Source organism: Pseudomonas sp. 273 (assembly GCF_029201425.1).
GTDB classification, from domain to species: domain Bacteria; phylum Pseudomonadota; class Gammaproteobacteria; order Pseudomonadales; family Pseudomonadaceae; genus Pseudomonas; species Pseudomonas delhiensis.
Genome location: NZ_CP116775.1, coordinates 2,407,893 through 2,465,563 on the forward strand (window position 1 = coordinate 2,407,893; position 57,671 = coordinate 2,465,563).

Consider the following 57,671-nt stretch of genomic DNA (forward strand, 5'->3'; position numbering starts at 1 on the left):
CTTCCAGTTGCCCTCGAAGGTGTAGGCGGAGCGGCCCGGCAGCACTTCCAGCTCGCCGCTGGGGGACTGCGCCACCATCATGTCGAAGAAGACCTTCGCGTCGCCGAGGAAATCTTCCAGGGTGTCGGTGGCATTGACGTCGAGGCTGATGAAGACGAAGCCCTTGTAGCTTTCGATGCGGGCCTTCTTCAGGCTGCGGCTGGCCTTGTCGAAGTCCGCCGGGTACTCGCCGGGGGCCTTGACCTTCACCAGGCGGCCGTCGCTCTTGTAGCACCAGGCGTGGAAGGGGCAGGTGAAGGTGGACTGGTTGCCCTTGCACACCCGGGTGAGGGTAGCGCCGCGGTGCTGGCAGGCGTTGATCAGCGCGTTCAGCTGGCCGCCGGCGTCGCGGGTGATGATCATCGGCTGGCGCCCGGCGCGCAGGGTGACGAAGTCGTTGGGGTTGGCGATCTCGCTTTCGTGGCAGGCGTAGATCCACTGCTTCTCGAAGATCAGCTCCATCTCCAGGTCGAACAGTTCCGGCTCGGTGAACATGTCCCGGGCGATGCGGTACACCCCTTCGGCGGGGCGGAAGTCCAGGCAGCCACGGATGTAGTCCTGCCACTGTGCAAGGCTCTTGCTTGGTGCGTTCATTGTTGTTGTCCCATCGGGCGGATCGGTGGTTCCATTTCACGGCCGGCGCGCCCTGGCGGTCTATCCGCCCAGTGAGGGAAGGCGATCCGCAAAATTGGCGGCCTGGTAACACCGCGGCGCACGGGCTGGGTAGATGCTGCCCAGCCGCGGTGCGCCGGCTGGCAGCGGAGGGCGCGGGCGGGGTGCCGGAAGGAGGGTGATGGTCCGGAAAGTGGGCGAACACTATCCGCATACTGAGGCTTTGCCGACGATCCGTGGCCTGCAGGTACGCGTCTTGCTGCACACTGGGCGCAAGCGCCGCCAGAGCCGCCCCGAACAAGCCGTGAGTGCCCAGCGATGAACCCGAAGAACCCCGCTCGCTTCCGTGACATCCACGCCGACCGTCTCGACCTCACCGCCGCCCGCAACTGGATGTCGAGCATCTGCGGGCCCCACCGCCTGCACGCCGGGCGGCCCGAGGCGGTGCGCTTCCAGCACAGCGGCAGCGTGCTCAAGGGCATGTCCACCACCCTGGGCTGCATCGAGTACGGCACCGAGGTGACCATCGGCATCGTCGAGACCGAGCGCTTCAACAGCTACAGCCTGAGCCTGCCGCTGGTCGGCGAGCAGGAGCTGAGCGTGGCCGGGCGCTACCTGCAGTCGAACCCGCAGCGCGGGGTGATCGTCTCGCCCAACCAGAGCCAGGAGCTGAACATCACCGGCGACTGCCGCAAGCTGCAGGTGGTGATCCCGCTGCTGGCCATGCGCCGCACCCTGGAGGAGATGCTCCAGCGCCCGGCCGAGCGGCCCCTGGTGTTCGAGCCGGAGATGGACGCCCGGGACGGCGCGGCGGCGGCCTGGTGGCGCATGGTCCGCCACCTGAACGAGGAGATGGAGCTGAGCGAGCTGTTCGGCCAGGCCTTCTTCAGCCGCGACCTGGAGCGCGCGCTGCTCAAGGGGCTGATCCTCGCCCAGCCGAACAACTACAGCGAGGCGCTGCGCCAGTGCCTGGCCGAGAAGGTGCCGCACTACCTGCTGCGCGCCCGCGAGCACATCCACGCCCATGCCCGCGAGGCCCTGTGCCTGGACGACCTGGAAGCGGCCGCCGGGGTGTCGCGCTTCAAGCTGTTCGAGGGCTTCCGCAAGTACTTCGGCAGCGCCCCCATGACCTACCTGAAACACTACCGCCTGCACGGGGTGCGCCAGGACATCCTCGCCAGCGGCGCTTCCCGCAGCATCTCCGAGATCGCCCTGGGCTGGGGCTTCGCCCACCTGGGGCGCTTCGCCGGCGACTACCGCAAGCTGTTCGGCGAGACGCCCAGCGCGACGCAGCAGCGGTTGCATGGCTTGAGTGGGAGAGGGGGATGTAGGCGCGAGCTTGCTCGCGAGTGGCGCTTCCCGGTTACTCCTGCACTCGGGCGTACCCGCTCCCTCTCCCTAACCCTCGGCTGCGCGCCCCGCCCTGAAGGGAGAGGGGACCGTTGGGCAGACGCTGGTGCTCTGGAGTTAGCCGGCAGCCCCGAAAGTTGCCGGCTGAAACCTGGCCTTCTCTCGGCACGGACAAGCCCCCTCTCCCTTCAGGGAGAGGGCTGGGGAGAGGGGACGTGCCTAAGCCAAACACAGCAGCCACCGGTAGAACACCATTCGCGAGCAAGCTCGCTCCTACATTGCATTCCACCAATAAAAAACCGGCCCCAGGGGCCGGTTTCTTCAAACACCGCTCGAACTCAGCGATATTCGCACAGGTAAGCGGTATCCACCGCGACCTTCAGCTGGAACTTGCTGTTGCCCGGCACGGTGAACTGGCTGCCCGCGGCGAAGGTTTCCCACTCGTCGCTGCCCGGCAGCTTGACGGTCAGGGCGCCGGCGACCACGTGCATGATCTCCTGCTGGCTGGTGCCGAATTCGTACTCGCCGGGGGCCATGACGCCGATGGTGGCCGGGCCTTCGTTCATGCCGAAGGCGATGGATTTGACGGTGCCGTCGAAGTACTCGTTGACCTTGAACATGGGGGCTGCTCCTGCAACAGGGGGTAGGGGAGGGCGAAAAAAGGAGCGCCAGTATGCCCAAGGCGGTGGGCAGCGTCACTACGCGGCCTTCACAGCGCCAGGGGCAGCAGCCGGGCGGTGTTGCGGGCGTCTTCCAGGGCGCGGTGCTGCTGGCCCTGGAAGTGCAGGCCGGCCAGTTGCAGCGCGGTGTTCAGGCCCACCGGGCGCTTGAGCTGGCGGGCCTGGGCGAAGCGCTGCTTGAGGTTCAGGTGCGGCACCTGGTTGAGGTGGCTGGCGATGCGCTGGTTGCGCCATTCCAGTTCCAGCTGGTGGCGGTCGTAGTCGCCCCAGCTGGCCCAGCCGGCCAGGCGCGGGCTGTGCTGCGCGAGCCAGCGTTCGAACTGCGGCCAGACCTCGGCCAGCGGCGCGGCGCCGTCGACGTCGGCCTGGCTGATGTGCGTGAGTTCGCGGCAGAAGCTGGTCAGCAGCGGACGGCGCTGCGGCCGCACGAAGCGCTGGAAGTGGTCCAGCTCGCGGCCGTCTGCGGCGGCCACCAGGGTCGCGCCTATCTCGATGATCTCCATTTCCTCGACCGGCCAGCCACCTTCCTCGGTGGTGGCTTCCAGGTCGATCACCAGCCAGTGGGGCATAGGGCCTGCTCGCGCGAGTGGGACGGTGGGCCGCAGGGGCGGCGCCTGGCATGCAGTATGGAAGGCCTTTCGGGGCTCGGCAAACCGCTGCTAGGCTAGCCCGATCGACAACAGGGAGCTGGAGCCATGGCGAAAGTCGCGTTCATCGGCCTGGGCGTCATGGGCTACCCCATGGCCGGGCATCTGCAGGCCAAGGGGCATGAGGTCTGCGTCTACAACCGCACGCCGGCGCGCGCCGCGCAGTGGGTCGCCGAGCACGGCGGCAGTTCCGCGCCGACGCCGCGCGAGGCCGCGGCGCAGGCGGAATTCGTGATGTGCTGCGTGGGCAACGACGATGACCTGCGCAGCGTGGTGCTGGGGCCCGATGGCGCTCTCGCCGGGATGCAGCCGGGCAGCGTGTTCGTCGACCACACCACGGCCTCGGCGGCGGTGGCCCGCGAGCTGGCGGTGCAGGCCGCCGAGCGCGAGCTGGGCTTCCTCGACGCGCCGGTGTCCGGCGGCCAGGCCGGCGCCGAGAACGGCGTGCTGACGGTGATGGTGGGCGGCGAGGAGGCCTTCTACCGGCGCGCCGAGCCGGTGATCGCCGCCTATGCGCGGATGGTCCGGCTGATGGGCCACAGCGGCGCCGGGCAACTGACCAAGATGGTCAACCAGATCTGCATCGGCGGCCTGCTCCAGGGGCTGTCCGAGGCCCTGCATTTCGCCCGGTGCGCCGGCCTGGACGGCGAGGCCGCCATCGAGGTCATCAGCAAGGGCGCGGCGCAGTCCTGGCAGATGGAGAACCGCCACAAGAGCATGCTGGAAGGGCGCTTCGACTTCGGCTTCGCCGTGGACTGGATGCGCAAGGACTTCGCCATCGTGCTCGACGAGGCGCGGCACAATGGCGCGCAGTTGCCGGTGACGGCGCTGGTCGACCAGTTCTACGCCGAGGTGCAGGCCGCCGGTGGCGGGCGCTGGGACACCTCGAGCCTGATCAGCCGGCTGAAGCCGCGCGCCTGAATCAGCTGCGGAAGATGAAGTAGACCGCGCCCAGCAGGCACAGGCCGGCCCAGAGGTAGTCCAGCTTCAGCGGCTGCTGCATGAAGAACACGCTGAAGGGCACGAATACCGCCAGGGTGATGACCTCCTGCATGATCTTCAGCTGGCCCACCGACAGCGTGGTATAGCCGATGCGGTTGGCCGGCACCTGCAGCAGGTACTCGAACAGCGCGATGCCCCAGCTGACCAGGGCGGCGATGATCCAGGGCTTGGTGTTCAGCGTCTTCAGGTGGCCGTACCAGGCGAAGGTCATGAACAGGTTGGAGAACGCCAGGAGGGTGGCGGTTTGGGCCCAGACCGGCATGGGGAGCTCTCGGAGGTGAGGAGGGCGCCAGCCTAAATCGCCGCGCCCGCGCCGCCAAGGGGCAGCAGGCGATGCAAGGCCCTTGGCGGCGGGCGCCGCTGGGCTTATCCTCCGCGCCGCGCACCGGCCCTGCGGTGCGCCATCCCTGTCGCACCCTTCCGAGAGCCCTGCAACGATGCAATGCCGTGCCGGTTGTGGCGCCTGCTGCGTGGCGCCGTCGATCTCCTCGCCCATCCCCGGCATGCCCGGCGGCAAGCCCGCGGGCGTGCGTTGCGTGCAACTGGACGAGCGCAACCTCTGCCGCCTGTTCGGCCGGCCCGAGCGCCCGGCGGTCTGCGCGGCCTTCGACGCCGATGCCGAGGTCTGCGGCAGCAGCAACGGGGAAGCCCTGCGTATCCTCGCCGAATGGGAACGGATCACCGCCGCCTGAGTGACTTGGAAGTCACGTTTTCAGGGGCCATACTGGCGCCCATCCTGACTGCCGAACCGCTCAGGATCGCGGATTTGCACGGGCCCGGCGCTTGGCCGGCCCGGCCAGACCAACAATAACCAGAGGAAGATGACGATGCGTGGCATCCTGCGTATGACCCTGTTGAGTGCCGCCCTGCTGGGCGCCTGTGGCGCCGCCATGGCCGAGGATTGGCAACTGGCCAAGGACGAGGACGGCGTCAAGGTCTACCTGAGCAGCGTCCCGGGCTCGAAGTACAAGGCCTACCGCGGCGTGGTCGACATCAAGGCCGACGTGGCCAGCATCAACGCCCTGCAGGAAGACGTGAAGGGCTCCTGCAAGTGGATCCACGCCTGCGCCGAGATGCGCCTGCTCAAGAGCGAGGGCGACAACTCCTGGACCTACTCGAAGATCGACATGCCCTGGCCCGTGACCGGCCGCGACGTGGTGATCCACGTGAGCACAGAGAAGACCGCCGACGGCGGCCTCATCCGCCACCTGCAGGCCGAGCCGACCTACATCCCCGAAGAGAAGGGCGAGATCCGCGTGCCCAAGCTGGTCGGCGAATGGAAGCTGGTGCCCAAGGGCACGGGCGTCACCGAGGTGACCTACCAGGTGCAGACCGAGCCGGGTGGCAGCATCCCGTCCTGGCTGGCCAACAGCTTCGTGGTGGACGCGCCGATGAATACCCTGAAGGGGTTGCGCGCGGCTGCCGAGAAGCGCTGAGGCTGGGCGTTCGCGTCGAAGAGGCCGCCTTTGGGCGGCCTTTTGCATGGCGGGGGTTACCGGATGGTCCGGCGCAGCCTGGGGGCAATCGCGGACGGAGTCCGCTCCTACAGGGAAATGCCGTGCCTTCTGGCAACCGGTAGGCCAGCCGGAACGCCGGCGCCCGGCAGGACGGCGGATAACGCCGTAGGCGTTATGCGCCCTACGGGTGCATGGCTCGGCGCCATAAAAGAAAAAGGCTGCCGAAGCAGCCTTTTCCCATCCCGGCGGGACTTACTTGCGAGCGCCGAGCTCGACGAAGTCGCGCTGGGTGTAGCCGGTGTACAGCTGGCGCGGGCGGCCGATCTTGTACGGGCCGGAGAGCATTTCCTGCCAGTGCGAGATCCAGCCCACGGTACGTGCCAGGGCGAAGATCACGGTGAACATGCTGGTCGGGATGCCGATGGCCTTGAGGATGATGCCCGAGTAGAAGTCCACGTTCGGGTAGAGGTTGCGCTCCACGAAGTAGGGGTCGTGGCGGGCGATCTCTTCCAGCTTCATGGCCAGTTCCAGCTGCGGGTCGTTGATGCCCAGCTCGCTGAGCACCTCGTCGCAGGTCTGCTTCATGACCTTGGCGCGCGGGTCGAAGTTCTTGTACACGCGGTGGCCGAAGCCCATCAGCTTGAACGGATCGTTCTTGTCCTTGGCCTTGGCCACGAACTTCTCGATGTTCGAAACGTCACCGATCTCGTCCAGCATGCGCAGTACCGCTTCGTTCGCGCCACCGTGGGCCGGGCCCCAGAGGGCGGCGATGCCGGAGGCGATGCAGGCGAACGGGTTGGCGCCGGAGGAGCCGGCCAGGCGCACGGTCGAGGTCGAGGCGTTCTGCTCGTGGTCGGCGTGCAGGATGAAGATGCGGTCCATGGCCTTGGCCAGCACGGGGCTGATCGGCTTGGTCTCGCAGGGGGTGTTGAACATCATGTGCAGGAAGTTTTCTGCGTAGCTCAGGTCGTTGCGCGGATACATCATCGGCTGACCCATGGAGTACTTGTACACCATGGCGGCGATGGTCGGCATCTTGGCGACCAGGCGGTGCGCGGAAATCTCGCGGTGCTTGGGGTTATTGATGTCCAGGGAGTCGTGGTAGAAGGCGGAGAGGGCGCCGATCACGCCGCACATGATGGCCATCGGGTGGGCATCGCGGCGGAAGCCGTTGAAGAAGGTCTTCAGCTGCTCGTGAACCATGGTGTGGTTCTTGATGGTGCCGACGAACTGTTCCTTCTGCTCGGCGGTGGGCAGTTCGCCCTTGAGCAGCAGGTAGCAGGTTTCCAGGTAGTCGGATTTCTCGGCCAGTTGCTCGATCGGATAGCCGCGGTGCAGCAGCACGCCCTTGTCGCCGTCGATATAAGTGATCTTCGACTCGCAGGAGGCGGTGGACATGAAGCCAGGATCGAACGTGAAGTGGCCCGTGGAGGTCAGACCCCGCACATCCACTACATCGGGGCCCAGCGTGCCGGAGAGGACGGGCAGTTCGACGGGGGCTGCGCCCTCGATGATCAACTGCGCTTTCTTGTCAGCCATGATTAGGCCTCCTATTAATGCTTGAAATCATCTGTACGACCCCCCACGCAGGGCCCGCACCACTATAGAGAGATAAATCCGATTGTCAATTTGCAAGAAGTGGTGCCTGACAGCCCCTCCAACTGCCTGTTTTGGCGAAAAAAATCGCCTATTTACGCCTTTTCCCGGGGTGCGGCAATAAGTCCTTAGGCGAAGGCGATTCCGTTGTCATTAGGAGCCTAACTGTCTATACTCGGCGACCAGCCGCTGGGGCCCTCCAGGCCTCGCTCCACAGGCGGTTGTCACTCCCGAAGGTGATGGGTACCTGACAAGTGCACCTCCCGACAACTAGCCCTGCAATTCGAAGGGCTCTCAGTGTGAAAAAAGCCGTGAATAGCAAACGACCTGTAAACCTAGACCTAAGGACCATCAAACTCCCTGTCACTGCTTACACGTCCATTCTCCACCGCATCTCTGGCGTCATCCTGTTCGTGGGCATTGCCGTGCTGCTGTTCGCGCTCGACAAGTCCCTGGCATCGGAAGACAGCTTCGAGCAGGTGAAGGCGTGTCTGGCCCATCCGTTGGCCAAGCTTGTGATCTGGGGCCTGCTCTCCGCGCTGCTGTACCACCTGGTAGCCGGCATTCGTCACCTCGTCATGGACGCAGGTATCGGCGAGACGCTGGAAGGTGGCAAGCGTGGTTCGAAAATCGTCATCGCCATTGCCGTGGTGCTGATCGTTCTGGCGGGGGTCTGGGTATGGTAACTAACGTCACTAACTTCTCGCGTTCCGGCCTCTACGACTGGATGGCCCAACGCGTTTCTGCGGTCGTTCTCGCGGCTTATGTGCTTTTCCTGCTGGGTTACCTGATCGCACACCCGAACATTTCCTACGAGGAGTGGCATGGTCTGTTCTCCCACAGCCTGATGAAGATCTTCAGTCTTCTCACGCTGGTTGCCCTGAGCGTGCACGCCTGGGTCGGCATGTGGACCATCACCACCGACTACCTGACTCAGATGGCGCTGGGCAAGCCCGCGACCATCGTGCGTTTCCTCGTCCAGGCGGTATGCGGCATGGCCATGTTCGCATTCTTCGTCTGGGGTGTGCAGATTCTCTGGGGTAACTGATCCATGGCAAGCATTCGCACTCTCTCCTTCGACGCCATCATCGTTGGTGGCGGCGGCGCCGGCATGCGTGCCGCGCTGCAACTGGCCCAGGGCGGCCACAAGACCGCCGTGGTGACCAAGGTCTTCCCGACCCGCTCGCACACCGTTTCCGCCCAGGGCGGCATCACCTGCGCCATCGCCTCGGCCGACCCGAACGACGACTGGCGCTGGCACATGTACGACACCGTCAAGGGCTCCGACTACATCGGTGACCAGGACGCCATCGAATACATGTGCTCCGTCGGCCCGGAAGCCGTGTTCGAGCTGGAACACATGGGCCTGCCGTTCTCCCGTACCGAGCAGGGCCGCATCTACCAGCGTCCGTTCGGTGGCCAGTCCAAGGACTTCGGCAAGGGTGGCCAGGCCGCCCGTACCTGCGCCGCGGCCGACCGTACCGGTCACGCCCTGCTGCACACCCTGTACCAGGCCAACCTGAAGAACGGCACCTCCTTCCTCAACGAGTGGTACGCCGTCGACCTGGTGAAGAACCAGGACGGCCACGTGGTCGGCATCATCGCCATCGACATCGAGAGCGGCGACACCATTTATATCCGCTCCAAGGCCGTGGTCCTGGCCACCGGCGGTGCGGGCCGCATCTACGCCTCCACCACCAACGCCCTGATCAACACCGGCGACGGCGTGGGCATGGCCCTGCGCGCCGGCGTACCGGTGCAGGACATCGAGATGTGGCAGTTCCACCCGACCGGCATCGCCGGCGCCGGTGTACTGGTCACCGAAGGTTGCCGTGGTGAAGGCGGCTACCTGATCAACGCCCATGGCGAGCGCTTCATGGAGCGTTACGCGCCGAACGCCAAGGACCTGGCCGGCCGCGACGTGGTCGCACGCTCCATGGTCAAGGAAGTGATCGCCGGCAACGGCGTGGGCCCGAACAAGGACCACGTGCTGCTGAAGCTCGACCACCTCGGCGAGGAAGTCCTGCACAGCCGCCTGCCCGGCATCTGCGAACTGTCCAAGACCTTCGCCCACGTCGACCCGGTGGTCGCGCCCATCCCGGTCATCCCGACCTGCCACTACATGATGGGCGGCGTCGCCACCAACATCCATGGCCAGGCCCTGACCATGGACGCCAACGGCAACGACACCATCATCGAAGGCCTGTTCGCGGTCGGCGAAGTCGCCTGCGTATCGGTGCACGGCGCCAACCGCCTGGGCGGCAACTCGCTGCTCGACCTGGTGGTCTTCGGCCGCGCCACCGGCCTGCACCTGGAAAAGGCCCTGAAAGAGGGCATCGAGCACCGCGGCGCCTCCGAGTCCGACCTGGAAGCCTCCTTCAAGCGCCTGAACGGCGTGAACGAGCGCACCAGCGGCGAAGAAGTCGCCCCGCTCAAGCGCGAACTGCAGCAGTGCATGCAGAACTACTTCGGTGTATTCCGTACCGGCGAATACATGCAGAAGGGTATCGCCCAACTGGCTGACCTGCGCGATCGCATCGCCAACGTCAAGATCAACGACAAGAGCCAGGCTTTCAACACCGCGCGCATCGAAGCGCTGGAACTGCAGAACCTCCTCGAGGTGGCCGAAGCCACCGCCATCGCGGCCGAAAACCGCAAAGAGTCCCGCGGCGCCCATGCCCGCGAAGACTTCGAGGAGCGCGACGACGAGAACTGGCTGTGCCACACCCTGTACTTCCCGGGTGAGAAGCGCGTTGCCAAGCGTGCCGTCAACTTCGCGCCGAAGACCGTTCCGGCATTCGAACCCAAGGTTCGTACTTACTAAGGGTGCCCGTCATGTTGAAAGTAAGTGTTTACCGCTACAACCCGGAGAAGGACGCTGCACCGTACATGCAGGACTTCGACGTCGATACCCAGGGCAAGGACGTGATGGTCCTGGACGTGCTGGCGCTGATCAAGGAACAGGACGAGGGCTTCTCCTACCGTCGTTCCTGCCGCGAGGGCGTCTGCGGCTCCGACGGTATGAACATCAATGGCAAGAACGGCCTGGCCTGCATCACTCCGCTGTCGGCCGCCGGCCTGAAGGGCGGCAAGCTGGTGCTGCGTCCGCTGCCGGGCCTGCCGGTGATCCGTGACCTGGTCGTCGATATGCGCATCTTCTACAAGCAGTACGAGAGCGTTAAGCCGTACCTGCAGAACAAGTATGCCGCGCCGGCGATCGAACGCCTGCAAACCCCCGAAGAGCGCGAAAAGCTGGACGGTCTGTACGAGTGCATCCTGTGCGCCTGCTGCTCGACCTCCTGCCCGTCGTTCTGGTGGAACCCGGACAAGTTCCTCGGCCCCGCTGCGCTGCTGCAGGCCTATCGTTTCCTGGCCGACAGCCGTGACACGGAGACCCAGGCTCGCCTGGCCAGCCTGGACGATCCGTTCAGCGTGTTCCGTTGCCGTGGGATCATGAACTGCGTGAATGTCTGCCCGAAAGGCCTGAACCCTACCAAGGCCATCGGTCACATTCGCAACATGCTGCTGCAGAGCGGGACCTGATCCCACTCGCTGCCGCATGCGGAAAGAGCAATACCCGTGCCGCCGGAACATTGTCCGGCGGTACGGTTGCAACGGGCCCCAGCCCACAAAGCCGGGGTTCTGACTCTGAAAACGTATATATGACCAGCAGGGGCATCCGGGCTGGTACCCGGACTATCTGCGGGAACCTTTGTGGCTACCAGTCGCTGCAACAGGGCTGGGTCTCCCGAGAGTTCCATCAGGTGGAGTCCCCTTACCGAGGGTGACCAAGCATGCACGAAAGCGTAATGCAGCGGATGTGGAACAGTGCCCATCTATCCGGTGGGAACGCTGCCTACGTCGAAGAGCTCTACGAGCTCTACCTGCACGACCCGAACGCTGTGCCAGAAGAGTGGCGCACGTACTTCCAGAAGCTCCCTGCCGACGGCAATCCCGCCCCCGACGTCTCGCATTCCTCCATCCGTGATCATTTCGTGCTCCTGGCCAAGAACCAGCGCCGCGCTGCGCCCGTTTCCGCCGGCAGCGTCAGCACCGAGCACGAGAAGAAACAGGTCGAAGTCCTGCGCCTGATCCTGGCGTACCGGCTGCGTGGACATCAGGCCGCGACGCTCGATCCGCTGGGCCTCTGGGTGCGCACCGCGCCTTCGGACCTGTCGCTGGATCACTACGGCCTGACCGCCGCCGACCTCGACACCACCTTCCGCACCGGTGAGCTCTACATCGGCAAGGAAGAGGCCACCCTGCGTGAAATCCTCGATGCGCTGAAGCAGACCTACTGCAGCACCATCGGCGCGGAGTTCATGCACATCGTCGATTCCGAGCAGCGCCACTGGTTCGCCCAGCGCCTGGAAAGCGTACGGGGTCGTCCGGCTTACTCCGCCGATGCCCGCGCCCACCTGCTCGAACGCCTGACGGCGGCCGAGGGCCTGGAGAAATACCTGGGCACCAAGTACCCGGGCACCAAGCGTTTCGGTCTTGAAGGCGGCGAAAGCCTGATTCCGATGGTCGACGAGATCATCCAGCGCTCCGGCTCCTACGGCGTCAAGGAAATCGTCATCGGCATGGCCCACCGTGGCCGTCTGAACGTCCTGGTCAACACCCTCGGCAAGAACCCGCGCGACCTCTTCGACGAGTTCGAAGGCAAGAAGCTGGTCGAGCTGGGCTCGGGCGACGTGAAGTACCACCAGGGCTTCTCTTCCAACGTCATGACCAGCGGTGGCGAAGTCCACCTGGCGCTGGCCTTCAACCCCTCGCACCTGGAGATCGTCTCCCCGGTGGTCGAGGGTTCGGTACGCGCCCGCCAGGACCGTCGCAAGGACGGCAACGGCGACAAGGTGGTACCGATTTCCATCCACGGCGACGCCGCCTTCGCGGGGCAGGGCGTGGTCATGGAAACCTTCCAGATGTCCCAGACCCGTGCCTACAAGACCGGCGGCACCATCCACATCGTGATCAACAACCAGGTCGGCTTCACCACCAGCCGCCAGGACGACGCGCGCTCCACCGAGTACGCGACCGACGTTGCCAAGATGATCCAGGCGCCGATCTTCCACGTGAACGGCGACGACCCGGAAGCGGTGCTGTTCGTCACCCAGCTGGCCGTCGACTACCGCATGCAGTTCAAGCGTGACGTGGTCATCGACCTGGTCTGCTACCGCCGCCGCGGCCACAACGAGGCCGACGAGCCCAGCGGCACCCAGCCGCTGATGTACCAGCAGATCGCCAAGCAGCGCACCACCCGCGACCTGTATGCCGACGCGCTGATCGCAGCTGGCGTGCAGACCGCCGAGCAGGCCCAGGAAAAGGTCGACGAGTACCGCGACGCCCTGGACAACGGCCAGCACGTGGTGAAAAGCCTGGTCAAGGAGCCGAACAAGGAGCTCTTCGTCGACTGGCGTCCGTACGTTGGTCACGCCTGGACCGCGCGTCACGACACCCGCTTCGACCTGAAGACCCTGCAGGAGCTGTCCAACAAGCTGCTGGAGACCCCGGACGGTTTCGTCATGCAGCGCCAGGTGCAGAAGATCTACGAAGACCGCGCCAAGATGACCGCCGGCGGCATGCCGATCAACTGGGGCTTCGCCGAGAACCTGGCCTACGCCACCCTGCTGTTCGAAGGCCACCCGGTGCGCATGACCGGCCAGGACGTCGGCCGCGGCACCTTCTCGCACCGCCATGCGGCGCTGCACAACCAGAAGGACGACTCGGTCTACATCCCCCTGGCCCACCTGTTCGACGGCCAGCCGCGCGTCAGCCTGTACGACTCCTACCTCTCGGAAGAGGCGGTACTGGCGTTCGAATACGGCTACGCCACCACCACGCCGAACGCGCTGGTGATCTGGGAAGCCCAGTTCGGTGACTTCGCCAACGGTGCGCAAGTGGTGATCGACCAGTTCATCACCAGTGGCGAGACCAAGTGGCAGCGCCTGTGCGGCCTGACCATGCTGCTGCCGCACGGCTACGAAGGCCAGGGCCCGGAGCACTCCTCCGCGCGTCTGGAGCGTTACCTGCAGCTGTGCGCCGAGCAGAACATCCAGGTCTGCGTGCCGACCACCCCGGCGCAGGTCTACCACATGCTGCGCCGCCAGGTGATCCGCCCGCTGCGCAAGCCGCTGATCGTCATGACGCCGAAGTCGCTGCTGCGCCACAAGCTGGCCATCTCGACCCTGGAAGACCTGGCCAACGGCTCGTTCCAGACCGTCATCGACGAGATCGACGGCCTGGATCCGAAGAAGGTCGACCGCATCGTCCTGTGCAGCGGCAAGGTGTACTACGACCTGCTGGAGAAGCGCCGTGCCGAAGGCCGCGAGAACATCGCGATCGTCCGCCTGGAACAGCTGTACCCGTTCCCGGAAGACGACCTGGCCGAGGTCCTGTCCAAGTACAAGAACCTCAAGCACATCGTCTGGTGCCAGGAAGAACCGATGAACCAGGGTGCCTGGTACTGCTCGCAGCACCACATGCGCCGTGTCATCGCCGCGCACAAGAAGGGCCTCAACCTGGAATACGCCGGCCGCGACGGCTCGGCCGCCCCGGCTTGCGGCTACGCTTCGATGCACGCCGAGCAGCAGGAAAAACTGCTGCAAGACGCCTTCACCGTTTAACGCCAACGCGCAGTAGATACCGAATTTAAGGAAACACACACAATGGCTATCGAAATCAAAGCCCCAACCTTCCCGGAATCGGTCGCCGACGGCACCGTCGCCACCTGGCACAAGAAGGTCGGTGAAGCCGTCAAGCGTGACGAACTGATCGTCGACATCGAGACCGACAAGGTGGTCATCGAGGTGCTGGCCGAGGCCGACGGCGTACTGGCCGAGATCATCAAGAACGAAGGCGACACCGTCCTCTCCAACGAACTGCTCGGCAAGCTGAGCGAAGGCGGCGCCGCTGCTGCCGCTCCGGCTCCGGCCGCCGCCGCTCCGGCGGCTGCCCCGGCTGCCGCTGCCGCTCCGGCTGCCGCCGGCGAAGACGCCATCCTCTCGCCGGCCGCGCGCAAGCTGGCCGAAGAGAACGGCATCGACCCGAACAGCATCGCCGGCACCGGCAAGGGCGGCCGCGTGACCAAGGAAGACGTGGTCGCCGCCGTCGAGGCCAAGAAGAACGCCCCGGCTGCCGCTCCGGCCGCCGCCAAGCCGGCCGCTCCGGCCGCCGAGGCCCCGGTGTTCGCCGCCGGCGACCGCGTCGAGAAGCGCGTGCCGATGACCCGCCTGCGCGCCAAGGTCGCCGAGCGCCTGGTCGAAGCCCAGTCCTCCATGGCCATGCTGACTACTTTCAACGAAGTCAACATGAAGCCGATCATGGACCTGCGCAACAAGTACAAGGACCTGTTCGAGAAGAAGCACAACGGCGTGCGCCTGGGCTTCATGTCCTTCTTCGTCAAGGCCGCCACCGAAGCCCTGAAGCGCTTCCCCGGCGTCAACGCCTCGATCGACGGCAACGACATCGTCTACCACGGCTACCAGGACATCGGTGTCGCCGTGTCCAGCGACCGCGGCCTGGTGGTACCGGTACTGCGTAACGCCGAGTTCATGAGCCTGGCCGAGATCGAGAACGGCATCGCCACCTTCGGCAAGAAGGCCAAGGACGGCAAGCTGTCCATCGAAGACATGACCGGTGGTACTTTCACCATTTCCAACGGTGGCGTATTCGGTTCTCTGCTGTCGACGCCGATCGTCAACCCGCCGCAGACCGCCATCCTCGGCATGCACAAGATCCAGGAACGCCCGATGGCCGTTAACGGCCAGGTGGTGATCCTGCCGATGATGTACCTGGCGCTGTCCTACGACCACCGCATGATCGACGGCAAGGAAGCGGTGAGCTTCCTGGTCGCCATGAAGGACCTGCTGGAAGATCCGGCTCGTCTGCTGCTGGACGTCTGATTCGTCATTTCACCCGACGGCCCCGTACTACACGACGGCCCCGAAAGGGGCCGTCCGCTTCACCGGAATAAGGATTGAGATATGAGCCAGAAATTCGACGTGGTTGTGATTGGTGCCGGCCCCGGCGGCTACGTGGCTGCCATCCGTGCCGCCCAGCTCGGCCTGAAGACCGCTTGCATCGAGAAGTACATCGGTAAAGAGGGCAAGGTCGCCCTCGGCGGTACCTGCCTGAACGTAGGCTGCATTCCGTCCAAGGCGCTTCTGGACAGCTCCTGGAAGTACAAGGAAGCCAAAGAAGGCTTCGACGTCCACGGTATCTCCACCGGCGGCGTGAAGATGGACGTTCCGGCGATGATTGCCCGCAAGGCCAACATCGTGAAGAACCTGACCGGCGGCATCGCCACCCTGTTCAAGGCCAATGGCGTGACTTCCTTCGAAGGCCACGGCAAGGTCCTGGCCAACAAGCAGGTCGAAGTGACCGGCCTGGACGGCAAGACCCAGGTTCTGGAAGCCGACAACATCATCATCGCCTCCGGCTCCAAGCCGGTCGAGATCCCGCCGGCCCCGCTGACCGACGACATCATCGTCGACTCCACCGGCGCCCTGGAATTCCAGGCCGTGCCGAAGAAGCTGGGCGTGATCGGCGCCGGCGTCATCGGCCTGGAGCTGGGTTCGGTCTGGGCCCGCCTGGGTGCCGAAGTCACCGTCCTGGAAGCCCTGGACAAGTTCCTCCCGGCCGCCGACGAGCAGATCGCCAAGGAAGCCCTGAAGGTCCTGACCAAGCAAGGCCTGAACATCCGCCTGGGCGCCCGCGTCACCGGCACCGAGGTGAAGAAGAAGCAGGTCACCGTGACCTTCACCGACGCCAACGGCGAGCAGAAGGAAACCTTCGACAAGCTGATCGTGGCCGTGGGCCGTCGCCCGGTGACCACCGACCTGCTGGCCGCCGACAGCGGCGTGACCCTGGACGAGCGTGGCTTCATCTTCGTCGACGACCAGTGCAAGACCAGCGTTCCGGGCGTGTTCGCCATCGGTGACGTGGTCCGCGGCGCCATGCTGGCGCACAAGGCCTCGGAAGAGGGCGTGATGGTCGCCGAGCGCATTGCAGGCCACAAGGCCCAGATGAACTACGACCTGATCCCGTCGGTCATCTACACCCACCCGGAAATCGCCTGGGTCGGCAAGACCGAGCAGCAGCTCAAGGGCGAAGGCGTCGAAGTCAACGTCGGCACCTTCCCGTTCGCCGCCAGCGGCCGCGCCATGGCTGCCAACGACACCACCGGCCTGGTCAAGGTCATCGCCGATGCCAAGACCGACCGCGTGCTGGGCGTCCACGTGATCGGCCCGAGCGCCGCCGAGCTGGTCCAGCAGGGCGCGATCGCCATGGAATTCGGCACCAGCGCCGAAGACCTGGGCATGATGGTCTTCTCCCACCCGACTCTGTCCGAAGCGCTGCACGAAGCGGCCCTGGCGGTGAATGGCCACGCCATCCACATCGCCAACCGCAAGAAGCGCTGAGGCGGTAGGACCACGGCGGGGCAGGGCGGCAGTCATTCGCGAGGGGCTGCCGCGACCATCCCGCCGGATTCCCGCCTGCAAGGGCGGGAGTCACAGGTGGTGCGGCGCCACGAGCGCTGCGCCGAATGCGCAATACCCAAGACGAAAAAACGGTAGACAAGCATGAATCTCCACGAGTATCAGGGTAAGCAGCTGTTCGCTGAGTACGGCCTGCCCGTATCCAAGGGCTATGCCGTCGACACACCCGAAGAGGCCGCAGAAGCCTGTGAGAAAATCGGTGGCACCGAGTGGGTCGTCAAGGCCCAGGTGCACGCCGGTGGCCGCGGCAAAGCGGGCGGTGTGAAGCTGGTCAAGAGCAAGGAGGACGCCAAGGCGTTCGCCGCCAACTGGCTGGGCAAGCGTCTGGTGACCTACCAGACTGACGCCAATGGCCAGCCGGTCAGCAAGATCCTGGTGGAATCCTGCACCGACATCGACAAGGAGCTGTACCTCGGCGCCGTCGTCGACCGTTCCAGCCGCCGTATCGTCTTCATGGCCTCCACCGAAGGTGGCGTGGACATCGAGAAGGTCGCCCACGACACTCCCGAGAAGATCCTCAAGGCCACCATCGACCCGCTGGTCGGCGCCCAGCCGTTCCAGGGCCGCGAGCTGGCCTTCCAGCTGGGCCTGAAGGGTGACCAGATCAAGCAGTTCACCCACATCTTCGTCGGCCTGGCCAAGCTGTTCCAGGACTACGACCTGGCGCTGCTGGAAGTGAACCCGCTGGTGATCAAGAAAGACGGCAACCTGCACTGCCTGGACGCCAAGATCAACATCGACTCCAACGCCCTGTACCGTCAGCCCAAGCTGCGCGCCATGCACGACCCGTCCCAGGACGACGCCCGTGAAGCCCATGCGCAGAAGTGGGAACTGAACTACGTCGCGCTGGAAGGCAACATCGGCTGCATGGTCAACGGCGCCGGCCTGGCCATGGGCACCATGGACATCGTCAACCTGCACGGCGGCAAGCCGGCCAACTTCCTCGACGTTGGCGGCGGCGCGACCAAGGAACGCGTGACCGAAGCGTTCAAGATCATCCTCTCCGACAGCAACGTCGCTGCCGTCCTGGTGAACATCTTCGGCGGCATCGTCCGCTGCGACATGATCGCCGAAGGCATCATCGGCGCCGTGAAAGAAGTCGGCGTGAAAATCCCGGTTGTCGTTCGTCTGGAAGGCAACAACGCCGATCTCGGCGCCAAGGTCCTGGCCGAAAGCGGTCTGAACATCATCGCGGCGACCAGCCTGACCGACGCTGCCCAGCAAGTCGTCAAGGCCGCGGAGGGTAAGTAATGAGCGTCCTGATCAATAAAGACACCAAAGTCATCTGCCAGGGCTTCACCGGCTCGCAGGGTACCTTCCACTCCGAACAAGCCATCGCCTACGGCACCAAGATGGTTGGCGGCGTGACCCCCGGCAAGGGCGGCACCACCCACCTGGGCCTGCCGGTGTTCAACACCGTCAAGGAAGCCGTGGAAGCCACCGGTGCCGACGCATCGGTCATCTACGTTCCGGCTCCGTTCTGCAAGGACTCGATCCTGGAAGCGGCCTTCGGCGGCATCAAGCTGATCGTCTGCATCACCGAAGGCATCCCGACCATCGACATGCTGGAAGCCAAGGTCAAGTGCGACGAGCTGGGCGTACGCCTGATCGGCCCGAACTGCCCGGGCGTGATCACCCCCGGCGAGTGCAAGATCGGCATCATGCCCGGCCACATCCACCTGCCGGGCAAGGTGGGCATCGTGTCGCGTTCCGGCACCCTGACCTACGAAGCCGTGAAGCAGACCACCGACGCCGGCTTCGGCCAGTCCACCTGCGTGGGCATCGGCGGCGACCCGATCCCGGGCTCCAACTTCATCGACATCCTGAAGCTGTTCCAGGAAGACCCGAAGACCGAAGCCATCGTCATGATCGGCGAGATCGGCGGTTCGGCTGAAGAAGAAGCCGCTGCCTACATCAAGGCCAACGTGACCAAGCCGGTGGTGTCCTACATCGCTGGCGTCACCGCACCGCCCGGCAAGCGCATGGGCCACGCCGGCGCCATCATCTCCGGCGGCAAGGGCACTGCGGACGAGAAGTTCGCCGCCCTGCAGGACGCCGGCGTGAAGACCGTGCGTTCCCTGGCCGACATCGGCAAGGCCCTGGCCGAGCTGACCGGCTGGGCGACCAAGTAAGCGTTTCGCTTACCTGAGCGTCCGCGAGAGGCCACCTTCGGGTGGCCTCTTGCATTGCCGCCTCGCCGCAAGAAGTGTCGTCCAGGCGACACGCCCTTTCATCCCGCGGACGAGCTGACGTATGTCAGTGCAGTTCATCGGGATAGATCGTTAGGCTAGCAACTATCTCCAGCGTTGCGTTCCCCACAAGGGAAGGCGCGCTGACCGCCAACTCCTACCCGGAGCGGCGGTGATTCCTGACCGTCAAGGATGGCGGGACAACCAGAATGCAGGAGCAACCGGGCCACGAGCTCATGGAAAACCTCTGCTATCGGACTACCAAGAACAATCTCCCGTACAGGTATGAACGCAGGCATCCCCGATGCGGCTGCGCCGTGCCCGTTCGGCCGTTGTGCCCTGGCAGGCCACGAAACCGTTTCAGCACTGTGGTATTCCCCTGAATGAACGTCTTGAAAGGCCAGGACATCCTGGCGCTCGGCTTTATGACCTTCGCCCTGTTCGTCGGGGCCGGCAACATCATCTTCCCGCCCATCGTCGGCCTGCACTCGGGCCCGCACGTATGGATGGCGGCCCTCGGCTTCCTGATCACCGCGGTCGGCCTGCCGGTCATCACCGTGGTCGCCCTGGCCAAGGTCGGTGGCGCCATGGACACCCTCAGCCACCCCATCGGGCGCGTCGCCGGCGGCCTGCTGGCGGCGGTCTGCTACCTCTCCGTGGGCCCGCTGTTCGCCACCCCGCGTACCGCCACCGTGTCCTTCGAAGTGGGCCTGGCGCCGCTCACCGGTGACGGCGCGCTGCCGCTGTTCCTCTACAGCCTGGCGTACTTCCTGGTGGTCCTGGTGATCTCGCTGTACCCGGGCAAGCTGCTGGACACCGTGGGCCGCTTCCTCGCCCCGCTGAAGATCATCGCCCTGGCGGCGCTGGGCATCGCCGCCTTCATGCTGCCGGCCGGCACCATCGGCCAGGCCGAGCCGAGCTACGAGCACGCGGCCTTCTCCCAGGGCTTCATCAACGGCTACCTGACCATGGACACCCTGGGCGCCCTGGTCTTCGGCATCGTCATCGTCAACGCCATCCGCTCCCGCGGCGTGCAGTCGCCACGCCTGATCACCCGCTACGCGGTGATCGCCGGGCTGATCGCCGGGGTAGGGCTGGCGCTGGTGTACATCAGCCTGTTCCGCCTGGGCTCGGGCAGCCACGACATCGCCGCCGGCGCCAGCAATGGCGCGGCCGTGCTGCACGCCTACGTGCAACACACCTTCGGCTCCCTGGGCAGCGGCTTCCTCGCCGTGCTCATCGCCCTGGCCTGCCTGGTCACCGCCGTGGGCCTGACCTGCGCCTGCGCCGAGTACTTCTGCCGCATCCTGCCGCTGTCCTACCGCAGCCTGGTGGTGATCCTGGCCGGCTTCTCGCTGCTGGTGTCCAACCTCGGCCTGACCAAGCTGATCCAGTTCTCGGTGCCGGTGCTGACCGCCATCTACCCGCCGTGCATCGTGCTGGTGGCGCTGAGCTTCTGTGCCGGCCTGTGGAAGTCGCAGGCACGCATAGTCGCGCCGGTGATGGCGGTATCGCTGGCCTTCGGCATGGTCGACGCGCTCAAGGGCGCCGGCTTCAACCTGCCCCAGTGGCTGGCCCACCTGCCGCTGTCCGAGCAGGGCCTGGCCTGGCTGATCCCCTCGGTGGCCATGCTCGCCGTGATGGTGGTGGTCGACCGCCTGCTGGGCGAGCCCAGCGAAGCCGTGGCCTGACCGGGCCCGCCGCAACGAGAAAGGCCGCCCGCGAAGCGGCCTTTTTCGTTGTGCTGTCTTGCCCACCGCGCGAACCGGTTTTCGTAGGATGGGTTTCGCTTCGCTCAACGCCATCCTACGGGACATCGTGTTTGTCTGTGGGGCGGGAGCGTAGGGCGCATAACCGTTCGCGGTTATCCGCCGTTGGCCGTGCCACCGGGGCATCCGGCGTGGCCGGTGAATCCAATCGCGGACGGAGTCCGCTCCTACGCCCGTGTTTCATCGGAACCGTAGTAGCGGATTCATCCGCGATTCGCGCGCAGGGCGTGCTCCTACAGGGTGTCATGGGACATTTCCGCAATCGGAAGCGATCACGTGTCTTCCCGCGAATATCCGGCGTCTATCTGCCGCGTTCTCCCGCCATTACCCCATCAACGGCCGGGCCCGCCGACAGGGCCCGCCAAGGAAGACCATGACCGACGTCGTCGACCTCTTCGATATCCAGTACCTGTGGAACCTGCTGGCCATGCTCTGGTTCACCCTCTGCTGGGTCGGCTATGCCCGCTACGCCAGCCACAGGGCCCGCGACACCGCGTGCCTGGCCAGCGTGCTGCACCTGTACCGCAAGGACTGGATGCGCCGCCTGCTGCTGCGCGACAACCGCGTGGCCGACGCCAGCGTGATCGGCAACCTGGAGCGCAACGCCTCGTTCTTCGCCTCCAGCACCCTGATCATCCTGGCCGGCATCCTCACCCTGCTGGGTTCGGCCGAGCGTACCGTGTCGGTGCTGGCCGACCTGCCTTTCGTGGCCTCGCCGACCCGTGGTCTGTCGGAGCTGAAGCTGTTGTGCCTGGCGGTGGTGTTCGTGTATGCCTTCTTCACCTTCAGCTGGTGCATGCGCCAGTACAACTTCGCCGCCGTGCTGGTGGGCTCGGCGCCGATGATCGGCGAGCGCCACGTCGGCGAGCAGGAGCGCAACGCCTTCGCCGAGCGCGCCGCGCGGGTGGTGTCCATGGCTGCGCACCAGTTCAACCAGGGCCTGCGTTCCTACTACTTCGGCCTGGCCATGCTGGCCTGGTTCATCAACCCGTGGATCTTCATGCTGGTTACCGCCGGGGTGGTCGGGGTGCTGTACCAGCGCGAGTTCCACTCCGACGTGCTCAAGGTGATGGTGTTCACCCCCACGCCCCAGGTGGAGCCGGCGAAGGAGCCGGAGTGAAGAAACGACAAAGCCCGCGAATGCGGGCCTTGTGCGTTGTACGGGGAGCGGGCTGTTACTTCTGCTCCTCGTTGGACGGTGCCGGCGCGGTGTCCGGAGCCGGGGTGGTCGGCGCCGGAGCGGCTTCGTTGGCCGGCGGCGTGGTCGGCGCCGGGGTCGCCGGCTGCTCGGTGCTCGGCGCAGCCGGCGGGGCCTTGGGCTCTTCTTTCTTGTCGCAACCGGCCAGCGTCAGGCCTGCAACCAGCATCAGAGCGAAGGGAAGGGTTTTTTTCATCGTGGAGCCTCCATGTGCGGCGTTCCTGGTGTTAGCCCTTTGAGCTGAGGCTTGCCTCAGAAGTTCAACGCAAGTTTGCGCCGGCACTACGATTATTCACTGCAGAGCCCGTTGGCGGCGGAGTATCATTCGCCATCGAGCATCCCGGGGCCCCGATCCGCATGACTGAAATGTCCATTCTAGAGCGCGCGCAACGCTTCCTCGCCGTCCTGCGCCATTGCCAGGTGCTGGGTATCGCGGCCCATGCCGCGGACGAAAAGGGCCTGACCCTGCGCCTGCCTTATAGCGAAGCGATCGTTGGCAACCCGGAAACCGGCGTGATCCACGGCGGCGCCATCACCTCCCTGATGGACACCACCTGCGGCATCTCGACGATCTGCGTGCTGCCGCAGTTCGAGATCTGCCCGACCCTCGACCTGCGCATCGACTACATGCACCCGGCCGAGCCGCACAAGGACATCTTCGGGTTCGCCGAGTGCTACCGCGTCACGCCCACCGTCATCTTCACCCGCGGCATCGCCTACCAGGACGACCCGCAGGAGCCCATCGCCCATGTGGTCGGCACCTTCATGCGCCTGGGCAAGGGCGCCGTCGGCGGCCCGGCGGGCGGCAAGGGGGAGGGCGCATGAGCACCCCGAACATCGAGAGCCTGCTGCGCCAGATGCACCAGGACAACGACTTCAGCCCGCTGCTGGAGATGATCCCCTACGCCCGGCTGATCGGCATCCGCTGCCTGCGCCTGGGCGAGGAGGTGATCTTCCACCTGCCGGCCAGCCGCGACAACATCGGCAACCCGACCCTGCCGGCGCTGCACGGCGGGGTGATCGCCGGCTTCATGGAACACGCGGCCATGCTGCACCTGCTGATGCTCATGGGCGTGCCGCACCTGCCGAAGATCATCGACTTCTCCGTCGACTACCTGCGCGCCGGACACTTCCGCGACACCTACGCCCAGTGCCAGGTGTGGCGCCAGGGCCGGCGCGTGGCCAACGTCGCCATCACCGCCTGGCAGACCAGCCGCGCCGAGCCGATCGCCACCGCGCGGGCGCATTTCAAGGTCGACGGCGCCTGAGGCCCGGGGCGCGATGGACACGCTGCTGATCCTCGGCGGGCTGCTGCTGGCGCTGGCCGGCTACGCCTGGCTGGTCATGCTGGCATTCGAGCGCGGCCCGCTGTGGGGCCTGGCCTGCCTGCTGCCGCCCCTGGCGCCGGTGTTCCTGGCGCGGCACTGGGGCTTCGCGCGCAAGGCGCTGTTCCTCGGTGCCCTGGGCTGCATCCCCCTGGTCGTCGGCCTGGCCATGCTCGCCAGCCACGACAGCGCGCGGCTGGAAGCCATCCTCAGCCTGCAATGGCTGCGCAGCGGGCCCGTGGCGGCGCCGGAGCTGGACATCGCCCTGCGCGGCGAGCTCGACGGCCAGGCCTTCGCGCCGCAGCAGGCGGAACTGATCGACGGCGTGCTCAGCCTGCGCGAGGGCCAGGACTTCTATGCCCACCGCGAGGTGCGCATCCGCCTGCCGGCCCAGCCGCAGGGTGCGCTGCGCCTGGACGTGCTGCCGGACGACCGCGGGCCGCGGCCCGTGGTGGAGGTCAGCTGGCTGGCGCCGGGCGCCGACCTGCCCGAGGCCGTGCGCCTGGGCAGCGGCTACAGCCTGCACCTGGACCTGCGGCCCGAGGCGCCCAACCGCCTGCGTGGCGACTTCCACCTGGTGCTGCCGACGGAGTACCACACCACCCTCAGCGGCCGCATCGAACTGTACACCGACCGCCTGCGCTACCGCGACGGCCAGGTGGATACCCGTTTCGACTCCGCCGACACCCTGGCCTACGTCCTGCGCGACTATCTGCAGCGGCGCTTCCCGGACCGCCAGCTGGAACTGCCCGAGACGCGCCTGGAGCCCCTGGGCCCGATCCTGCAGGTGCCGCTGGACTTCAGCCTGGACGGCGAGCCCCAGCACCTGGACCTGGAACTCAGGCGCAGCGCCAGCCGCGGCTGGACGGTGCGCGGCGATCGCTACCCGAAGCTGGCGCCGCGCGCCGAGGCCAACGCTCCGGCGGCCGAACCCCAGCCCGTCGCGCCCCCGCCCGGCAACGCGGCGCGGCCGTTGAGCCTGGAGCGCCTGCAGGCCGAGCCGCAGCGCTACGTCAACCGCGGCATGCGCGTGACCACCGAGCGCGGACGCGTGGCCGAAGGCGTGTTCACCGGCCTCGACCCGAACGGCCGGGTGGTCATCCGCCACCTGCTCACCGGCGCCGGCCAGGCCAGCTACAGCCTGCGGCCCTCGGAGATCAGCGCCATCGAGTTGCTGCCGCAGTGACGTCCGTCGCGGCAAACCCTTGAAAAGCTTCAGGAAGCCCCCATCTCGCTGACATCCGCCGCCCGCTGCGGCTTTTGTCATCCTCGGAGCGAGAACCTATGAGCGTGGAGACGCAGAAAGAGACCCTGGGCTTTCAGACCGAAGTGAAGCAACTGCTTCACCTGATGATCCATTCCCTGTATTCGAACAAGGAAATCTTCCTCCGCGAACTGATTTCCAACGCCTCCGACGCGGCCGACAAGCTGCGCTTCGAGGCCCTGGCCAAGCCGGAACTGCTCGAAGGCGGCGCCGAACTGAAGATCCGCGTCAGCTTCGACAAGGACGCCAGGACCGTCACCCTCGAAGACAACGGCATCGGCATGAGCCGCGAGGAAGTGATCGCGCACCTGGGCACCATCGCCAAGTCCGGCACCGCCGACTTCCTGAAGAACCTGTCGGGCGACCAGAAGAAGGATTCGCACCTGATCGGCCAGTTCGGCGTGGGCTTCTACAGCGCCTTCATCGTCGCCGACAAGGTCGACGTGTTCAGCCGTCGCGCCGGCGCACCGGCCAGCGAGGGCGTGCACTGGTCGTCGAAAGGCGAGGGCGACTTCGATGTCGCCACCATCGACAAGGCCGAGCGCGGCACCCGTATCGTCCTGCACCTGAAGGATGGCGAAGACGAGTTCGCCGATGGCTGGCGCCTGCGCAACGTCATCAAGAAGTACTCCGACCACATCGCCCTGCCCATCGAGCTGCCGAAGGAATTCCACGGCGAAGAGAAAGACAAGCCGGCCGAGCCGGAATGGGAAGTGGTCAACCGCGCCAGCGCCCTGTGGACCCGTCCGCGCACCGAGATCAAGGACGAGGAATACCAGGAGTTCTATAAGCACATCGCCCATGACTTCGAGAACCCGCTGAGCTGGAGCCACAACAAGGTCGAAGGCAAGCTGGAATACACCTCGCTGCTCTACGTGCCCGGCCGCGCCCCGTTCGACCTGTACCACCGCGAAGCCCCGCGCGGCCTGAAGCTGTACGTGCAGCGCGTGTTCATCATGGACCAGGCCGAGCAGTTCCTGCCGCTGTACCTGCGCTTCATCAAGGGCGTGGTCGACTCCAACGACCTGTCGCTGAACGTCTCCCGCGAGATCCTCCAGTCCGGCCCGGTGATCGACTCGATGAAGTCGGCGCTGACCAAGCGCGTGCTGGACATGCTGGAGAAGCTGGCGAGCAACGACGCCGAGGCCTACAAGGGCTTCTGGAAGAACTTCGGCCAGGTGCTCAAGGAAGGCCCGGCGGAAGACTTCGCCAACAAGGAGAAGATCGCCGGCCTGCTGCGCTTCTCGTCCACCAGCGACGAATCCGGCGAGCAGAGCGTGTCGCTGGCCGACTACCTGGGCCGGGTGAAGGAAGGCCAGGACAAGATCTACTACCTCACCGGCGAGAGCTACGCGCAGGTGAAGAACAGCCCGCACCTGGAAGTCTTCCGCAAGAAAGGCATCGAGGTCCTGCTGCTCACCGACCGCATCGACGAGTGGCTGATGAGCTACCTGTCGGACTTCGACGGCAAGGCCTTCGTCGACGTCGCCCGCGGCGACCTGGACCTGGGCAGCCTGGACTCCGAAGAGGACAAGAAGGCCCAGGAGGAAGTGGCCAAGGCCAAAGAGGGCCTGGTGGAGCGCCTGAAGGCCGCCCTCGGCGAGGAAGTCGCCGAAGTGCGCGTGTCGCACCGCCTGACCGACTCGCCGGCGATCCTCGCCATCGGCGAGGCCGACCTCGGCCTGCAGATGCGCCAGATCCTCGAGGCCAGCGGGCAGAAGGTGCCGGAATCGAAGCCGATCTTCGAGTTCAACCCGGCCCACCCGCTGATCGAGAAACTGGATGCGGAGCCGGACGAGGACCGCTTCGGCGAACTGGCGCACATCCTCTTCGACCAGGCCGCCCTGGCCGCCGGCGACAGTCTCAAGGACCCGGCCGCCTACGTGCGCCGGCTGAACAAGCTGCTGGTGGAACTTTCCGCCTGAGCCGGTAACCTCACACAAAGCCCGCCTACGCGGGCTTTGTGCTTTTCCTACTCCCACTGAAGGAAGTCACCCATGAGTCAGATCAGCGTCCAACCCGTCGCTTATGAAGTCGACGGCGTGTCCTTCGAAGGTCAGCTCGTCTTCGACGCCTCCAGCACCGTGCAGCGCCCCGGCCTGCTGATGGCGCCCAATTGGCTGGGTGTCAGCCAGGGCGCGCTGGACATCGCCCGCCAGGTCGCCGGTCACGGCTACGTGGTGCTGGTGGCCGACCTCTACGGCAAGGACGTGCGCCCCGACGGCCCGGAACAGGCCGGCGCCGCCATGATGCCGCTGAAGAACGACCGCGCGGCCCTGCGCCGCCGCATGCAGGGGGCCTTCAAGGCACTGCAGGCCCAGGCCGGCAAGGCACCGCTCGACAGCGCCAGGCTGGCCGCCTTCGGCTTCTGCTTCGGCGGCTGCTGTGCCCTGGACCTGGCCCGCGACGGCGCGCCGCTGGCCGCGGCGGTGTCCTTCCACGGCACCCTGGATTCGCCCAACCCGGCGGATGCGAAGAACATCAAGGGCTCGGTGCTGGTCCTCGACGGCGCCATCGACCCGCTGGTGCCGCGCGAGCAACTGCTCGACTTCGCCAAGGAGATGAACGACGCGGGCGTGGACTGGGCGCTGACCAGCTACGGCGGCGCGGCGCACTCCTTCACCGATCCGCAGGCGCAGATCCCGGGCAAGATGCAGTACGACGCCAAGGTGGCCCGCCGGGCGTTCCAGGCGATGTACGACCTGCTGGACGAGAAGTTCGGCGAATAAGCGCCGGTATAGTTGGTCGGGCGCATAACGCCTACGGCGTTATCCGCCAAATCGCGGACAGAGTCCGCTCCTACGGTTTCAGGAAGCACGGACGTAGGAGCGGACTCCGTCCGCGATTGGACTCACCGGCCACGCCGGACGCCCAGGTGGCGCGGCCAACGGCGGATAACCGCGAACGGTTATTCGCCCTACGCCACCCACACCATCCCCGTAGGGCGCATAACGCCTACGGCGTTATCCGCCGAATCGCGGACAGAGTCCGCTCCTACGGTTCCAGGAAGCACGGACGTAGGAGCGGACTCCGTCCGCGATTGGATTCGCCGGCCACGCCAGATGTCCCGGAGACACGGCCAACGGCGGATAACCACGAACGATCATCCGCCCTACGGTTGCGCCAACCGCGTCGCCCTGGCCTCGTCCGCCCGGTAGCCGCGGGCGCCGAACCAGCAGATGTACAGGTAGCACACCAGCGGAATGGCGAAGGAATGCAGCAGGCCGATGTGGTCGGCGAAGAAGCCCTGCACCAGCGGCACCAGGGCGCCGCCGACGATGGCCATGCACAGCAGGCCCGAGCCCTTGCTGGTCAGGTTGCCCAGGCCTTCCAGGGCCAGGGAGAAGATGGTCGGGAACATGATCGAGTTGAACAGGCCGATGAGGATCAGTGCCCACATCGCCACGTGGCCGCCCACGCCGATGGCCACCGCCAGCAGCACGGCGTTGGTCACCGCGTTGAAGGCCAGGATGCGATTGGGGCGGATGCTGCGCATCAGCACGCTGCCGATGAAGCGGCCGACCATGGCGCCGCCCCAGTACAGCGAGAGGAACTTGCTGGCCTGCTCGCCGGGCAGGCCGGCGATGTCCGGCTGGCCCATCAGGCTGACCAGGTAGCTGCCGATGGCCACCTCGGCGCCGACGTAGGCGAAGATGCCCACCACCCCGAATATCAGATGCCGATGGGCGAACAGCGAGTGCCTGCCGGCGGCCGCGCCGTCGCTGGGCGCGTCGTGGGTGATCTGCGGCAGGCGGAACAGGCCGATCAGCACGGCGATGGCGAACAGCAGGGCGGCCAGCACCAGGTAGGGCGTCTTCACCGAGTCGGCCTCGGCGGCGGCGCTGCCCAGCCCGCTGGCGGCGCCGGCGCCGATGGCGAGGATGGTCACCGAGCCCACCAGCGGGCCGACGGTGGTGCCCAGGGAGTTGAAGGCCTGGGTCATGTTCAGCCGGCTGGCGGCCGACTGCGGGCTGCCGAGCACGGTGACGTAGGGGTTGGCCGCCACCTGCAGCAGGGTGATGCCCGAGGCCAGGATGAACAGCGCGGCGAGGAACGCCGGGTAGGACTGCGCGCCAGCTGCTGGCAGGAACAGCAGGCATCCGACTCCAGCAGTGACCAGGCCGAAGATGATCCCGCGCTTGTAGCCCAGGCGCTCCACCAGCCGCCCGGCCGGGAAGGACATGACGAAGTAGGCGGTGAAGAAACTGAACTGCACCAGTGACGCCTGCACGTAGTTGAGGGTGAACACCGCCTTCAGGTGCGGCACCAGCACGTCGTTCAGCGAGGTGATCAGGCCCCACATGAAGAAGAGCACGGTGAGCACCGTGAGTGCGCTGGCGTGACGATTCTGCTCTGGCATGGCAGCTCCAGGTCGTGGAGGGAAAGGGGGAGGGCCGCGGCTCAGCGCGGCAGCTCGATACGCTCGCTTTCGCCGGGCACCTTCGGCCAGTCGCCGGCGGCCCAGCGCCGGCGGGCGTCGTCGATCAGCGCGGGGTCGCTGGCGACGAAGTTCCAGTTCATCCGCCGCGGGCCGTCCAGCGACGCGCCGCCGATCAGCACCGCGCGGCAGTCGGCGCAGGCGCTCAGCACCGGGCTTTCGCCCTCGGGCAGGACCAGCAGCTGGCGCAGCGGCACGGGGTCGTCGTCCAGCAGGGCCTCGCCCTCCAGCAGGTAGAGCGCCCGTTGCGGATGCTCGGGCGGCAGCGTCAGGGTGCTGCCGGCGACCATCCCGATGTCGGCGTACAGCGTCGGCGACAGCACCGGCACCGGCGAGGCCAGGCAGAAGCCGCTACCGGCGATCAGGCGGATGCGCACGCCCAGGCTCTCGCTCTGCGGCAGGCTGGCCACGGGGTGGTGGCTGTAGCTCGGCTCGCGGCCTTCCTCGGCCTGCGGCAGGGCCAGCCAGAGCTGCAGCCCGTGCAGGCGCGAACCGCGCTCGCGCAGGGCCTGCGGGGTGCGTTCGACGTGGGCGACGCCGCGCCCGGCGGTCATCCAGCTGACGTCGCCGGGTAGCACCAGTTGGTCCGAGCCCAGGCTGTCCTTGTGCTGCACCTGGCCTTCGAACAGGTAGGTGAGGGTGGACAGGCCGATGTGCGGGTGCTGGTTGATGTTCATGCCCTGGCCCGGCGCGAAGTCGGTGGCCAGCATGTGGTCGAAGAACACGAAGGGGCCGATGCTGCGGAACTGCGCAGAGGGCAGGGCACGCAGGATGGGCATGCCCTCGACCTCGTCGGCGTGGGGGCGGATGGCGAAGGGGGCGGCGGTCATGGCGAGGCTTCCGGTGGGCTATGGCCATAGGATAGCCGCTCGCCGCCGCACCGCTGCGCCTGGGCGCGGGCCGGCACCGCCCGTACCTTTCGGTCGCCGACGGCCTGCCGTGGTCGTCCCAATGGTCAGATTTGTGAGTCGCAGTGGCGCGACCTGTCATTGCGGGCCTTCGTTGCCTGAAGTCCAATCCGTCTGGATCGCGCTTTCGTGCGATGGCCGGCGGCATGGGCGTTCATGCTTTCGGGTTGGCAAGTGAGGAAACAGTTTGTTACCTTGCTTGCACGATGGTGCCAAAATCCGCGTGCAGGGGATTCGCCAGAGGAGCCAGCGGGCGCCGGCAAGCGCCACTGTGGAGCTGTACTGCTGGGCCACTGGCCAGCAGCCGAGAAACGAATAAGAACAGCGCCGGACGCAATGCCCGGGGCGATAAATCTTGGCCGTCATGGAGGTAATGCTTCGATGAACCGTCGTACGTGCATCGAAAGGGGTTGGGGCTGCCAGGCGTTCTGGGCGCCCAGGCGAGCCGGCGCGCTCATGGGGCTGCTGCCGTTGCTGGTGGCGGGCAGTGCCCAGGCCGTCGAATTCAGCTTCGCCGACAACCAGCTCACCGGCTCGCTGGACAGTACCCTGTCGTACGGCGCCATGTGGCGCGTGCAGGGCCGCGGGACCGAGAACATAGACGACATCAACACCGACGACGGCAACCGCAACTTCGACAAGGGCCTGGTCTCCCAGGTGTTCAAGATCACCTCGGACCTCTCGGCCAAGTACCAGAACTACGGCCTGTTCATGCGTGGCACCGCCTACTACGACACGCAGATCATGGACAAGCGCAACGACTACCTGAGCACCACCGACGGCGTCGAGCGCCCCAGCCAGTCCTACCCCGACGACGACCGCTTCACCCAGGACACCCGCCACATCGCCGGGCGCAAGGCCGAGCTGCTCGACGCCTACCTCTCGGGCGACTGGGACGTCGCCGAGCACCCGGTCACCGGGCGCGTCGGCCGCCAGGTGCTGAACTGGGGCGAGAGCACCTTCTACCGCGGCGGCATCAACACCATCAACCCGGTGGACGCCTCGCGCTTCCACCTGCCGGGCTCGGAGCTCAAGGAAGTGCTGGTGCCGGTGGAGGCGCTGAGCTTCAACCTCGGGCTGACCGACAACCTGTCGATGGAAAGCTACTACCAGTGGAAGTGGAAGGAGACGCGCCTGGACCCGGTGGGCACCTACTTCTCCGACACCGACCTGTTCGCCGACGGCGGCGATATCGCCTACACCACCGAGGACAGCCCGGAGTTCAAGCAGCTGCTGGCCGGCTACCCGCTGGTGGCCGGGCTCGGCCTGCTCGGCAACGGCCCGGCCGGCCCGAACGCCTACCTGAACCCCAACACCGGCACCTTCAAGGTGGCCAGCGTCGGCAAGGACCTCGACGCCCGCGACAGCGGCGAATACGGCGTGGCCTTCCGCTACATCGCCGAGCAGCTCAACTCCACCGAGTTCGGCCTGTACTTCGTCAACTACCACGCCAAGGAACCCCAGGTGGCGGTGGACCTGCGCAGCTACCAGGGCGCCGACATCGCCGCCCTCAACGGCGTGCTCGGCCCGCTGGGCCTGGGCGAGGCGGTGCCCGGCCTGGCCACCCTGGACCTGGCCAGCAACGCCCAGGCGCGGCGCGACTACGTCGAAGACATCCGCATGTACGGCTTCAGCTTCAACACCACCCTGGGCGACGCCTCGGTGGCCGGCGAGCTGGCCTACCGGCCGAACATGCCGATCAGCATCTCGGCCACCAACGACCTGCTCGGCGACCTGCTGACCCAGGGCGTGCTCGGCCTGACCAACCTCTACGACGCCAACACCCCGGCCGACCAGGCCTGCGCGGCGGTGTCCGGCAAGCAACTGTGCCGTGGCTCGCTGTTCCAGAACTACGAGCGCGCCGAGACCTACAACGCCTCGCTGACCGGCATCTACAACTTCGGCCCGCACATGACCTTCGACTCGGTGGTGGGCGTGGCCGAGGTCGCCGGCGAGTTCATCCGCGGCAGCAGCCTGGAATACACCGCCTGGGACGGCAGCAAGCGCAAATTCGTCGGCGCCCAGGACAAGTCCTACGTCGGCGGCTCCGACGACGGCGACCAGATCAGCCGCGACAGCTACGGCTACACCCTGCTGCTCAGTGGCACCTGGAACGACGTGTTCGCCGGCGTGAAGCTCAGCCCCTACGTGGTCTACCAGGACGACTTCAAGGGTAACTCGGACCGCACCGGCAACTTCATCGAAGGGCGCAAGGCCTACACCCTGGGCGCCGACGCCACCTACCTGAACAGCTTCCAGGTGGGCATGCAGTACACCAACTACTACGGCGCCGGGGTGAACAACTCCATGCGTGACCGCGACAACGTCTCGGTCAGCGCCAAGTACTCGTTCTGATCAGCCAGGTGATGGAGACTCGCATGATCGCCAAGAAACCCATGATCGCGCTGCTGGCCCTGGCGGCCCTGGCGGCGACCGAGGCCCGCGCGGCGGTGAGCGCCGACCAGGCCGCGCAGCTCAAGAGCAGCCTGACCCCCTGGGCGCCGAGAAGGCCGGCAACGCCGCCGGCACCATCCCCGCCTGGAGCGGCGGCCTGACCCAGGCCCCGGCCGGCTACAAGGGCCCGGGCAGCCACCACGTCGACCCCTTCGCCGGCGACAAACCGCAGTTCACCATCACCAAGGCCAACCTGGAGCAGTACAAGGCGCACCTGACCCCCGGCCAGGTCGCCCTGTTCAACACCTACCCGGACAGCTTCCAGATGCCGGTGTACCAGACCCGCCGCAGCGGCGCGGCGCCGCAGTGGGTGTACGACAACACCTTCAGGAATGCCACCAGCGGCAAGCTGGTGGAAGGCGGCAACGGCTTCGCCGACGCCTACGGCGGGGTGCCGTTCCCGATTCCGCAGAGCGGCCTGGAGGCGCTGTGGAACCACATCGCCCGCTACCGCGGCAGCTACATCGAGCGGCGCTCGGCGCAGACCGGCGTGCAGCGCAACGGCGCCTACTCGCTGGTCACCAGCCAGGACGCCGCGCTGTTCCGCTTCTACGACCCCAAGGGCAGCTTCGACCAGTTGGGCAACACCCTGTTCTACTACATGACCTTCACCACCGCCCCGGCGCGCCTGGCGGGCGAGGGCGCGCTGGTGCAGGAGACCCTCGACCAGGTCAGGGAACCGCGCCAGGCCTGGGGCTACAGCCCCGGCCAACGCCGCGTGCGGCGCGCGCCGACGCTGGCCTACGACACCCCGATCGAGGACTCCGACGGCCTGCGCACCGCCGACGACACCGACATGTATAACGGCGCGCCGGACCGCTACAACTGGACCCTGGTAGGCAAGAAGGAGATCTACATCCCCTACAACAACTATCGGGTCACCAGCCCCGAGGTGAAATACAAGGACCTGCTCACCCCCGGCCACATCAACCCGAAATACACCCGCTACGAACTGCACCGGGTGTGGGTGGTGGAAGGCAAGCTCAAGCCCGGCGCGCGGCACATCTACAGCAAGCGCACCCTGTACCTCGACGAGGATAGCTGGGGTGCGGCGGTGGTCGACCAGTACGACGGCCGCGGCGAGCTGTGGCGCGTCTCCATGGCCTACCTGAAGAACTTCTACGAGCAGCCCATGGTCTGGACCGCCCTGGACACCTTCCACGACCTGCAGTCGCGCCGCTACAGCGTGCAGTGGCTGGACAACGAGGAGCCCGGCACCGCCGACTTCAGCAAGCCGGCCCCGGACGTGGCCGAGTTCAGCCCGGCGGCGCTGCGGAGGAAGGCCTCGCGCTAGGGCTCTTCGTAGGAGCGAGGGGGACGCCTAGTTCTTGCTCGCGAATGGAGTTTCCCGGAGGCTGCGGTGTCTCGGGTTGACTCCGCTCCCTCTCCCTAACCCTCTCCCTGAAGGGAGAGGGGACCGTTGGGCAGGCATGGATGTTCTGGCGTCAGCCGGCAACGCCGTTGGTCTCCGGCTGAAACCATTCCTTCTTTCGGCACAGACTGCCCCCTCTCCCTTCAGGGAGAGGGCTGGGGAGAGGGTGCTCTCGCATCGCACAGAGCCCCCGGCAAGCGTAGGGCGTACAACCGTTCGCGGTTGTACGCCGTTACACCCATCTCGCTCCCGGCTTCGAGGCCGAGGCCGGAGCTGCGTGGGGCCAAGGTCAGGCGGCGGATAACCGCGAACGGTTATTCGCCCTACGATCCGTTCGGCTCCTGCCACCCGCCCCCCAACGCCTTGTACAACAGCGCCAGATTCACCCCCACCGCCTCGCTACTGCGCACCTGGCGTTCCTCGCTGGCCAGCAGCTCGCGCTGGGCGCTCAGCACGTTGAGGAAGTCCACCGCGCCGGCCTTGTACTGCTCGCGCGCATTGGCCAGGGCCGTGCGGCCGTGTTCCACCGCCTCGTCCAGGGCCGCCAGCTCGCGCTGGTCGGCGGCGTAGTCGTTGAGCGCGTCGTCCACCTCGCGCCAGGCGTTGAGCACCGTGCGCCGGTAGGCGATGGCCGCTTCCTGCTGCTGCGCCTCGCGCAGGGCGAGCGTGCCCTTCAGCCGGCCGCCTTCGAAGATCGGCAGGTGCAGGCTGGGGCCGATGCCGAAGGTGCGGCTGTTCCAGTCGCCGAAGTTGGCCAGTTGCAGGGCCTGGAAGCCGAAGTCGCCGTTGAGGCTGATGCGCGGGTAGAAGTCCGCCCGGGCCACGCCGATGCTGGCGGTGGCCGCATGCAGCACGGCCTCGGCCTGGCGGATGTCCGGGCGGCGCCGGGCCAGTTCCGCCGGCAGGCCCACCGGCACCGCTTGCGGCGGGCGCGGGATGGGCCTGGCCTGCGCCAGCTCGCCGGCCAGGGCGCCGGGTTCCTCGCCGAGCAGGTAGGCCAGGGCGTTGAGCAGGCGCGCCTGGCGCTTCTGGCTGCCGGGCAGCTGCGACTCGATGACCGCCACCTGGGCCTTGGCCTCGGCGGCCTCCAGCTCGCGGCGCACGCGGCCCCACAGGTCCAGCTCCCAGGACAGGGTGAAGCCGGCGTCGAGCTGGTTGAAGTTGTGCCGGCCGCCCTCGCCGGACGGGTCGGACAGGCCCACCTCGCTGTTGCGCTGGCGGGCGTAGCCGGCGTTGCTGTCCACCTGCGGCACGGCATCGGCGCCCAGCGCCTGGCGGATTGCCCGGCTCTGCTCCAGGCGCGCGGCGGCGGCCTGCAGGTCGAGGTTGCCGGCGGCCACGCGGGCCTGCAGGCGGTCCAGCTGCGGGTCGTCGAACAGGCGCCACCAGCGGCTTTCCACGGCACCGTCGGCGGGGCGGCTGGCGACGTCGTCGCCCTTGGCGTTCCAGGCGGCCGGCGCCTGGGCGTCGGGCCGGCGGAAGTCCGGGCCGAGCGTGCAGGCGCCCAGGGCCAGGCAGGCGAGCAGGAGCGGGGCGTGCTTCATTGCGCGGCCACCCGTTCGCCGCCGGCGGACGCGGTGTCGATGCTGGCGACCACCGACATGCCCACGCGCAGGCGGGCCAGCAGCGCCTGGTCCGGTTCCAGGACGATCTTCACCGGGATGCGCTGCACCACCTTGGTGAAGTTGCCGGTGGCGTTGTCCGGGGCGATGGGCGCGAAGCTCAGGCCGGTGGCCGGGGCAATGCTGTCGACGTGGCCGCGCAGCACCGCGCCGGGGAAGGTGTCGACGCGCACGCTGACGGCCTGGCCGGGGCGCACCTCGGTGAGCTGGGTTTCCTGGAAGTTGCCGACCACGTAGGCCTGCTGCAGCGGCACCACCGCCAGCAGCGGGCTGCCCGGGGTGACGTAGGCGCCAACGCGCACGCCGCGGCGGCCGACCATGCCGTCGAAGGGCGCGCGGATCTCGCAGTAGGACAGGTTCAGCTGCGCCTGCTCGAGCTGCGCCTGGGTGCGCTGCACCGCGCTCTGCGCCTCCATCTGTTGGGCCTGCAGCACTTCCAGCTGCTTGCGTGCGGCCAGGTGGGCGGCGCGGGCCTTGTCCAGGGCGGCCTGGGCGTTGTCCAGGCGCGAGCGCGCCTGCTGGGCGTTCTGCAGTGTACCAGCGCCCCGGCTGGCGAGGCTCTGGTAGCGCTCCAGTTCCTGGCGGGCGAAGCGCTGGCTGGCCTGGTCGGCCTCGACCTGGGCGGCGCTCTGGGCGATCACCGCCTGCTGGCGCTCCAGGTCGGCGCCGACGTGGCGCAGGCGCGCCCGCACCGAGAGCAGGTCGGCCTCGGCGGCGGCCAGCGCGGCCCGGTAGTCGCGCGCATCGATGCGCGCCAGCAACTGGCCGGCCTTCACCGGCTGGTTGTCTTCCACCCGCACGCTTTCCACGGTGCCGGCGACCTTGGGCGCCACCAGGGTGAAGTCGGCATGCACGTAGGCATCGTCGGTGCTCTGTTCGCGCTCCGGGCCGAGCAGGCGCAACAGCAGCCAGGCCAGGGCGGCGAGCAGCACGACCGCGGCCAGCAGCAGGCTGGCGCGGCGGGGGGTGAGGGCGGTCTTGGACATGGTGTCTTTTCCGGATTTCAGTGAACGGGGGCGACCGGGCGCGGCGGGTAGACCCGCAGCGGCATCACGGCGATCAGCGGGAGCAGGGCGGCGGCCAGCCAGGCCATGCACCAGAGGGTGTCGGCGGCGGCCAGCACGCTGGCCTGGCCGTGGACCTGGGCGGCCAGGCGCGGCAGCTCGCCGTCGAGCTGCCCGAGGCGCAGGTCCAGGGCCTGGGGCGCGGTTCCGAGGTGGTCGACCAGGCGGTTGGAGTGGTAGTGCTCGCGCCAGGTCATGAGGATGCCCACCAGGCTGCTGCCGACCACCGAGGCGAAGGCCCGCACGCTGTTGAACCAGGCCGAGGCGAAGGGCCCTTCGATGGGCGCCACCACACTGGTGGCGGACATCAGCAGTGGCACCACCGCCATGGGCTGGCCAACGATCTGCAGGCTGAGCAGCAGGTAGAAGTTGTCCCGCGTCCAGTCGCTGGTCAGCTGGCTCATGCCGTAGGCGGAGAGGCCGCACAGGGCGATGCCGATGGCCAGCACCCAGCGGCAGTCGACGCGGGGGATGTTGCACAGCCCGGCCACCAGCGGCAGCGTCAGCAGCTGCGGCAGGGCCACCAGCAGGGCCATGGGCGCGCTCTGCAGCGGGCGGTAGCCGTGGGCGGCGGCCAGGTACGAGGCCGGCACGCCGGCGCAGGCGCCGAGCACCACCAGGATGCCGCCGAGGGTCAGCAGCGAGTGGCTGAGGTTGCGCCGCTTGAGCAGGTCCAGGCGGAAGAACGGCAGCGGGTGCGTCCATTCGTTGAGGAAGAAGGCCACCAGCAGCGCTGTGCCGCCCACTACCAGCAGGGTGGCCAGGTCGGACTCGAACCAGTCCAGGCGCTCGCCCTGCAGCAGGCCCAGCACCAGCATGAGGATGCCCGGCAGGCCGAGGGCCACGCCTATCCAGTCGAACTGGCGGAAGCGTTCCAGGCGCGGCGGGTCCTGGGGGATGCCCCAGGCCACCGCGGCCAGGGCGAAGGCGCACAGCGGGATGACCTGCCAGAACACCCACTGCCAGCCGACGTACTCGGTCCACAGCGCCGCCAGCGGCATGCCCAGGTTGGGCGCGAAGGTGGCGGTCAGGGCATAGGCGCCCAGGCCGTAGAGCTTGATGCCCGGCGGCAGGAAGCGCAGCGCCACGGTCATCAGCATCGGCGGCAGGCAGCCGCCGGCCAGGCCCTGCAGGGCACGCAGCAGGTACAGCGTCTGCACGTTGGGGGCGAAGGGGCAGAGCAGCGCCAGCAGGGCGAAGGCGACGATGGCGCCGAGGGTGAAACGGCGCAGCGAGAAGGTCACCGAGAACCAGGGCGCGAAGGCCATGGCGGCGACCTGGAAGGCGGCGTACAGCGCCAGCAGCCAGGTGCCTTCGTCGTGGCCGATGGCGAGTGCCCCGCGCACGTCGGTCATCGCCAGGTCGGTGACCTTGTCGTTGAGCCCGGCGCTGAGCGAGGCGACCAGCACGCCGAGCATGCCCACCAGGATGCGCGGGCCGAAGGGCTGCGCGGCGGGCCTGGCCGGCTGGGCGGCGGACGGGTTGGCGAGCGGTGTGAGGGCGGCGGTCATGGCCGGGCCTCGCGAAGGAGGCCGCGGGTCGCGCACGGGGTCGGGCAAGGCATGGCGTCACTGGATTCTGGTGTTTGGCCCAGTCTAGGGAGCGCCGATCAGTGTGAAAATTGAAATGTCCAAAACAAATCAGTGCGTTTTATGCACTAATTGGCCATCACGGCAGCACGCCCGAGCTTTCCCGCAGCTCGGTGCACACCCGCTTCACCGTCTGCCGCAGCCAGCGGTGCGCCGGGTCGTTGTCGAAACGCGGGTGCCAGGCCTGGATCACCACCACCGTCTTCAGCGGCAGCGGGATGTCGAACTTGCGCAGGGCCAGGCCCAGGCGGTCCAGGCGCCACAGCGAATGCTCGGCGATGGGCAGCACCAGGTCGGATTCCAGCAGGGCGAAGATCGAGGAATGGAAGGTCGGGGTGATCAGGCGGATATCGCGGCGCAGGCCGAGGTCGGCCAGGGCGTCGTCCAGCGGCCCGGTGGCGCGGCCGCGGCGCGACACGCTGATCTGCGGGTAGGCGACGAAGCGCTCGGGGGTGATCTCGCCGTCGAAGATCGGGTGGTCGCGCCGGGCCAGGCCGACGAAGCTGGTGGTGAACAGCGTCTGGGTGCGGATTTCCGGCTCCAGGGTGGAGGTGGCGCCGAGGTAGAGGTCGATGCGGTTCTGCCGCAGGGCCTCGTCGTCGATGTCCGCCTCCGGGACCAGGCGCAGGGTGCAGCGCGGCGCCTCCTCGCGCATCACCGCCAGCATGCGCGCGGCGAAGCCGCCCACCAGCACGTTGTTCGAGCGCAGCACGAAGCAGCGCTCCAGCTGGTCCATGCGCAGGTTCTCGCGGGCATTGAACAGGCGGGTGGCCTGCTCCACCAGGTGCGCCACTTCCTCGCGCAGCTGCAGGGCCCGCGGGGTGGGCACCAGGTTGCGCCCGGCGCGGACCATGATGGGGTCGCCCACCGCCTCGCGGATGCGCCCCAGGGTACGGCTCATGGCCGGCGGGCTGAGGTGCAGGCGGCGCGCGGCGCCGACCACGCTGCCTTCTTCGAGCAGCACGTTGAGGGCGACCAGCAGGTTGAGGTCGGGCAGGGCCATGGCGCCTCCGGAAGCGTTCGTTGCCGGGGATGCTCGGCCATACGTGCGTCTGGTGCAACTCTGGCGTGCAGCCAAGGTGCCTTTACGCACCCGCCATGGGGCCGAAGAATGACCGGCGTTCGCCGTTACAGAAGAGGAAGGCTCCATGTTCGAACGCATCCTGGTCGCCATCGATGGCGCGTCCCAGTCGCAGCGGATCGTCGCCCTGGCCGCGGAGATGGCCGAGGTCGGCGCGCCGCATCTGGAGGTGGTCTGCGTGGTCGACCGCGCCTTCGCCCTGCCGCAGCCGGACGTGCTCGACTACCCGCCGGCCGAGCACGAGCAGCACGAGGCCCAGGCACTGGTGGAAGCCGCCATCGCGCAACTGCCGGCGGGCCGCGCCACGGGGAGGGTGCTGGCCGGCGACCCGGCGCGGACCATCCTGCGCGAGGCCGAGCGCCTGGGCTGCGACCTGATCGTTATCGGTCATCGCCACCTGGGGCGCATCGAGCGGCTGCTGGACCCGTCGGTGGGGCAGCGGGTGATCGAGCGGGCGCCCTGTCCGGTGCTGGTGGAGGTGCGGGGGTAGCAGGGTGGGGGCTTTTCGTAGGAGCGAGCTTGCTCGCGAATGGAGTTTCCCTGGGGCTGTTGTGTGCGGGGTTGATTCCGCTCCCTCTCCCTAGCCCTCTCCCTGAAGGGAGAGGGGACCGTTGGGCAGGGTTGGGTATTCTGGCGTTAGCCGGCAGTTCCAGCGGTTTCCAGCTGAAACCATTCCTTCTCTCGGCACGGACAAGCCCCCTCTCCCTTCAGGGAGAGGGTTGGGGAGAGGGGCTCTTGCATGGCACGAAGCCCCCGGCAAACGTAGGGCGAATAACCGTTCGCGGTTATCCGCCGCCTCACCTTTCTCATCGCTGAATGCGCCGTTGGGCCGGGGGCTTCGTGCTCGACGCCGAGCGGCCCGGGACCAAGGCCAAGCGGCGGATAACGCCTGGGGCGTTATGCGCCCTACGGTTCGGCTCCGGGGCGGCGGGATAAAAGCGGCCCCGCCGGCGGGTGGTCCTGAGCGAGGGCCCGGCCGGCGCGACCGTAAGGCTCAGCCGCGCTGGTGCACCGCGCGGCCGTGGGCGTAGGTCGCGCGCACCGCGCGGTCGTCACCGAGGATGATCAGGGCGAAGAGCTTTTCTTCCAGGCTCTTCGCCTGGCGCAGGCGGTAGTCCAGCAGCGGGGTGGCCTTGTAGTCCAGCACCACGAAGTCCGCCTCGTTGCCCTGGGCGAAGCTGCCGACCTTGTCCTGCAGTTCCAGCGCGCGGGCGCCGCCGAGGGTGGCCAGGTACAGCGACTTGAAGGGGTCGAGCTTGATGCCCTGCAGCTGCATCACCTTGTAGGCCTCGTTCAGCGACTGCAGCTGGGAGAAGCTGGTGCCGGCGCCGACGTCGGTGCCCAGGCCGACCTTGACCTTGTGCTTCTCAAGCTTCGCCAGGTCGAACAGGCCGCTGCCGAGGAACAGGTTGGAAGTGGGGCAGAAGGCCACCGCCGAGCCGGTCTCGGCCAGGCGCTGGCACTCGCCGTCGCACAGGTGCACGCCGTGGGCGAACACCGAGCGCGCGCCGAGCAGGCCGTGGTGGTCGTAGACGTCCAGGTAGCCGCTGCGCTCGGGGAACAGTTCCTTCACCCACTCGATCTCCTTGCGGTTCTCCGACAGGTGGGTGTGCAGGTACACGCCCGGGTGCTCCCTGAGCAGGCGCCCGGCGGCGTCCAGCTGTTCCGGGGTGCTGGTCGGCGCGAAGCGCGGGGTCACCGCGTAGAGCAGGCGGCCCTTGCCGTGCCAGCGCTCGATCAGCGCCTTGCTGTCGCGGTAGCTGCTCTCGGCGGTGTCGGTCAGGTAGTCCGGGGCGTTGCGGTCCATCATCACCTTGCCGGCGATCAGCCGCAGGTCGAGCTTCTCGGCAGCGCCGAACAGCGCGTCCACCGACTGCGGGTGCACGCTGCCGAACACCAGGGCGGTGGTGGTGCCGTTGCGCAGCAGTTCCTTGAGGAAGATGCCGGCGACGTCGGCGGCGTGGGCCGGGTCGGCGAACTGCTTCTCGGTGGGGAAGGTGTAGGTGTTCAGCCAGTCCAGCAGCTGCTCGCCATAGGAGGCGATCATGCCGGTCTGCGGGTAGTGAATGTGGGTGTCGATGAAGCCGGGGGTGATGAGCGCGTCGCGGTATTCCACCACGTCCACGCCGCCCAGTTGCGGCAGCAGCTCGGCGGCGTGGCCGAGGCGGGCGACCTTGCCGTCCTCCACCAGCAGGATGCCGTCCTCGAAGTACTGGTAGGACTTGTCGACGCCGACTTCGGCCGGGTCGGCGACGCTGTGCAGGATGCTGGCGCGGTAGGCTGTGGTTGTCATGCTGTTCTCTCGATCTGGGAATCGATGGGTATCGCTGTGCTCCACCCATCACGGACTCTATGTCAGGCACCGCTCTCGGCGGTACGCGCCCGGCGGCTGCTGGGTAGCAGCCGGGATACGCTGTTCTCGCCGCTGGCCTTTTCCTGGCCGAAGCTGGCGTTGTAGGTGGCGATCACTTCGCCGGCGATGGACACGGCGATCTCCACCGGCAGCTTGCCCTTCACCTCGGCTATGCCCATGGGGCAGCGCATGCGCTGCACGCTCTCGCTGGCGAAGCCGCGGTCGCGCAGGCGGTGTTCGAACTTGGCGCGCTTGGTGTCCGAGCCGATCAGGCCGAAATAGCCGAAGTCGTTGCGCTTGAGTATCGCCGCGGTCAGCTCCAGGTCCAGCGCGTGGTTGTGGGTCATGACGATGTAGTAGCTGCCCGCCGGCATATTCTCGACCTCGTCGAGCACTTCGTCATTCAGTACCTTCTCCACCCCGGCCGGAATCGCCTCGGGGAATTCGGCGTCGCGCGAGTCGATCCAGCGCACCTTGCACGGCAGGCTGGCCAGCAGCGGCACCAGCGCGCGGCCGACGTGGCCGGCGCCGAACACCGCGATGTGCGCCTGGGGCTGGCCCATCGGCTCGAACAGCAGCACGGTGGCGCCGCCGCAGCACTGGCCGAGGCTGGCGCCCAGGCTGAAGCGCTCCAGGCGCGGCTGCTGGCTGCGCTGCTCGAGCATCTCGCGGGCGATCTGCTGGGCCTTGTACTCCAGGTGGCCGCCGCCGATGGTGTCGTACAGCTTCTCGGCGCTGACCACCATCTTCGAGCCGGCGTTGCGCGGCGTGGAGCCGCGTTCCTCGATGATGGTCACCAGCACGGCGGCTTCGCCGCGTTGCTGCAGGTCGGCGAGGGCGCTGATCCAGTTCATGGCGTCTACCTCGGAAGGTTCATGGAGCGTAGGGCGTACAACCGTTCGCGGTTGTACGCCGATACACCTTGTTTATCGTCAACTTCGTGGTCGAGCCTGGCGCGGCCTGCAACAGGTGTTTCGGGCTGGCTTCGAGCGAGGTGTGGCCACGGTCAAGCGGCGGATAACCGCGAACGGTTATCCGCCCTACGGGTCATGCCGGTTCGGCGGTGGTTTGTGGTTCAGCGGCCTGCTCGGCTTTCAGCCTGCGCATCTGCTCCACCCCCCAGAGCACCCGCTCCGGCGTCGCCGGGGCGTCGATCTGCGGCTGCACCCGGTAGTCCGCCAGACTGGCCACGGCGTCCTTGATGGCGCAGAACACCGAGATGCCGAGCATGAACGGCGGCTCGCCCACGGCCTTGGAGTGGAACACCGTCTGCTCCGGGTTCTTGCGGTTCTCCACCAGCTTCACCCGCAAATCCAGCGGCATGTCGGCGATGGCCGGGATCTTGTAGCTGGCCGGGCCATTGGTCATCAGTTTGCCCTTGGCGTTCCACACCAGCTCTTCCATGGTCAGCCAGCCCATGCCCTGGACGAAGCCGCCTTCCACCTGGCCGATGTCGATGGCCGGGTTCAGCGAGTCGCCCACGTCGTGGAGGATGTCGGTGCGCAGCATGCGGTACTCGCCGGTGAGGGTGTCGACTATCACCTCCGAGCAGGACACGCCGAAGGCGAAGTAGTAGAACGGCCGGCCGGCGGCCTTCTCGCGGTCGTAGTAGATCTTCGGCGTGCGGTAGAAGCCGGTGGAGGACAGCGACACCTGGCCGAAGTAGGCCTGCTGGATCAGCTCCTCGAACGGCAGGATCAGGTCGCGCACGCGCACCTGGTTGTTACGGAACTCGACATCCTCCTCGGTGACCTTCCAGTGCCTGGCGGCGAACTCCACCAGGCGCTGTTTGATGGTCTCGGCGGCGTTCTGCGCGGCCTTGCCGTTGAGGTCGGCGCCGCTGGAGGCGGCGGTCGGCGAGGTGTTGGGCACCTTGTCGGTGTTGGTCGCGGTGATCTGCACGCGGTCGATGTCGACCTGGAAGACTTCCGCCACCACCTGCGCCACCTTGGTGTTCAGGCCCTGGCCCATCTCGGTGCCGCCGTGGTTCAGGTGGATGCTGCCGTCGGTGTAGATGTGGATCAGCGCGCCGGCCTGGTTGAGGAAGGTGGCGGTGAAGCTGATGCCGAATTTCACCGGGGTCAGCGCCAGGCCCTTCTTGAGCACCGGGCTGTTCGCGTTGAACGCGCGGATTTCGGCGCGGCGCCTGGCGTACTCGGCGCTGGCTTCCAGCTCGGCGGTCATTTCCTCGATGAGGTTGTGCTCCACCTGCTGGTGGTAGTGGGTGACGTTGCGCTCGTCCTTGCCGTAGTAGTTGCGCTTGCGCACTTCCAGCGGGTCCTTGCCCAGGTGGCGGGCCACGGCGTCCATGATCTCCTCGATGGCGACCATTCCCTGCGGGCCGCCGAAGCCGCGGTAGGCGGTGTTCGATGCGGTGTTGGTCTTGCAGCGGTGGCCGTTGATGGTGGCGTTGCCGAGGAAGTAGGCGTTGTCCGAGTGGAACATGGCGCGGTCGACGATGGAGCCGGAGAGGTCCGGCGAGTAGCCGCAGTTGCCGGCCAGCTCGATCTGGATGCCGTGCAGCAGGCCGTCGTCGTCGAAGCCGACGTCGTACTCGACGTAGAAGGGGTGGCGCTTGCCGGTCATCTGCATGTCTTCCACGCGCGGCAGGCGCATCTTCGCCGGGCGCCCGGTCAGGCGCGCGATCACCGCGCACAGGCAGGCGGGCGCCGCGGCCTGGGTTTCCTTGCCGCCGAAGCCGCCGCCCATGCGGCGCATGTCGATCACCACCTTGTTGAAGGAGATGCCCAGCACCTCGGCCACCAGCTTCTGCACCTCGGTGGGGTTCTGCGTGGAGGTGTAGACGATCACGCCGCCGTCCTCGCTGGGCATCACCGAGGAAATCTGCGTTTCCAGGTAGAAGTGCTCCTGGCCGCCGATGTGCAGGGTGCCCTGGATGCGGTGCGGCGCGCTGGCCAACTGGGCGGCGGAGTCGCCGATCCTGTGCTGGTGGCTGTCGAGCACGAAGTGCTTCTTGCGCAGCGCCTCGACCACGTCGAGTACCGGCTCCAGGTCCTCGTACTCGATGATCGCCGCCATGGCCGCCTTGCGCGCGGTCTCCAGGCTGTCGGCGGCCACCGCGATGACCATCTGGCCGAGGTACTCGACCTTGCCGTCGGCCAGCAGCGGGTCGCCGGCGACCACCGGGCCGATGTCCAGTTGGCCGGGCACGTCGTCCTTGGTGATGGCGATGGCCACGCCGGGGAAGTCGTAGCAGGGGCTGACGTCCAGCCGGGTGATGCGCGCGTGGGCGCGGTCGCTCATGCGGGCGTAGACGTGCAGCTGGTTGGGGAATTCCAGGCGGTCGTCGATGTACACCGCTTCGCCGCTGACATGCTTGGGCGCGCTTTCGTGCTTCACGCTCTTGCCCACGCCGGTGGTGAGGTCGGCGCGGAACAGCGCCTGGAGTTCTTCCTGGGTTTTCTTGTGCTTATGCATAGGCGGTCACCCGAGTCACGGCCTGGGGCGCTTCCAGTTCGAGGAAGCATTTGCGCAGCAGGTTCTGCGCGGTGAGCAGGCGGTATTCCTTGCTGGCGCGGAAGTCCGAGAGCGGGGTGAAGTCCTCGCCCAGGGCCTGTGCGGCGCGTTCGAAAGTGGCGGCATTGAACGGCTGGCCGAGCAGCGCCGCCTCGCAGGCGCGGGCGCGCCTAGGGATCGCCGCCATGCCGCCGAAGCCGCTGCGCACGGCGCTGATGCGGCAGTCCTCGACGGTGATGCTGAAGGCCGCGCAGACTGCGGAGATGTCGTCGTCCAGGCGCTTGGACACCTTGTAGGCGCGGAACGCCTGGTTGGCCTGCGGGCGCGGGATGATGACCTTCTCGATGAACTCGCCTTCCTGGCGCGCGGTGACCTTGTAGTCGATGAAGTATTCGTCGATCGGCAGCTCGCGGCTTTCGCTGCCGCGGCGCAGCACGATGCGCGCGCCCAGGGCGATCAGCAGCGGCGGCGAGTCGCCGATGGGCGAGGCGTTGCCGATGTTGCCGCCGAGGGTGCCCTGGTTGCGGATCTGCAGCGAGGCGAAGCGCTGCAGCAGCTCGCCGAAGTCCGGGTAGTCGTGGGCCAGGGCCTGGTAGCAGTCGGTCAGCGCGGCGGCGGCGCCCAGTTCGATGCGGTCGGCGAAGACCTCGACGCGCTTCATCTCCTCGACATGGCCGACGTAGATCATCACCGGCAGCTCGCGGTGGAACTGGGTGACTTCCAGGGCCAGGTCGGTACCGCCGGCCAGCAGGCGCGCCTGCGGGTTGGCGCTGTAGAGGTCGGCCAGGTCGGCGATGGTCAGCGGCAGCAGGCAGCGCTTGTCGCCGCTGTTCAGCTCGGCGGTCTCGCGCGGGGCGATGGCCTTGAGCTGGGCGATGGTCTGCTCCTGCGCGGCGTCGAACTGGTCCGGGCGCTTCTGGCAGCAGGCCTGCTCGGCGGCGTCGAGGATCGGCCGGTAGCCGGTGCAGCGGCACAGGTTGCCGGCCAGCGCTTCGTGGGCCTCGGCCTTGCGCGCTTCGTGGGTTTCGCCGGTGCTGTTCTTCTGCAGGGCGAACAGCGACATGACGAAGCCGGGGGTGCAGAAACCGCACTGCGAGCCGTGGCAGTCGACCATGGCTTGCTGCACGCCGTGCAGCTCGCCGCGGTGCTTGAGGTCGTCGACCACGATCAGCTGCTTGCCGTGCAGCGCGGAAACGAAGGTCAGGCAAGAGTTGAGGGTGCGGTAGCGGATGCGTTCGGCGCCCTCGGCACCGACCAGCTCGCCGACCACCACGGTGCAGGCGCCGCAGTCACCGGAGGCGCAGCCCTCCTTGGTGCCGGTCTTGCCCAGGTGTTGGCGCAGGTAGTTGAGCACGGTGAGATTCGGGTCGAGGCGGTCTTCGACACGCAGCTCGCGGTTGAGCAGGAACCTGATCAAGGCATGCCTCCAGGCGGATTCTTGTTTTGTGCGGGGCGCTGGAGGCGAATCTAGGAAAAGCTGACTTTTAAGTCAACTAAAATTCTGATCTTTCGGTCAGCTATTTCGTAGAAGCGGAAGGGGTGGGGCGGATAACCTGGGTCACAGACCGCCCTGATCAACCCCGGAGCCGCCGGGAACCAAGGCCAAACGGCGGATAACGCCGTAGGCGTTATGCGCCCTACGCCAGGCCCGCCCGTAACGTAGGGCGGATAACCGTTCGCGGTTATCCGCCGTTTGACCTTGGCCACACCTCGCCCGGAGTCAGCCCGAAGCGCCTGTTGCAGGTCGCTCTACGCTCCCGGAGGCGCAAAAAAAACGGCAGCCGGGGGTACTCGGCTGCCGCAAAGGCGTGGAACTCGGTGGGATCAGGCGCGCTGGGTGTCGCTCAACTGGTATTCCTCGCCGGCGTAGTAGGCGCGCACCCGGGGGTTCATCACCGCGCGCCACAGCGGCGGGAACAGCGCCAGGACGATCATCCCGGCGTAGCCATTGGGCAGTTGCGGGCTGGCGTCGTAGTGGCGCAGCACCTGGTAGCGGCGCTTGGCGTAGGCGTGGTGGTCGGAGTGCCGCTGCAGGTGGAAGAGGAACAGGTTGGTCAGCAGGAAGTTGCTGTTCCAGGAGTGCTCGTGGGTGGTGCGCTCGTAGCGGCCGTCGTCCAGGCGCCGGCGGTGCAGGCCGTAGTGCTCGACGTAGTTGACGATCTCCAGCAGGGTGAAGGCCATGATCGACTGGCCGATGAAGTAGACCGCGCCGAGCCAGCCGAAGGCCAGGCTGAAGCCGAGCAGGAACAGCGCGCTGACGGCGTACCACCAGATCAGCTCGTTGCGCCAGTGCCATGCCGGCAGGCCCTTGCGCTTCAGGCGCTGGGCCTCCAGGCGCCAGGCGTTGAGGAAGTTGTTCCTGTAGGCGTGGGGCAGGAAGGCGTACAGGCTCTGGTCGTAGCGCGAGGAGGAGGCGTCCTCCGGGGTGGAGACGTTCACATGGTGCCCGCGCACGTGTTCCACCTTGAACCCGGCGTAGCACACCGCCGCCAGCAGCAGGCCGCCGGCCATCTGTTCCAGCGGTGGGTCCTTGTGGATCAGCTCGTGGGACACGGTGATGCCGATGGCGCCCATCACCGTGCCCACCGAGAGGATCCAGCCCAGCTTGCCCACCCAGTTCCACGCCGCGTAGTGGGTGATCACCCAGCCGCCGTAGACCAGCATGCCCAGCAGCAGCGGCACGGTCATCAGGCTGAGGAAGCGGTAGTAGCCCTCGCGCTCCAGCACGGGCACTTCGCTGGCCTCGTCGGGGTTGGCCGGGTCGCGGCCGACGATGGCGTCGAGCACGGGGATGACCAGGAACACCACGGCGATGACGAACCAGGCCCAGGCGTTGGGGTGGTCGCTGCCGTAGGACCACCAGTAGCTCAGCGGGATGCCGAACACCGGCACCAGCCAGATCCAGTAGCCGGCCTTCTTCAGGCTCAGCATCCAGGCAGGGGGGAGGAAGGCGAACATGGGGCGACTCTCGTTGTAGGATTGTCAGACAATCCTGCGCCTAATCCTTTCTTCCTACGCACCAACCTTCGTTCAGTCGAGCCCCTTGACCGGGGCGTTGCCGGGTAACACCCTGTGTTACACTGCGCGGTCGCAAGCCCCATTCCATCAGCCCTCCAGCGATAAGGACACCCATGACGTTCAAGGCCCCGGACAGCCTGGCTGAGCAGATTGCCCACCACCTCGCCGAACGCATCATCCGGGGCGAGCTCAAGGAACGCGAACGCATCCAGGAGCAAAAGGTCACCCAGGCCCTGAACGTCAGCCGCGGCTCGGTGCGCGAGGCGCTGCTGATCCTCGAGCGCCGCCACCTGGTGGTCATCCTGCCGCGCCGCGGGGCGCAGGTCTCGGAGCTGTCCGCCAGCCACGTCGAAAGCCTCTACGCCCTGGTCATGGAGCTGTACATCCTGCTCGCCGTGGCGGTGGCCCGGACCTGGCGCGAGGAGCGCGACCTGCAGCCGTTCCTGGCCATCCAGCAGCGCCTGCTGGACAACCTGCAGCGCGGCGACATCGACGCCTTCGTCGAATCCAGTTTCGACATCATGCGCGCCGCCTTCCCGTTCGCCGCCAATCCCTACCTGCAGGAGACGGTGGAGAACCTGCTGCCGGCCATCAGCCGCACCTACCACCTGGCCCTGGAGCGGCGCAAAAGCGAGATGAGCCAGTTCCTCGACAGCTTCGCCCGCCTGCTGCAGGCGGTGATCGAGCGCGACGAGGCGGCCATCCGCGAGGTGCTGCTGGACTACGGCCGCCACAACAGCCAGCTGGTGCTGGCTGCCCTGGCCGAACGCTGAGGAGAGCGGCATGCGCCTCAAGTGCATCAAGCTGGCGGGGTTCAAGTCCTTCGTCGACCCCACCACCGTCAGCTTCCCGAGCAACATGGCCGCCGTGGTCGGCCCCAACGGCTGCGGCAAGTCCAACATCATCGACGCCGTGCGCTGGGTAATGGGCGAGAGTTCGGCGAAGAACCTCCGCGGCGAGTCGATGACCGACGTCATCTTCAACGGCTCCAACACGCGCAAGCCGGTGACCCAGGCGTCCATCGAGCTGATCTTCGACAACACCGACGGCACCCTGGTGGGCGAGTACGCCGCCTACGCCGAGATTTCCATCCGCCGCCGCGTCACCCGCGACGGCCAGAACACCTACTTCCTCAACGGCACCAAGTGCCGGCGCCGCGACATCACCGACATCTTCCTCGGCACCGGCCTGGGCCCGCGCAGCTACTCGATCATCGAGCAGGGCATGATCTCCAAGCTGATCGAGGCCAAGCCGGAGGATTTGCGCAACTTCATCGAGGAAGCCGCCGGCATCTCCAAGTACAAGGAGCGCCGCCGCGAGACCGAGAACCGCATCCGCCGCACCCAGGAGAACCTGGCGCGCCTCTCCGACCTGCGCGAGGAGCTGGAGCGCCAGCTCGAACGCCTGCACCGCCAGGCCCAGTCGGCGGAGAAGTACCAGGAATACAAGGCCGAGGAGCGCCAGCTCAAGGCCCAGCTGGGCGCCCTGAAATGGCGCGAGCTGAACGAGCAGGTGGGGCAGAAGGAACGGGTGATCGGCGACCAGGAGGTGGCTTTCGAGGCCCTGGTGGCCGAGCAGCGCAGCGCCGACGCCAGCATCGAGCGCCTGCGCGACGGCCACCACGAGCTGTCCGAGCGCTTCAACCAGGTGCAGGGGCGCTTCTACTCGGTGGGCGGCGACATCGCCCGCGTCGAGCAGAGCATCCAGCACGGCCAGCAGCGCATGCGCCAGTTGCAGGACGACCTGCGCGAGGCCGAGCGCACCCGCCAGGAAACCGAATCGCACCTGGGCCACGACCGCACCCTGCTGGCGACCCTGGCCGAGGAGCTGGACATGCTGGCCCCCGAGCAGGAAACCAGCGCCGCCGCCGCCGAGGAGGCCGGCGCCCTGCTGGAAGCGTCCGAGAGCGGCATGCACGACTGGCAGCAGCGCTGGGACGCCTTCAACCAGCAGAGCGCCGAGCCGCGCCGCGAGGCCGAGGTGCAGCAGTCGAGCATCCAGCACCTGGAGCACAGCCTGGAGCGCCAGCTCGAGCGCGAACGCCGCCTGGCCGAGGAACGCGCGCAACTGGCCGCCGACCCCGAAGGCGCGGCCATCCTCGAACTGAGCGAACAACTGGCCGCCGTCGAGCTGCAACTGGAAGAACTGCAGGCCGAGGAGCTGGAGCTGGTCGAGCGTCTGGAACAGGTGCGCCAGGGCCTGCAGGAAGGCAACGCCGCGCAGCACCAGGCCCAGGGCGAACTGCAGCGCCTGAACGGCCGCATCGCCTCCCTGGAGGCCCTGCAACAGGCCGCCCTGGACCCGGGCGCCGGCGCCGCCGACTGGCTGCGCGAGCAGGGCCTGGAGCAGCGCCCGCGCCTGGCCGAAGGCCTGCGCGTGGAGCCGGGCTGGGAGCTGGCGGTGGAAACCGTGCTCGGCGCCGACCTGCACGCCGTGCTGCTGGAAGATTTCGCCGGGCTGCCCTATGCCGGCCTGGAAAAGGGCGAGCTGCGCCTGCTCGACCTGCCGCGCGGCGGTGCCGGTGCCGCCGGCAGCCTGCTGGACAAGGTCAGCGCCGACCACGACCTGTCGCCCTGGCTGGCCGGCGTGCGCCCGGTGGAAAGCCTGGAGCAGGCCCTGGCCCAGCGCGCCGCGCTGGGCGCCGGGCAGAGCCTGGTCAGCCGCGACGGCTACTGGGTCGGCCGGCACTTCCTGCGGGTGCGCCGCGGCGACTCCGCCGAATCCGGCATGCTCGCCCGCGGCCAGGAGCTGGAACGGCTGTACGCCGAACGGGAAGAACTGGAAGAGCGCCTGGCCGCCCTGGAAGAACAACTGGAAGCCCAGCGCCAGGCCCGGCGCCAGGTCGAAGAGGGCCGCGAGCAACTACGCCGGCGCATCCAGGACGAAGGCCGCCGCCACGGCGAGCTGAAGGCCGCGCTCTCGGCCCAGCAGGCCAAGGTCGAACAGTTGACCCTGCGCCGCCGCCGCCTCGACGAGGAACTGGCCGAACTGGCCGAGCAGCGCGCCCTGGAACAGGAACAACTGGGCGAGGCGCGCCTGCACCTGCAGGTGGCGCTGGATGCCATGGCCGAGGACACCGGCCGCCGCGAGGCGCTGCTGGCCGAGCGCGACGAGCTGCGCGAGCGCCTCGACCGCATCCGCCAGGAAGCCCGCCAGCACAAGGACCAGGCCCACCAGCTGGCAGTGCGCGTCGGCTCGCTGAAGGCGCAGCACGAATCCACCCGCCAGGCCCTGGAGCGCCTCGACGTGCAGGCCGTGCGCCTGGTCGAGCGCTGCGAGCAGCTCAACCTCAACCTGGAGGAGGGCGCCGCGCCCCTGGAAGAGCTGCGCATGCGCCTGGAAGAGCTGCTGGAGCGGCGCATGGGCGTGGAAGAGGAACTCAAGACCGCGCGCCTGACCCTGGAAGACGCCGACCGCCAGCTGCGCGACGCCGAGAAGCGCCGCACCCAGGCCGAGCAGCAGTCGCAGCTGCTGCGCGGCCAGCTGGAGCAGCAGCGCATGGAGTGGCAGGCCCTGACCGTTCGTCGCAAGGCGCTGCAGGAGCAGCTCGGCGAAGACGGCTACGACCTGCACACGGTGCTCGGCACCTTGCCCCACGACGCCGCCGAGAAGGTCTGGGAAACCCGCCTGGAGGAACTGGCCGGGCGCATCCAGCGCCTGGGCGCGATCAACCTCGCGGCCATCGACGAATACCAGCAGCAGTCCCAGCGCAAGCGCTACCTGGATGAGCAGAACGACGACCTGGTGGAAGCCCTGGACACCCTGGAAAACGTCATCCGCAAGATCGACAAGGAAACCCGCAACCGCTTCAAGGAAACCTTCGACCAGATCAATGCTGGCCTTCAGGCATTGTTCCCCAAGGTGTTCGGCGGCGGTCACGCCTACCTGGAACTTACCGGCGAAGATCTACTCGATACAGGGGTGGCGATCATGGCGCGCCCGCCGGGCAAGAAGAACAGCACCATCCACCTGCTGTCCGGCGGCGAGAAGGCGCTGACCGCGCTGGCCCTGGTGTTCGCCATCTTCCAGCTCAACCCGGCGCCGTTCTGCATGCTCGACGAGGTCGACGCGCCGCTGGACGACGCCAACGTCGGGCGTTATGCCCGCCTGGTCAAGGAAATGTCCGAGAAAGTGCAGTTCATCTATATCACCCACAACAAGATCGCCATGGAAATGGCCGACCAGTTGATGGGCGTGACCATGCACGAGCCGGGATGTTCGCGCCTGGTGGCGGTCGACGTGGAAGAAGCCGTGGCACTGGCGGAAGCCTGATGAAGTACCTTCTGGACAAATTTCGTACAGTATTCGTCAGCGCCCGGCGTTGATCTGTGCTGTACTGGGAGGATATGCGTAACCCCTTGATTCGATTGGGGTAAGCCCAGTCCCGGGGGCGCCCGGGAAAAGTTGCGAATATTGCTGCGGGCAACAGCCGCAGACGGTGTAAAAGTTGTGTCGGGCATGCTAGCTTAATGCCCACTTTGTTACGCGCGAACATACAACTCGGGGTTCGCGTTTTACCGGGATAGGACATCCCTTTTTCATCATCATTTTTATCAGGGGCACTGGGATTAGATGGATATCGGTCTGCGCGAATGGCTGATCGTCATTGGGCTTATCGTGATCGCCGGCATTCTGTTCGATGGCTGGCGGCGCATGCGGGGCGGAAAGGGCAAGCTGAAGTTCAAGCTGGACCGCCATTTCGCCAACCAACTGGACGACGATGACGACGGCGGCAGCGCCGAGGTGCTGGGGCCCTCGCGGGTGGTCGAGCACCACGAGCCTTCGCTGGACGAGCACGACCTGCCCAAGGTCAGCGCCAAGGACCCGGCCCGCGGCAAGCGCCGTGGCGAGCCGCGCCAGGGCGACCTGGCCCTGGACGACCCGGCGCCGAACCTGCTCGGCCCGCTGGACGAGGAAGACTTCCCCGACCCCCTGGCCGAGGCGCCCAAGGAAAAATCCCGGGCCAGGGACCGCAAGAAGGACAAGGAAAAGGACAAGGAGCGCCCGGCGCCCGCCGCCGCCCCGGCTCCGGTGGAAGAAGTGCTGATCATCAACGTGATCTGCCGCGACGAGGGTGGCTTCAAGGGCCCGGCGCTGCTGCAGAACATCCTCGAGAGCGGCCTGCGCTTCGGCGACATGGACATCTTCCACCGCCACGAGAGCATGGCCGGCAACGGCGAAGTGCTGTTCTCCATGGCCAACGCGGTCAAGCCGGGCACTTTCGACCTGGACAACATCGACCAGTTCAGCACCCGCGCGGTGAGCTTCTTCCTCGGCCTGCCGGGCCCGCGCCATCCGAAGCAGGCCTTCGACGTGATGGTCGCCGCCGCCCGCAAGCTGGCCCACGAACTCAACGGCGAGCTGAAGGACGAGCAGCGCAGCGTGATGACCGCGCAGACCATCGAGCATTACCGCCAGCGCATCATCGAGTTCGAACGCCGCGCGCTGACGCAGAAACGATAAACGCAGCGGCAAGCTACAGGCCCCAAGCTGCAAGCCTAGCGCTTGGCTTGGGGCTTTGCTTTTCTTGTCTTGCCGCTTTTAGCTTGCCGCTTGAGGCTTTCTGAATGACCGACACCCAGACCGCCGCCCAACGCATCGCCCAGCTCCGCAGCGAACTGGACGCGCACAACTACCGCTACTACGTGCTCGACGAGCCCAGCGTGCCGGACGCCGAGTACGACCGCCTGTTCCGCGAGCTGAAGGAACTCGAGGCCGAGCACCCGGACCTGGTCACCCCCGAGTCGCCGACCCAGCGCGTCGGCGGGGCAGCCGCCTCGGCCTTTGGCGAGATCCGCCACGAAATCCCCATGCTCAGCCTGGGCAACGCCTTCGAGGAGCAGGACCTGCTGGACTTCGACCGCCGTGTGCGCGAAGGCCTGGCCGACCTGCTGCCGGGCGGCGACCTGCTCGGCGGCGGCGCCGAGGTGGAATACAGCTGCGAACCCAAGCTCGACGGCCTGGCGGTCAGCCTGCTTTACGAGAACGGCCGGCTGATCCGCGGCGCCACCCGCGGCGACGGCACCACCGGCGAAGACATCAGCGCCAACGTGCGCACCGTGCGCAACATCCCCCTGCGCCTGCAGGGCGAGGGCTGGCCGGCGGTGCTGGAAGTGCGCGGCGAGGTGTTCATGTCCAAGGCCGGCTTCGAGGCGCTCAACGCCCGGCAGATGGAGGCCGGCGCCAAGACCTTCGCCAACCCGCGCAATGCCGCTGCCGGCAGCCTGCGCCAGCTCGACCCGAAGATCACCGCCAGCCGCCCGCTGGAACTGTGCGCCTACGGCTTCGGCCGCGTCGAGGGCGGCAGCCTGCCGGGCACCCAGGTCGACATACTCGAGGCCTTCAAGGCCTGGGGCATCCCGGTCAGCCGGGAGCTGAGGCTGGTCCGCGGGGTGAAGGGCTGCCAGGACTACTACGCCGACATCGGCCAGCGCCGCGACAGCCTGGCCTACGAGATCGACGGTGTGGTGTTCAAGGTCAACCGCATCGACTTCCAGCGCGAGCTGGGCTTCCGCGCCCGCGAGCCGCGCTGGGCCATTGCCCACAAGTTCCCGGCCCGCGAGGAGCTCACCGAGCTGCTCGACGTGGAATTCCAGGTCGGCCGCACCGGCGCCGTGACCCCGGTGGCACGCCTGAAGCCGGTGCAGGTGGCGGGGTGACCGTGTCGAACGCCACCCTGCACAACATGGACGAAGTGGCGCGCCTGGGCCTGATGATCGGCGACACCGTGATCATCCGCCGTGCCGGCGACGTGATCCCGCAGGTGATGCAGGTGGTCACCGAGCGCCGCCCGGCCGACGCGCGCCCGGTGCACATTCCCGAGCACTGCCCGGTGTGCGGCTCGCAGGTGGAGCGCACCCAACTGGTCAAGCGCGCCAAGGGCCGCGAGTCGGTCAGCGAAGGCGCCATCTACCGCTGCGTCGGCCGGCTGTTCTGCCAGGCGCAGCTCAAGCAGTCGATCATCCACTTCGTCTCGCGCCGGGCCATGGACATCGACGGCCTCGGCGACAAGATCGTCGAGCAACTGGTGGACAAGGGCCTGGTCAAGTCGCCGGCCGACCTCTACCGCCTGACCTACGAGCAGGTGATCGAGCTGGAAGGCTTCGCCGAGGTCTCCACCCACAAGCTGCTCAAGTCCATCGCCGACAGCCGCCGGCCGAGCCTGGCGCGCTTCGTCTACGCCCTGGGCATCCCCGACGTCGGCGAGGAGACCGCCAAGCTGCTGGCCCGCGCCCTCGGCTCGCTGGCGCGCATCCAGCAGGCCCTGCCGGAGGTGCTGACCTACCTGCCGGACGTCGGTGCCGAGGTGGCCTACGAGATCCACAACTTCTTCGCCGACGAGCACAACCGCAAGGTGATCGCCGAACTGCTGGACGCCGAGCACGGCGTGCAACTGCAGGAAGAGGGCGGGGTGGCCGCCGAGTTCGCCGCCTGCGCCACCCTGGCGGGCTTCATCGACAAGCTGAACATTCCCTTCATCGCCGCCACCGGCGCGGAGAAGCTGGCCAGCCGCTTCGGCTCGCTGGAAGGCATCATCCACGCCGACTGGCTCGACCTGCGCCAGGTCGAGCGCCTGCCCGAACGCGCGGCCAAGAGCCTGCGCGAATTCTTCGACGATGCCGGCAACGCCGCCCGCGCCCTGGCCATCGAGGCCCAGCTGCGCGAGTTCGGCATGCACTGGGCGAGCGAGAAGAAGCAGGCCGAGGGCCTGCCGCTGGCCGGGCAGACCTGGGTGCTCACCGGTACCCTGGAAGCCATGAGCCGCGACGTCGCCAAGGAGAAGCTGGAAAGCCTGGGCGCGAAGGTCGCCGGTTCCGTATCGGCCAAGACCCATTGCGTGGTGGCCGGCCCCGGCGCCGGCTCCAAGCTGGCCAAGGCCCAGGAACTCGGCGTGGACGTCATGGACGAAGAGGGGCTGCTGGCGTTACTGGCAGAGCATGGCATCAGTGCCTGAACGAATTTCCAAGACCATCCGGAGAGAAACACCATGGCAATGACCAAGGAACAACTGGTACGCGACATCGCCGAATCCCTCGACCTGACCCAGGCCTCGGTGCGCGGCGTGTTCGAGCAACTGGCCGGCATCGTCCAGGACGCCCTGGAGAACGACGGCGAGCTGACCCTGCCGGGCATCGGCAAGCTCAAGGTGAGCGAGCGCGCCGCGCGCACCGGGCGCAACCCGCAGACCGGCAAGAGCATCGAGATCGCCGCGAAGAGAGTGGTGCGCTTCGTCCCGGCCAAGGCCCTGGCCGACAGCCTCAACTGACCGGGGGCGACGATGGACAAGGCTAGAAAGCAGCGGCTCGCGGGGCTGATCGCCCTGGTCCTGCTGTTCGCCCTCTACGTGGCCTGGACCGAGCGTCCGCAGATCCAGCTGCACTACGACGCCAACGCCAGCGCGCCGGCGAGCTACAGCTTCAAGGAGAACGGCGAGGAAAGCCTCTCCGGGGAGATCCAGCCGGGCGCCGTGCTGAGCTTCCCGCTGCGCCTGCTGCGTGGCGGCGACTACCGGGTGGCCTTCACCTTCCACCGCGGGCAGGAGAAGTACGCCAGCTTCAGCAGCCGGCCCGGCTTCGAGAAGAGCGACCTCTACCTGGGGCCGAACCTGGAGGTGTCGACCCAGCCGATCCCCGGCGGCATGATCCGCGCCGAGTGAGGCCATCCCCCGCGCTGCTGGGCGAGGGGGGAGGGGGAACTCAGAGGTAGGTGATGTTCAGCAGCAGCGGCCGCGCGCCGCTGCGGCCGTCCAGGTTGCGCAGCACCAGGTTGAGATCGCCGCCTTGCGCCTCGTTGCCGGCGCCCAGGTCGACGTGGCGGCCGTCCAGGTCGGTCACCGCCAGTTGGCGGGCCGCTTCCTGCCCGGACGGTTCGCTGAACGACAGGCTCGAGGTCCCGCCGCAGCCCGTCAGCGCCAGGCGTGCCTGGCGCGCGCTGGCTTCGCTGGTGATATCGGCGACCTGGCACGGTGGCGAGTAGATGTGGCCGCTGAAGGTGATGGTGCCGCCGTTGGCGAAGGCGGTGGAAGACAGGCCCAGGGCCAGGACAGCGAGCGCAGACTTGATCATCGGAATTCTCCCAAAGCGTTGAGGGCTGAAGCGCCGAGGGGTGTCCGTCCCCTCCACCTCACCAGTGCTGTGGCAGTGTGCCATCATGCCGCAGAGTGATGATGTCAAATTGCCATTTCTGCGTGCCCCATCGCGGATTTCACCGCTAAGTGCTTGAAGTGCTTGTAACTTGCGCTGGGCTCGGTACAATGTCGCCGCCCGCCACATAGGCGGGCTTCGTTATGGTGGCCCTGTCGGTCCCCCCGCAACGATCAGCCGTGAACCCGGTCAGGCCCGGAAGGGAGCAGCCGCAGCGGTGACATCGTGTGCCGGGGTGTGGCTGGCGGGGCCACCTCCATTTTGGGGTGGGATTCTTCGTAGCCACAATTACCCTCAGGCTAGCTCCGTTTCCCCCTTTTCCCTTCCGATCCGTCTGATTTTTTTCACGGCATTTCCGCTGCCCTGGTTGGTGCGCGGACGGGCCGGCGACGGCCACCGCAGACGCTCCGCACTCTTTCCCCGCGCGCTATTGGCAACTTGGGTGCCATGTCGGATTTTTCTTATATTGATTAAATAGTCCGGTTTTAAGGTGACGTTTTTCAGGGGCTTCCATTAGATTAGGC

43 protein-coding genes, 1 other RNA gene and 4 pseudogenes (1 of these 48 only partly in view) are annotated in these 57,671 nt (G+C 67.1%); 30 read left to right on the forward strand and 18 right to left on the reverse strand.

Translation table 11 applies throughout. The features are described 5' to 3' along the window. Nucleotides 1-633 (reverse strand): annotated as a pseudogene (antA, locus tag PKO50_RS11555) (anthranilate 1,2-dioxygenase large subunit); it reaches 761 nt to the left of the window's first position. A gap of 336 nt (nt 634-969) precedes the next feature. On the opposite strand from antA, the pseudogene PKO50_RS11560 reads away from it, so the two are divergent. Continuing rightward, nucleotides 970-1,950, forward strand: a pseudogene (locus PKO50_RS11560) (AraC family transcriptional regulator); the annotation flags it as partial. 389 nt (nt 1,951-2,339) lie between these two features. Here the strand turns inward: PKO50_RS11560 and PKO50_RS11565 are convergent. Continuing rightward, nucleotides 2,340-2,621 carry a pyrimidine/purine nucleoside phosphorylase gene (locus PKO50_RS11565; RefSeq protein WP_275629757.1) on the reverse strand — a complete coding sequence of 94 codons (282 nt, stop codon included), beginning with the start codon at nt 2,619-2,621 and terminating at the stop codon, nt 2,340-2,342. 89 nt (nt 2,622-2,710) lie between these two features. Continuing rightward, nucleotides 2,711-3,250, reverse strand: a complete 540-nt coding sequence (locus tag PKO50_RS11570; protein ID WP_275629758.1) for an exonuclease domain-containing protein — start codon at nt 3,248-3,250, stop codon at nt 2,711-2,713. 126 nt (nt 3,251-3,376) lie between these two features. On the opposite strand from PKO50_RS11570, the gene PKO50_RS11575 reads away from it, so the two are divergent. Then, nucleotides 3,377-4,249, forward strand: coding sequence for an NAD(P)-dependent oxidoreductase (locus tag PKO50_RS11575; protein ID WP_275629759.1), 873 nt, complete (start codon nt 3,377-3,379; stop codon nt 4,247-4,249). A 1-nt stretch (nt 4,250) separates the two neighbouring features. Here PKO50_RS11575 and PKO50_RS11580 read toward each other — a convergent pair whose 3' ends face one another. Then, on the reverse strand, nt 4,251-4,592 hold the full coding sequence (locus tag PKO50_RS11580; protein ID WP_275629760.1) for a DMT family protein: 342 nt from the start codon (nt 4,590-4,592) through the stop codon (nt 4,251-4,253). A gap of 175 nt (nt 4,593-4,767) precedes the next feature. Here PKO50_RS11580 and PKO50_RS11585 point away from each other — a divergent pair, with 175 nt between their 5' ends. Further along, nucleotides 4,768-5,022: a YkgJ family cysteine cluster protein gene (locus tag PKO50_RS11585; RefSeq protein WP_089390387.1), complete on the forward strand. Its 255-nt coding sequence runs from the start codon at nt 4,768-4,770 to the stop codon at nt 5,020-5,022. Nucleotides 5,023-5,157: 135 nt separating this feature from the next. Then, nucleotides 5,158-5,766, forward strand: a complete 609-nt coding sequence (locus PKO50_RS11590; protein ID WP_109936150.1) for an START domain-containing protein — start codon at nt 5,158-5,160, stop codon at nt 5,764-5,766. A 273-nt stretch (nt 5,767-6,039) separates the two neighbouring features. On the opposite strand, the gene gltA is transcribed toward PKO50_RS11590, so the two are convergent. After that, the gene (gltA, locus tag PKO50_RS11595) at nt 6,040-7,326 is read right to left on the reverse strand and encodes a citrate synthase (protein WP_109937126.1); all 1,287 of its coding nucleotides are present in this window, start codon (nt 7,324-7,326) and stop codon (nt 6,040-6,042) included. Between the two features lie 356 nt (nt 7,327-7,682). Between gltA and sdhC the strand changes: the two genes are divergently transcribed. The 11 genes from sdhC to PKO50_RS11650 all read left to right on the forward strand — a co-directional run bounded on the left by sdhC (nt 7,683) and on the right by PKO50_RS11650 (nt 21,961). Then, nucleotides 7,683-8,069 carry a succinate dehydrogenase, cytochrome b556 subunit gene (gene sdhC, locus PKO50_RS11600; RefSeq protein WP_167364784.1) on the forward strand — a complete coding sequence of 129 codons (387 nt, stop codon included), beginning with the start codon at nt 7,683-7,685 and terminating at the stop codon, nt 8,067-8,069. Beyond that, nucleotides 8,063-8,431, forward strand: coding sequence for a succinate dehydrogenase, hydrophobic membrane anchor protein (gene sdhD / locus PKO50_RS11605; RefSeq protein ID WP_089390389.1), 369 nt, complete (start codon nt 8,063-8,065; stop codon nt 8,429-8,431). Before sdhC ends, sdhD begins: the two co-directional genes overlap by 7 nt. A gap of 3 nt (nt 8,432-8,434) precedes the next feature. After that, on the forward strand, nt 8,435-10,207 hold the full coding sequence (gene sdhA, locus PKO50_RS11610; RefSeq protein WP_275629761.1) for a succinate dehydrogenase flavoprotein subunit: 1,773 nt from the start codon (nt 8,435-8,437) through the stop codon (nt 10,205-10,207). An 11-nt stretch (nt 10,208-10,218) separates the two neighbouring features. After that, complete coding sequence (locus PKO50_RS11615) at nt 10,219-10,926, forward strand: succinate dehydrogenase iron-sulfur subunit (RefSeq protein ID WP_275629762.1); 708 nt, start codon at nt 10,219-10,221, stop codon at nt 10,924-10,926. Between the two features lie 251 nt (nt 10,927-11,177). Further along, nucleotides 11,178-14,009, forward strand: a complete 2,832-nt coding sequence (locus tag PKO50_RS11620; protein ID WP_109937129.1) for a 2-oxoglutarate dehydrogenase E1 component — start codon at nt 11,178-11,180, stop codon at nt 14,007-14,009. Between the two features lie 42 nt (nt 14,010-14,051). Next, entirely contained in the window at nt 14,052-15,287 is a 1,236-nt protein-coding gene (gene odhB, locus PKO50_RS11625; RefSeq protein ID WP_275629763.1) for a 2-oxoglutarate dehydrogenase complex dihydrolipoyllysine-residue succinyltransferase, read from the forward strand. Nucleotides 15,288-15,368: 81 nt separating this feature from the next. Beyond that, nucleotides 15,369-16,805 carry a dihydrolipoyl dehydrogenase gene (gene lpdA / locus PKO50_RS11630; protein WP_109937130.1) on the forward strand — a complete coding sequence of 479 codons (1,437 nt, stop codon included), beginning with the start codon at nt 15,369-15,371 and terminating at the stop codon, nt 16,803-16,805. A 162-nt stretch (nt 16,806-16,967) separates the two neighbouring features. Continuing rightward, nucleotides 16,968-18,134: an ADP-forming succinate--CoA ligase subunit beta gene (sucC, locus tag PKO50_RS11635; RefSeq protein WP_074982642.1), complete on the forward strand. Its 1,167-nt coding sequence runs from the start codon at nt 16,968-16,970 to the stop codon at nt 18,132-18,134. Then, complete coding sequence (sucD, locus tag PKO50_RS11640) at nt 18,134-19,015, forward strand: succinate--CoA ligase subunit alpha (protein WP_074982640.1); 882 nt, start codon at nt 18,134-18,136, stop codon at nt 19,013-19,015. Before sucC ends, sucD begins: the two co-directional genes overlap by 1 nt. Nucleotides 19,016-19,455: 440 nt before the next feature. After that, nucleotides 19,456-20,763 (forward strand): branched-chain amino acid transport system II carrier protein, encoded by a 1,308-nt coding sequence (brnQ, locus tag PKO50_RS11645; RefSeq protein WP_275629764.1) that lies wholly within the window; start codon nt 19,456-19,458, stop codon nt 20,761-20,763. 451 nt (nt 20,764-21,214) lie between these two features. Next, on the forward strand, nt 21,215-21,961 hold the full coding sequence (locus PKO50_RS11650) for a DUF599 family protein (RefSeq protein WP_089390395.1): 747 nt from the start codon (nt 21,215-21,217) through the stop codon (nt 21,959-21,961). Nucleotides 21,962-22,016: 55 nt separating this feature from the next. On the opposite strand, the gene PKO50_RS11655 is transcribed toward PKO50_RS11650, so the two are convergent. Beyond that, on the reverse strand, nt 22,017-22,235 hold the full coding sequence (locus tag PKO50_RS11655) for a hypothetical protein (protein WP_009619390.1): 219 nt from the start codon (nt 22,233-22,235) through the stop codon (nt 22,017-22,019). Nucleotides 22,236-22,396: 161 nt separating this feature from the next. Between PKO50_RS11655 and PKO50_RS11660 the strand changes: the two genes are divergently transcribed. The 5 genes from PKO50_RS11660 to PKO50_RS11680 all read left to right on the forward strand — a co-directional run bounded on the left by PKO50_RS11660 (nt 22,397) and on the right by PKO50_RS11680 (nt 27,357). Beyond that, entirely contained in the window at nt 22,397-22,864 is a 468-nt protein-coding gene (locus PKO50_RS11660; RefSeq protein WP_275629765.1) for a PaaI family thioesterase, read from the forward strand. Further along, nucleotides 22,861-23,307: a PaaI family thioesterase gene (locus PKO50_RS11665; RefSeq protein ID WP_089390398.1), complete on the forward strand. Its 447-nt coding sequence runs from the start codon at nt 22,861-22,863 to the stop codon at nt 23,305-23,307. Before PKO50_RS11660 ends, PKO50_RS11665 begins: the two co-directional genes overlap by 4 nt. Nucleotides 23,308-23,320: 13 nt before the next feature. Then, nucleotides 23,321-24,550 (forward strand): MFS transporter, encoded by a 1,230-nt coding sequence (locus PKO50_RS11670; protein WP_275629766.1) that lies wholly within the window; start codon nt 23,321-23,323, stop codon nt 24,548-24,550. 98 nt (nt 24,551-24,648) lie between these two features. Next, nucleotides 24,649-26,553, forward strand: coding sequence for a molecular chaperone HtpG (gene htpG / locus PKO50_RS11675; RefSeq protein WP_275629767.1), 1,905 nt, complete (start codon nt 24,649-24,651; stop codon nt 26,551-26,553). 72 nt (nt 26,554-26,625) lie between these two features. Beyond that, entirely contained in the window at nt 26,626-27,357 is a 732-nt protein-coding gene (locus tag PKO50_RS11680; RefSeq protein WP_275629768.1) for a dienelactone hydrolase family protein, read from the forward strand. A 383-nt stretch (nt 27,358-27,740) separates the two neighbouring features. Here PKO50_RS11680 and PKO50_RS11685 read toward each other — a convergent pair whose 3' ends face one another. Beyond that, the gene (locus PKO50_RS11685; protein WP_275629769.1) at nt 27,741-28,988 is read right to left on the reverse strand and encodes a sugar MFS transporter; all 1,248 of its coding nucleotides are present in this window, start codon (nt 28,986-28,988) and stop codon (nt 27,741-27,743) included. 41 nt (nt 28,989-29,029) lie between these two features. Next, a complete protein-coding gene (locus tag PKO50_RS11690; RefSeq protein WP_275629770.1) occupies nt 29,030-29,896 on the reverse strand; it encodes a pirin family protein in 867 nt (288 codons plus the stop codon). 459 nt (nt 29,897-30,355) lie between these two features. Between PKO50_RS11690 and PKO50_RS11695 the strand changes: the two genes are divergently transcribed. Both PKO50_RS11695 and PKO50_RS11700 read left to right on the forward strand, forming a co-directional pair. Then, complete coding sequence (locus PKO50_RS11695) at nt 30,356-32,329, forward strand: DUF1302 domain-containing protein (protein WP_109935687.1); 1,974 nt, start codon at nt 30,356-30,358, stop codon at nt 32,327-32,329. A 41-nt stretch (nt 32,330-32,370) separates the two neighbouring features. Continuing rightward, nucleotides 32,371-33,722, forward strand: a pseudogene (locus PKO50_RS11700) (DUF1329 domain-containing protein). A gap of 401 nt (nt 33,723-34,123) precedes the next feature. On the opposite strand, the gene PKO50_RS11705 reads toward PKO50_RS11700, so the two are convergent. From PKO50_RS11705 to PKO50_RS11720, 4 genes are all read right to left on the reverse strand, one after another. Beyond that, nucleotides 34,124-35,344, reverse strand: coding sequence for an efflux transporter outer membrane subunit (locus PKO50_RS11705; protein WP_275629771.1), 1,221 nt, complete (start codon nt 35,342-35,344; stop codon nt 34,124-34,126). Next, nucleotides 35,341-36,408 carry an HlyD family secretion protein gene (locus PKO50_RS11710; protein WP_275629772.1) on the reverse strand — a complete coding sequence of 356 codons (1,068 nt, stop codon included), beginning with the start codon at nt 36,406-36,408 and terminating at the stop codon, nt 35,341-35,343. The genes PKO50_RS11705 and PKO50_RS11710 overlap by 4 nt, the downstream gene beginning before the upstream one ends. Nucleotides 36,409-36,425: 17 nt before the next feature. Further along, a complete protein-coding gene (locus PKO50_RS11715) occupies nt 36,426-37,997 on the reverse strand; it encodes an MFS transporter (RefSeq protein WP_275629773.1) in 1,572 nt (523 codons plus the stop codon). Between the two features lie 157 nt (nt 37,998-38,154). Then, entirely contained in the window at nt 38,155-39,078 is a 924-nt protein-coding gene (locus tag PKO50_RS11720) for a LysR family transcriptional regulator (protein ID WP_109935692.1), read from the reverse strand. A gap of 145 nt (nt 39,079-39,223) precedes the next feature. Here PKO50_RS11720 and PKO50_RS11725 point away from each other — a divergent pair, with 145 nt between their 5' ends. Then, nucleotides 39,224-39,646: a universal stress protein gene (locus PKO50_RS11725; protein WP_275629774.1), complete on the forward strand. Its 423-nt coding sequence runs from the start codon at nt 39,224-39,226 to the stop codon at nt 39,644-39,646. A gap of 504 nt (nt 39,647-40,150) precedes the next feature. Here the strand turns inward: PKO50_RS11725 and guaD are convergent. The 5 genes from guaD to PKO50_RS11750 all read right to left on the reverse strand — a co-directional run bounded on the left by guaD (nt 40,151) and on the right by PKO50_RS11750 (nt 47,944). Further along, the gene (guaD, locus tag PKO50_RS11730) at nt 40,151-41,449 is read right to left on the reverse strand and encodes a guanine deaminase (RefSeq protein WP_275629775.1); all 1,299 of its coding nucleotides are present in this window, start codon (nt 41,447-41,449) and stop codon (nt 40,151-40,153) included. Between the two features lie 62 nt (nt 41,450-41,511). Continuing rightward, nucleotides 41,512-42,363 carry a xanthine dehydrogenase accessory protein XdhC gene (gene xdhC / locus PKO50_RS11735; protein WP_275629776.1) on the reverse strand — a complete coding sequence of 284 codons (852 nt, stop codon included), beginning with the start codon at nt 42,361-42,363 and terminating at the stop codon, nt 41,512-41,514. A 193-nt stretch (nt 42,364-42,556) separates the two neighbouring features. Next, entirely contained in the window at nt 42,557-44,947 is a 2,391-nt protein-coding gene (gene xdhB / locus PKO50_RS11740; RefSeq protein ID WP_275629777.1) for a xanthine dehydrogenase molybdopterin binding subunit, read from the reverse strand. Next, on the reverse strand, nt 44,940-46,403 hold the full coding sequence (gene xdhA / locus PKO50_RS11745) for a xanthine dehydrogenase small subunit (RefSeq protein ID WP_275629778.1): 1,464 nt from the start codon (nt 46,401-46,403) through the stop codon (nt 44,940-44,942). Before xdhA ends, xdhB begins: the two co-directional genes overlap by 8 nt. Nucleotides 46,404-46,810: 407 nt before the next feature. Continuing rightward, complete coding sequence (locus PKO50_RS11750; protein WP_275629779.1) at nt 46,811-47,944, reverse strand: alkane 1-monooxygenase; 1,134 nt, start codon at nt 47,942-47,944, stop codon at nt 46,811-46,813. A gap of 173 nt (nt 47,945-48,117) precedes the next feature. Between PKO50_RS11750 and PKO50_RS11755 the strand changes: the two genes are divergently transcribed. The 6 genes and pseudogenes from PKO50_RS11755 (at nt 48,118) to PKO50_RS11780 (ending at nt 56,660) form a co-directional block, all read left to right on the forward strand. Continuing rightward, entirely contained in the window at nt 48,118-48,777 is a 660-nt protein-coding gene (locus PKO50_RS11755) for a GntR family transcriptional regulator (protein WP_109935699.1), read from the forward strand. Nucleotides 48,778-48,787: 10 nt separating this feature from the next. After that, on the forward strand, nt 48,788-52,276 hold the full coding sequence (smc, locus tag PKO50_RS11760) for a chromosome segregation protein SMC (RefSeq protein ID WP_275629780.1): 3,489 nt from the start codon (nt 48,788-48,790) through the stop codon (nt 52,274-52,276). Nucleotides 52,277-52,576: 300 nt separating this feature from the next. Next, on the forward strand, nt 52,577-53,467 hold the full coding sequence (gene zipA / locus PKO50_RS11765) for a cell division protein ZipA (RefSeq protein WP_109935701.1): 891 nt from the start codon (nt 52,577-52,579) through the stop codon (nt 53,465-53,467). A 104-nt stretch (nt 53,468-53,571) separates the two neighbouring features. Then, a pseudogene (ligA, locus tag PKO50_RS11770) lies at nt 53,572-55,958 on the forward strand (NAD-dependent DNA ligase LigA). A gap of 33 nt (nt 55,959-55,991) precedes the next feature. After that, nucleotides 55,992-56,270 (forward strand): HU family DNA-binding protein, encoded by a 279-nt coding sequence (locus tag PKO50_RS11775; RefSeq protein WP_089390420.1) that lies wholly within the window; start codon nt 55,992-55,994, stop codon nt 56,268-56,270. A gap of 12 nt (nt 56,271-56,282) precedes the next feature. Further along, nucleotides 56,283-56,660: a cbb3-type cytochrome c oxidase subunit 3 gene (locus PKO50_RS11780; protein ID WP_089390421.1), complete on the forward strand. Its 378-nt coding sequence runs from the start codon at nt 56,283-56,285 to the stop codon at nt 56,658-56,660. Nucleotides 56,661-56,700: 40 nt separating this feature from the next. On the opposite strand, the gene PKO50_RS11785 is transcribed toward PKO50_RS11780, so the two are convergent. Continuing rightward, nucleotides 56,701-57,069 (reverse strand): hypothetical protein, encoded by a 369-nt coding sequence (locus tag PKO50_RS11785; RefSeq protein WP_109935703.1) that lies wholly within the window; start codon nt 57,067-57,069, stop codon nt 56,701-56,703. A gap of 231 nt (nt 57,070-57,300) precedes the next feature. Here PKO50_RS11785 and ffs point away from each other — a divergent pair. After that, an RNA gene (ffs, locus tag PKO50_RS11790) (signal recognition particle sRNA small type) lies at nt 57,301-57,397 on the forward strand. The last annotated feature ends 274 nt before the right edge of the window (nt 57,398-57,671 follow it).

Bases quoted from the DNA above. Each gene is read 5' to 3' on its own strand.
- PKO50_RS11565 (WP_275629757.1), bottom strand. From the start codon at position 2,621: ATGTTCAAGGTCAACGAGTACTTCGACGGCACCGTCAAATCCATCGCC.
- PKO50_RS11570 (WP_275629758.1), bottom strand. From the start codon at position 3,250: ATGCCCCACTGGCTGGTGATCGACCTGGAAGCCACCACCGAGGAAGGT.
- PKO50_RS11575 (WP_275629759.1), top strand. From the start codon at position 3,377: ATGGCGAAAGTCGCGTTCATCGGCCTGGGCGTCATGGGCTACCCCATG.
- PKO50_RS11580 (WP_275629760.1), bottom strand. From the start codon at position 4,592: ATGCCGGTCTGGGCCCAAACCGCCACCCTCCTGGCGTTCTCCAACCTG.
- PKO50_RS11585 (WP_089390387.1), top strand. From the start codon at position 4,768: ATGCAATGCCGTGCCGGTTGTGGCGCCTGCTGCGTGGCGCCGTCGATC.
- PKO50_RS11590 (WP_109936150.1), top strand. From the start codon at position 5,158: ATGCGTGGCATCCTGCGTATGACCCTGTTGAGTGCCGCCCTGCTGGGC.
- gltA (WP_109937126.1), bottom strand. From the start codon at position 7,326: ATGGCTGACAAGAAAGCGCAGTTGATCATCGAGGGCGCAGCCCCCGTC.
- sdhD (WP_089390389.1), top strand. From the start codon at position 8,063: ATGGTAACTAACGTCACTAACTTCTCGCGTTCCGGCCTCTACGACTGG.
- sdhA (WP_275629761.1), top strand. From the start codon at position 8,435: ATGGCAAGCATTCGCACTCTCTCCTTCGACGCCATCATCGTTGGTGGC.
- PKO50_RS11615 (WP_275629762.1), top strand. From the start codon at position 10,219: ATGTTGAAAGTAAGTGTTTACCGCTACAACCCGGAGAAGGACGCTGCA.
- PKO50_RS11620 (WP_109937129.1), top strand. From the start codon at position 11,178: ATGCACGAAAGCGTAATGCAGCGGATGTGGAACAGTGCCCATCTATCC.
- odhB (WP_275629763.1), top strand. From the start codon at position 14,052: ATGGCTATCGAAATCAAAGCCCCAACCTTCCCGGAATCGGTCGCCGAC.
- lpdA (WP_109937130.1), top strand. From the start codon at position 15,369: ATGAGCCAGAAATTCGACGTGGTTGTGATTGGTGCCGGCCCCGGCGGC.
- sucC (WP_074982642.1), top strand. From the start codon at position 16,968: ATGAATCTCCACGAGTATCAGGGTAAGCAGCTGTTCGCTGAGTACGGC.
- sucD (WP_074982640.1), top strand. From the start codon at position 18,134: ATGAGCGTCCTGATCAATAAAGACACCAAAGTCATCTGCCAGGGCTTC.
- brnQ (WP_275629764.1), top strand. From the start codon at position 19,456: ATGAACGTCTTGAAAGGCCAGGACATCCTGGCGCTCGGCTTTATGACC.
- PKO50_RS11650 (WP_089390395.1), top strand. From the start codon at position 21,215: ATGACCGACGTCGTCGACCTCTTCGATATCCAGTACCTGTGGAACCTG.
- PKO50_RS11655 (WP_009619390.1), bottom strand. From the start codon at position 22,235: ATGAAAAAAACCCTTCCCTTCGCTCTGATGCTGGTTGCAGGCCTGACG.
- PKO50_RS11660 (WP_275629765.1), top strand. From the start codon at position 22,397: ATGACTGAAATGTCCATTCTAGAGCGCGCGCAACGCTTCCTCGCCGTC.
- PKO50_RS11665 (WP_089390398.1), top strand. From the start codon at position 22,861: ATGAGCACCCCGAACATCGAGAGCCTGCTGCGCCAGATGCACCAGGAC.
- PKO50_RS11670 (WP_275629766.1), top strand. From the start codon at position 23,321: ATGGACACGCTGCTGATCCTCGGCGGGCTGCTGCTGGCGCTGGCCGGC.
- htpG (WP_275629767.1), top strand. From the start codon at position 24,649: ATGAGCGTGGAGACGCAGAAAGAGACCCTGGGCTTTCAGACCGAAGTG.
- PKO50_RS11680 (WP_275629768.1), top strand. From the start codon at position 26,626: ATGAGTCAGATCAGCGTCCAACCCGTCGCTTATGAAGTCGACGGCGTG.
- PKO50_RS11685 (WP_275629769.1), bottom strand. From the start codon at position 28,988: ATGCCAGAGCAGAATCGTCACGCCAGCGCACTCACGGTGCTCACCGTG.
- PKO50_RS11690 (WP_275629770.1), bottom strand. From the start codon at position 29,896: ATGACCGCCGCCCCCTTCGCCATCCGCCCCCACGCCGACGAGGTCGAG.
- PKO50_RS11695 (WP_109935687.1), top strand. From the start codon at position 30,356: ATGAACCGTCGTACGTGCATCGAAAGGGGTTGGGGCTGCCAGGCGTTC.
- PKO50_RS11705 (WP_275629771.1), bottom strand. From the start codon at position 35,344: ATGAAGCACGCCCCGCTCCTGCTCGCCTGCCTGGCCCTGGGCGCCTGC.
- PKO50_RS11710 (WP_275629772.1), bottom strand. From the start codon at position 36,408: ATGTCCAAGACCGCCCTCACCCCCCGCCGCGCCAGCCTGCTGCTGGCC.
- PKO50_RS11715 (WP_275629773.1), bottom strand. From the start codon at position 37,997: ATGACCGCCGCCCTCACACCGCTCGCCAACCCGTCCGCCGCCCAGCCG.
- PKO50_RS11720 (WP_109935692.1), bottom strand. From the start codon at position 39,078: ATGGCCCTGCCCGACCTCAACCTGCTGGTCGCCCTCAACGTGCTGCTC.
- PKO50_RS11725 (WP_275629774.1), top strand. From the start codon at position 39,224: ATGTTCGAACGCATCCTGGTCGCCATCGATGGCGCGTCCCAGTCGCAG.
- guaD (WP_275629775.1), bottom strand. From the start codon at position 41,449: ATGACAACCACAGCCTACCGCGCCAGCATCCTGCACAGCGTCGCCGAC.
- xdhC (WP_275629776.1), bottom strand. From the start codon at position 42,363: ATGAACTGGATCAGCGCCCTCGCCGACCTGCAGCAACGCGGCGAAGCC.
- xdhB (WP_275629777.1), bottom strand. From the start codon at position 44,947: ATGCATAAGCACAAGAAAACCCAGGAAGAACTCCAGGCGCTGTTCCGC.
- PKO50_RS11750 (WP_275629779.1), bottom strand. From the start codon at position 47,944: ATGTTCGCCTTCCTCCCCCCTGCCTGGATGCTGAGCCTGAAGAAGGCC.
- PKO50_RS11755 (WP_109935699.1), top strand. From the start codon at position 48,118: ATGACGTTCAAGGCCCCGGACAGCCTGGCTGAGCAGATTGCCCACCAC.
- smc (WP_275629780.1), top strand. From the start codon at position 48,788: ATGCGCCTCAAGTGCATCAAGCTGGCGGGGTTCAAGTCCTTCGTCGAC.
- zipA (WP_109935701.1), top strand. From the start codon at position 52,577: ATGGATATCGGTCTGCGCGAATGGCTGATCGTCATTGGGCTTATCGTG.
- PKO50_RS11775 (WP_089390420.1), top strand. From the start codon at position 55,992: ATGGCAATGACCAAGGAACAACTGGTACGCGACATCGCCGAATCCCTC.
- PKO50_RS11780 (WP_089390421.1), top strand. From the start codon at position 56,283: ATGGACAAGGCTAGAAAGCAGCGGCTCGCGGGGCTGATCGCCCTGGTC.
- PKO50_RS11785 (WP_109935703.1), bottom strand. From the start codon at position 57,069: ATGATCAAGTCTGCGCTCGCTGTCCTGGCCCTGGGCCTGTCTTCCACC.